This window comes from Geodermatophilus sp. TF02-6, from assembly GCF_003319115.1.
GTDB lineage: Bacteria > Actinomycetota > Actinomycetes > Mycobacteriales > Geodermatophilaceae > Geodermatophilus.
On record NZ_QOHF01000004.1, the window covers coordinates 173,015 to 230,417 of the forward strand.

General features: G+C 76.2%; 58 protein-coding genes (2 of these 58 cut by a window edge). 45 read left to right on the forward strand and 13 right to left on the reverse strand.

All coding sequences use genetic code 11. The features are described from left to right. The 5 genes from DQ238_RS05515 to DQ238_RS05535 form a co-directional block, all read left to right on the forward strand. Positions 1-747, forward strand: the 3' portion of a protein-coding gene (locus DQ238_RS05515) for a 1-acyl-sn-glycerol-3-phosphate acyltransferase (protein WP_113780286.1). Its footprint begins 69 nt before the window's first position; 747 of the gene's 816 nt are visible here — the last part of the coding sequence; its start codon lies off the left edge, out of view; the stop codon is at positions 745-747. 55 nt (positions 748-802) lie between these two features. Further along, positions 803-1,831: an NAD(P)H-dependent glycerol-3-phosphate dehydrogenase gene (locus tag DQ238_RS05520; RefSeq protein ID WP_233495732.1), complete on the forward strand. Its 1,029-nt coding sequence runs from the start codon at positions 803-805 to the stop codon at positions 1,829-1,831. 26 nt (positions 1,832-1,857) lie between these two features. After that, complete coding sequence (locus DQ238_RS05525; RefSeq protein WP_113780393.1) at positions 1,858-3,033, forward strand: cystathionine gamma-lyase; 1,176 nt, start codon at positions 1,858-1,860, stop codon at positions 3,031-3,033. Positions 3,034-3,096: 63 nt separating this feature from the next. Next, on the forward strand, positions 3,097-4,245 hold the full coding sequence (locus tag DQ238_RS05530; RefSeq protein ID WP_113780394.1) for a D-alanine--D-alanine ligase family protein: 1,149 nt from the start codon (positions 3,097-3,099) through the stop codon (positions 4,243-4,245). Positions 4,246-4,253: 8 nt separating this feature from the next. Beyond that, positions 4,254-4,889 carry a hypothetical protein gene (locus DQ238_RS05535; protein ID WP_233495733.1) on the forward strand — a complete coding sequence of 212 codons (636 nt, stop codon included), beginning with the start codon at positions 4,254-4,256 and terminating at the stop codon, positions 4,887-4,889. Positions 4,890-4,969: 80 nt separating this feature from the next. Here the strand turns inward: DQ238_RS05535 and DQ238_RS05540 are convergent, their stop codons facing one another. After that, positions 4,970-5,476, reverse strand: coding sequence for a DUF3515 domain-containing protein (locus tag DQ238_RS05540; protein ID WP_233495734.1), 507 nt, complete (start codon positions 5,474-5,476; stop codon positions 4,970-4,972). A gap of 143 nt (positions 5,477-5,619) precedes the next feature. Then, positions 5,620-5,853, reverse strand: coding sequence for an Lrp/AsnC ligand binding domain-containing protein (locus tag DQ238_RS05545; RefSeq protein ID WP_113780289.1), 234 nt, complete (start codon positions 5,851-5,853; stop codon positions 5,620-5,622). 92 nt (positions 5,854-5,945) lie between these two features. Here DQ238_RS05545 and DQ238_RS05550 point away from each other — a divergent pair, with 92 nt between their 5' ends. From DQ238_RS05550 to DQ238_RS05560, 3 genes are read left to right on the forward strand one after another with little or no spacing between them, the layout of a single operon-like run. Further along, complete coding sequence (locus tag DQ238_RS05550; RefSeq protein ID WP_233495735.1) at positions 5,946-6,986, forward strand: thiamine-phosphate kinase; 1,041 nt, start codon at positions 5,946-5,948, stop codon at positions 6,984-6,986. After that, positions 6,970-7,491: a GNAT family N-acetyltransferase gene (locus tag DQ238_RS05555; protein WP_113780290.1), complete on the forward strand. Its 522-nt coding sequence runs from the start codon at positions 6,970-6,972 to the stop codon at positions 7,489-7,491. Before DQ238_RS05550 ends, DQ238_RS05555 begins: the two co-directional genes overlap by 17 nt. After that, a complete protein-coding gene (locus DQ238_RS05560) occupies positions 7,479-8,108 on the forward strand; it encodes an AAA family ATPase (protein ID WP_113780291.1) in 630 nt (209 codons plus the stop codon). Before DQ238_RS05555 ends, DQ238_RS05560 begins: the two co-directional genes overlap by 13 nt. Positions 8,109-8,257: 149 nt before the next feature. Here the strand turns inward: DQ238_RS05560 and rpmB are convergent, their stop codons facing one another. Next, positions 8,258-8,449, reverse strand: coding sequence for a 50S ribosomal protein L28 (gene rpmB, locus DQ238_RS05565; RefSeq protein WP_073421792.1), 192 nt, complete (start codon positions 8,447-8,449; stop codon positions 8,258-8,260). A 174-nt stretch (positions 8,450-8,623) separates the two neighbouring features. Between rpmB and DQ238_RS05570 the strand changes: the two genes are divergently transcribed. The 12 genes from DQ238_RS05570 to smc all read left to right on the forward strand — a co-directional run bounded on the left by DQ238_RS05570 (position 8,624) and on the right by smc (position 21,219). Beyond that, positions 8,624-10,243, forward strand: a complete 1,620-nt coding sequence (locus tag DQ238_RS05570; RefSeq protein WP_113780396.1) for a DAK2 domain-containing protein — start codon at positions 8,624-8,626, stop codon at positions 10,241-10,243. Beyond that, positions 10,243-12,435: an ATP-dependent DNA helicase RecG gene (gene recG / locus DQ238_RS05575; RefSeq protein ID WP_113780292.1), complete on the forward strand. Its 2,193-nt coding sequence runs from the start codon at positions 10,243-10,245 to the stop codon at positions 12,433-12,435. The genes DQ238_RS05570 and recG overlap by 1 nt, the downstream gene beginning before the upstream one ends. 112 nt (positions 12,436-12,547) lie before the next feature. Continuing rightward, the gene (rsmD, locus tag DQ238_RS05580) at positions 12,548-13,102 is read left to right on the forward strand and encodes a 16S rRNA (guanine(966)-N(2))-methyltransferase RsmD (protein ID WP_113780293.1); all 555 of its coding nucleotides are present in this window, start codon (positions 12,548-12,550) and stop codon (positions 13,100-13,102) included. Further along, positions 13,099-13,581: a pantetheine-phosphate adenylyltransferase gene (gene coaD / locus DQ238_RS05585; protein WP_113780294.1), complete on the forward strand. Its 483-nt coding sequence runs from the start codon at positions 13,099-13,101 to the stop codon at positions 13,579-13,581. Before rsmD ends, coaD begins: the two co-directional genes overlap by 4 nt. Beyond that, positions 13,578-14,267, forward strand: a complete 690-nt coding sequence (locus tag DQ238_RS05590) for a hypothetical protein (protein ID WP_113780295.1) — start codon at positions 13,578-13,580, stop codon at positions 14,265-14,267. Before coaD ends, DQ238_RS05590 begins: the two co-directional genes overlap by 4 nt. Positions 14,268-14,569: 302 nt before the next feature. Beyond that, positions 14,570-15,118 (forward strand): DUF177 domain-containing protein, encoded by a 549-nt coding sequence (locus DQ238_RS05595; protein ID WP_233495736.1) that lies wholly within the window; start codon positions 14,570-14,572, stop codon positions 15,116-15,118. 2 nt (positions 15,119-15,120) lie between these two features. Next, a complete protein-coding gene (gene rpmF, locus DQ238_RS05600; protein ID WP_113780297.1) occupies positions 15,121-15,300 on the forward strand; it encodes a 50S ribosomal protein L32 in 180 nt (59 codons plus the stop codon). 20 nt (positions 15,301-15,320) lie between these two features. After that, positions 15,321-16,127 (forward strand): ribonuclease III, encoded by an 807-nt coding sequence (gene rnc / locus DQ238_RS05605; protein WP_233495737.1) that lies wholly within the window; start codon positions 15,321-15,323, stop codon positions 16,125-16,127. 6 nt (positions 16,128-16,133) lie between these two features. Then, positions 16,134-17,009 (forward strand): bifunctional DNA-formamidopyrimidine glycosylase/DNA-(apurinic or apyrimidinic site) lyase, encoded by an 876-nt coding sequence (gene mutM / locus DQ238_RS05610; RefSeq protein WP_113780298.1) that lies wholly within the window; start codon positions 16,134-16,136, stop codon positions 17,007-17,009. A 47-nt stretch (positions 17,010-17,056) separates the two neighbouring features. After that, complete coding sequence (locus DQ238_RS05615) at positions 17,057-17,302, forward strand: acylphosphatase (RefSeq protein WP_233495738.1); 246 nt, start codon at positions 17,057-17,059, stop codon at positions 17,300-17,302. A 150-nt stretch (positions 17,303-17,452) separates the two neighbouring features. Further along, positions 17,453-17,644, forward strand: coding sequence for a hypothetical protein (locus tag DQ238_RS05620; protein ID WP_113780300.1), 192 nt, complete (start codon positions 17,453-17,455; stop codon positions 17,642-17,644). Positions 17,645-17,652: 8 nt separating this feature from the next. Beyond that, on the forward strand, positions 17,653-21,219 hold the full coding sequence (gene smc / locus DQ238_RS05625) for a chromosome segregation protein SMC (RefSeq protein WP_113780301.1): 3,567 nt from the start codon (positions 17,653-17,655) through the stop codon (positions 21,217-21,219). A 77-nt stretch (positions 21,220-21,296) separates the two neighbouring features. Here the strand turns inward: smc and DQ238_RS05630 are convergent, their stop codons facing one another. Beyond that, a complete protein-coding gene (locus DQ238_RS05630; protein WP_113780302.1) occupies positions 21,297-22,091 on the reverse strand; it encodes an endonuclease/exonuclease/phosphatase family protein in 795 nt (264 codons plus the stop codon). Positions 22,092-22,119: 28 nt separating this feature from the next. After that, a complete protein-coding gene (locus tag DQ238_RS05635) occupies positions 22,120-23,805 on the reverse strand; it encodes an alkaline phosphatase D family protein (RefSeq protein ID WP_113780303.1) in 1,686 nt (561 codons plus the stop codon). A gap of 72 nt (positions 23,806-23,877) precedes the next feature. Here DQ238_RS05635 and ftsY point away from each other — a divergent pair, with 72 nt between their 5' ends. Beyond that, positions 23,878-25,107: a signal recognition particle-docking protein FtsY gene (gene ftsY / locus DQ238_RS05640; protein ID WP_113780304.1), complete on the forward strand. Its 1,230-nt coding sequence runs from the start codon at positions 23,878-23,880 to the stop codon at positions 25,105-25,107. A gap of 110 nt (positions 25,108-25,217) precedes the next feature. Here the strand turns inward: ftsY and DQ238_RS05650 are convergent, their stop codons facing one another. Genes DQ238_RS05650 through DQ238_RS05660 form a run of 4 tightly spaced genes read right to left on the reverse strand, consistent with a single transcriptional unit; the run spans position 25,218 to position 27,814 of the window. Then, positions 25,218-25,997: an energy-coupling factor ABC transporter ATP-binding protein gene (locus DQ238_RS05650; RefSeq protein ID WP_199506154.1), complete on the reverse strand. Its 780-nt coding sequence runs from the start codon at positions 25,995-25,997 to the stop codon at positions 25,218-25,220. Next, entirely contained in the window at positions 25,994-26,776 is a 783-nt protein-coding gene (gene cbiQ / locus DQ238_RS05655) for a cobalt ECF transporter T component CbiQ (protein WP_113780305.1), read from the reverse strand. The genes DQ238_RS05650 and cbiQ overlap by 4 nt, the downstream gene beginning before the upstream one ends. Position 26,777: 1 nt before the next feature. Beyond that, positions 26,778-27,116, reverse strand: a complete 339-nt coding sequence (locus DQ238_RS23055; RefSeq protein ID WP_199506155.1) for a PDGLE domain-containing protein — start codon at positions 27,114-27,116, stop codon at positions 26,778-26,780. Beyond that, a complete protein-coding gene (locus tag DQ238_RS05660) occupies positions 27,113-27,814 on the reverse strand; it encodes an energy-coupling factor ABC transporter permease (RefSeq protein WP_199506156.1) in 702 nt (233 codons plus the stop codon). Before DQ238_RS05660 ends, DQ238_RS23055 begins: the two co-directional genes overlap by 4 nt. Before the next feature lie 363 nt (positions 27,815-28,177). Here DQ238_RS05660 and DQ238_RS05665 point away from each other — a divergent pair, with 363 nt between their 5' ends. The 6 genes from DQ238_RS05665 (at position 28,178) to DQ238_RS05690 (ending at position 35,849) form a co-directional block, all read left to right on the forward strand. Then, positions 28,178-29,533 carry an ammonium transporter gene (locus tag DQ238_RS05665; protein WP_113780306.1) on the forward strand — a complete coding sequence of 452 codons (1,356 nt, stop codon included), beginning with the start codon at positions 28,178-28,180 and terminating at the stop codon, positions 29,531-29,533. Continuing rightward, positions 29,530-29,868, forward strand: a complete 339-nt coding sequence (locus DQ238_RS05670) for a P-II family nitrogen regulator (protein WP_091212422.1) — start codon at positions 29,530-29,532, stop codon at positions 29,866-29,868. Before DQ238_RS05665 ends, DQ238_RS05670 begins: the two co-directional genes overlap by 4 nt. A 122-nt stretch (positions 29,869-29,990) precedes the next feature. Beyond that, entirely contained in the window at positions 29,991-32,384 is a 2,394-nt protein-coding gene (locus DQ238_RS05675) for a [protein-PII] uridylyltransferase (protein WP_113780307.1), read from the forward strand. An 86-nt stretch (positions 32,385-32,470) separates the two neighbouring features. Continuing rightward, positions 32,471-32,707, forward strand: a complete 237-nt coding sequence (locus tag DQ238_RS05680; protein WP_233495739.1) for a hypothetical protein — start codon at positions 32,471-32,473, stop codon at positions 32,705-32,707. Between the two features lie 431 nt (positions 32,708-33,138). Beyond that, positions 33,139-34,755, forward strand: coding sequence for a signal recognition particle protein (gene ffh, locus DQ238_RS05685; RefSeq protein WP_113780308.1), 1,617 nt, complete (start codon positions 33,139-33,141; stop codon positions 34,753-34,755). Then, positions 34,752-35,849 carry an amidohydrolase family protein gene (locus tag DQ238_RS05690; protein ID WP_233495740.1) on the forward strand — a complete coding sequence of 366 codons (1,098 nt, stop codon included), beginning with the start codon at positions 34,752-34,754 and terminating at the stop codon, positions 35,847-35,849. Before ffh ends, DQ238_RS05690 begins: the two co-directional genes overlap by 4 nt. 91 nt (positions 35,850-35,940) lie before the next feature. On the opposite strand, the gene DQ238_RS05695 is transcribed toward DQ238_RS05690, so the two are convergent. Further along, positions 35,941-37,197, reverse strand: a complete 1,257-nt coding sequence (locus tag DQ238_RS05695; protein WP_113780309.1) for a HAMP domain-containing sensor histidine kinase — start codon at positions 37,195-37,197, stop codon at positions 35,941-35,943. Further along, a complete protein-coding gene (locus DQ238_RS05700; RefSeq protein WP_113780310.1) occupies positions 37,194-37,883 on the reverse strand; it encodes a response regulator transcription factor in 690 nt (229 codons plus the stop codon). The genes DQ238_RS05695 and DQ238_RS05700 overlap by 4 nt, the downstream gene beginning before the upstream one ends. Positions 37,884-37,978: 95 nt before the next feature. Between DQ238_RS05700 and DQ238_RS05705 the strand changes: the two genes are divergently transcribed. Both DQ238_RS05705 and DQ238_RS05710 read left to right on the forward strand, forming a co-directional pair. Further along, positions 37,979-38,554 (forward strand): hypothetical protein, encoded by a 576-nt coding sequence (locus tag DQ238_RS05705; protein ID WP_147263009.1) that lies wholly within the window; start codon positions 37,979-37,981, stop codon positions 38,552-38,554. Positions 38,555-38,884: 330 nt separating this feature from the next. After that, positions 38,885-40,633, forward strand: coding sequence for a proline--tRNA ligase (locus DQ238_RS05710; protein WP_113780312.1), 1,749 nt, complete (start codon positions 38,885-38,887; stop codon positions 40,631-40,633). A gap of 87 nt (positions 40,634-40,720) precedes the next feature. On the opposite strand, the gene DQ238_RS05715 is transcribed toward DQ238_RS05710, so the two are convergent. Next, complete coding sequence (locus DQ238_RS05715) at positions 40,721-41,656, reverse strand: AraC family transcriptional regulator (protein ID WP_158550718.1); 936 nt, start codon at positions 41,654-41,656, stop codon at positions 40,721-40,723. Positions 41,657-41,881: 225 nt separating this feature from the next. On the opposite strand from DQ238_RS05715, the gene DQ238_RS05720 reads away from it, so the two are divergent. The 16 genes from DQ238_RS05720 (at position 41,882) to DQ238_RS05795 (ending at position 56,835) form a co-directional block, all read left to right on the forward strand. Beyond that, positions 41,882-44,008: a molybdopterin-dependent oxidoreductase gene (locus DQ238_RS05720; protein ID WP_233495741.1), complete on the forward strand. Its 2,127-nt coding sequence runs from the start codon at positions 41,882-41,884 to the stop codon at positions 44,006-44,008. Between the two features lie 350 nt (positions 44,009-44,358). Beyond that, positions 44,359-44,814 (forward strand): 30S ribosomal protein S16, encoded by a 456-nt coding sequence (rpsP, locus tag DQ238_RS05725; protein WP_113780314.1) that lies wholly within the window; start codon positions 44,359-44,361, stop codon positions 44,812-44,814. Between the two features lie 3 nt (positions 44,815-44,817). Next, a complete protein-coding gene (locus DQ238_RS05730) occupies positions 44,818-45,054 on the forward strand; it encodes an RNA-binding protein (RefSeq protein WP_113780315.1) in 237 nt (78 codons plus the stop codon). A gap of 9 nt (positions 45,055-45,063) precedes the next feature. Continuing rightward, positions 45,064-45,582, forward strand: a complete 519-nt coding sequence (gene rimM / locus DQ238_RS05735) for a ribosome maturation factor RimM (RefSeq protein ID WP_113780316.1) — start codon at positions 45,064-45,066, stop codon at positions 45,580-45,582. Positions 45,583-45,656: 74 nt separating this feature from the next. After that, a complete protein-coding gene (gene trmD, locus DQ238_RS05740; protein WP_113780317.1) occupies positions 45,657-46,394 on the forward strand; it encodes a tRNA (guanosine(37)-N1)-methyltransferase TrmD in 738 nt (245 codons plus the stop codon). A 239-nt stretch (positions 46,395-46,633) separates the two neighbouring features. Further along, positions 46,634-46,990 (forward strand): 50S ribosomal protein L19, encoded by a 357-nt coding sequence (gene rplS / locus DQ238_RS05745; protein WP_113780318.1) that lies wholly within the window; start codon positions 46,634-46,636, stop codon positions 46,988-46,990. A gap of 67 nt (positions 46,991-47,057) precedes the next feature. Then, positions 47,058-48,017 (forward strand): signal peptidase I, encoded by a 960-nt coding sequence (lepB, locus tag DQ238_RS05750; RefSeq protein WP_113780319.1) that lies wholly within the window; start codon positions 47,058-47,060, stop codon positions 48,015-48,017. A 277-nt stretch (positions 48,018-48,294) separates the two neighbouring features. Beyond that, the gene (locus tag DQ238_RS05755) at positions 48,295-48,999 is read left to right on the forward strand and encodes a response regulator transcription factor (RefSeq protein ID WP_233495742.1); all 705 of its coding nucleotides are present in this window, start codon (positions 48,295-48,297) and stop codon (positions 48,997-48,999) included. 270 nt (positions 49,000-49,269) lie between these two features. After that, positions 49,270-50,046: a ribonuclease HII gene (locus DQ238_RS05760; RefSeq protein ID WP_113780321.1), complete on the forward strand. Its 777-nt coding sequence runs from the start codon at positions 49,270-49,272 to the stop codon at positions 50,044-50,046. Then, a complete protein-coding gene (locus DQ238_RS05765; RefSeq protein ID WP_113780322.1) occupies positions 50,043-50,363 on the forward strand; it encodes a DUF2469 domain-containing protein in 321 nt (106 codons plus the stop codon). The genes DQ238_RS05760 and DQ238_RS05765 overlap by 4 nt, the downstream gene beginning before the upstream one ends. A gap of 143 nt (positions 50,364-50,506) precedes the next feature. Continuing rightward, a complete protein-coding gene (locus DQ238_RS05770) occupies positions 50,507-50,866 on the forward strand; it encodes a YraN family protein (protein ID WP_113780401.1) in 360 nt (119 codons plus the stop codon). After that, positions 50,863-52,383 (forward strand): YifB family Mg chelatase-like AAA ATPase, encoded by a 1,521-nt coding sequence (locus tag DQ238_RS05775; protein ID WP_113780323.1) that lies wholly within the window; start codon positions 50,863-50,865, stop codon positions 52,381-52,383. Before DQ238_RS05770 ends, DQ238_RS05775 begins: the two co-directional genes overlap by 4 nt. After that, positions 52,380-53,633 carry a DNA-processing protein DprA gene (gene dprA / locus DQ238_RS05780; RefSeq protein WP_113780324.1) on the forward strand — a complete coding sequence of 418 codons (1,254 nt, stop codon included), beginning with the start codon at positions 52,380-52,382 and terminating at the stop codon, positions 53,631-53,633. Before DQ238_RS05775 ends, dprA begins: the two co-directional genes overlap by 4 nt. A gap of 95 nt (positions 53,634-53,728) precedes the next feature. Further along, complete coding sequence (locus DQ238_RS05785; protein ID WP_113780325.1) at positions 53,729-54,664, forward strand: tyrosine recombinase XerC; 936 nt, start codon at positions 53,729-53,731, stop codon at positions 54,662-54,664. A 113-nt stretch (positions 54,665-54,777) separates the two neighbouring features. Further along, positions 54,778-55,578: an RNA polymerase sigma factor WhiG gene (gene whiG, locus DQ238_RS05790; RefSeq protein WP_113780326.1), complete on the forward strand. Its 801-nt coding sequence runs from the start codon at positions 54,778-54,780 to the stop codon at positions 55,576-55,578. Between the two features lie 420 nt (positions 55,579-55,998). Then, positions 55,999-56,835: a HepT-like ribonuclease domain-containing protein gene (locus DQ238_RS05795; protein WP_147263010.1), complete on the forward strand. Its 837-nt coding sequence runs from the start codon at positions 55,999-56,001 to the stop codon at positions 56,833-56,835. A 103-nt stretch (positions 56,836-56,938) separates the two neighbouring features. Here the strand turns inward: DQ238_RS05795 and DQ238_RS05800 are convergent, their stop codons facing one another. Next, positions 56,939-57,403 carry the 3' portion of a murein hydrolase activator EnvC gene (locus DQ238_RS05800; RefSeq protein ID WP_199506157.1) on the reverse strand. Its footprint extends 51 nt past the window's final position, so only the last 465 of its 516 coding nucleotides appear in the window; its start codon lies beyond the right edge, outside the window; the stop codon is at positions 56,939-56,941.

Here is a 57,403-nt window from a genome sequence, read left to right on the forward strand (position 1 = left end):
ACCCGCAGGCCGCTGCCTGCGGCCCTGCTGCTGTGCGTCCTGCTGGTCTACCCGGTCACCGTGCTGCTGTTCCGGCTGCGCTACCGGCACGCCGAGCGGCTCCCCCGCACCGGCCCGGTGCTGGTGGTGGCCAACCACGTCTCGGTCCTCGACCCGCTGGCCTGCGCCCGGCTGGTCTGGGACTGCGGCCGCGTGCCCCACTTCCTGGCCAAGGCGTCGGTCTTCAAGGGCCCGGTCGGCGGCATCCTGCGGGCCGCCGGGCAGATCCCCGTCGTCCGGGGCACCGTCGACGCCCGCACCTCCCTGGCGGCCGCCGAGGCCGACCTCGCCGCCGGCAACGTCGTCATCATCTACCCGGAGGGGTCGGTCACCCGCGACCCCGACTGGTGGCCGATGGAGGCGCGCACCGGGGTGGCCCGGCTGGCGCTGGCCACCGACGCCGTCGTCGTCCCGGTGGCTCAGTGGGGGCCGCAGCGGGTGCACGACTACCACACCAAGCAGTTGCACCCGCGGCTGCGCGCGCCGGCGGACTACCTGGTCGGCGAGCCGGTCGACCTCGCCGACCTGCGCGCGCAGGTGCGCGCCGGCCGCCCGCTGACCGCCGAGCTGCTGCGCGAGGTCACCGACCGCATGATGACCGCCGTGCGCGACCAGCTGGCCGAGCTGCGCGGGGAGCCGGCGCCGGCGGGCTTCCACCCGCGTCCCGCGCGTCCGCTGCCCGGCGACCTGCCGGGGAGCGCGGCGTGATCCCACGCGGTGGGCAGGACGCGGGCGAGCCCGCGAGCCGTGCCGTGGGCAGCCCGTGAGCGAGTTCGCGCTGCCCGGCGCGGGGCACGGCACGCACGCCGCCGTCCTCGGCGCCGGCTCCTGGGGCACCACCTTCGCCAAGGTGCTCGCCGACGCCGGGTGCTCCGTGGCCCTGCACGCCCGCCGCCCCGAACTGGCCCGCGCGATCACCGCCACCCGGGAGAACCGCGACTACCTGCCCGGCATCCGCCTGCCCGACCGGCTGCGCGCCACCGAGGACGCGGCCGAGGCGCTGGCCGGTGCCGAGATCGTGGTCCTCGCCGTCCCGTCGCAGTCGCTGCGCGCCAACCTCACCGAGTGGGCTGCGCTGCTGCCGGCGGAGGCGGTCCTGCTGTCGCTGATGAAGGGCATCGAGCTGGGCAGCACCAAGCGGATGAGCCAGGTCATCTGCGAGGTCACCGGCGCCCCGGGCGAGCGGGTCGCGGCGCTGTCCGGGCCCAACCTGGCCCGGGAGATCGCCGAGGAGCAGCCGGCGGCGACCGTGGTCGCCTGCACCGACCACGGCCGGGCCGCGCAGGTCCAGGCCGCCTGCCACACCCCCTACTTCCGGCCCTACACCAACCGCGACCTGGTCGGCTGCGAGCTCGGCGGCGCGGTCAAGAACGTCATCGCGCTCGCGTGCGGCATCACCGAGGGCATGGGCTTCGGCGACAACACCCGGGCCTCGCTCATCACCCGCGGCCTGGCCGAGACCGCCCGGCTGGGAGCGGCGCTGGGGGCCGAGCCCACCACCTTCGCCGGGCTGGCCGGCCTCGGCGACCTGGTGGCCACCTGCAGCTCGCCGCTGTCGCGCAACCGCACCTTCGGCGAGCGGCTCGGCCGGGGCATGACCCTCGAGGAGGTGCAGCAGACCACCCGGCAGGTCGCCGAGGGGGTCAAGAGCTGCCGGCCCGTGCTGGACCTGGCGCGGGCGCACGGGGTGGACATGCCGATCACCGAGGCCGTCGTCCGCGTCTGCCACGAGGAGGTGCCGGCGGCGCAGATGGTCAAGGAGATCATGTCCCGGGAAGCGAAGCCCGAGTGAGCGGGGCGACCGAGGACGGAACCGGGGTGAGCGCGGCGAGCGGGGGCAGAGGCGACGGACCGGCCCGGGGCGACGGACCGGCCTGGGGCGACGGCACCCGGTCGGTCCGCGCGGGGGAGCCGGCGCCCGTACCGGGTGCGCCGCTGCGGCCCTCACCGGTGTTCGCCGCCCCCTACCACCTCGGCGACGCCCCGCCCCGCGCCGGCGGCGCCGACGCCTACGCCCGCACCGAGCACCCCACGCTGCGGGTCTTCGAGACGGCGGTCGGCGAGCTGGACGGCGGCCGCTGCCTGTCCTTCGCGACCGGCATGGCCGCGGTCAGCGCCGCGGTGCTGGCCGTCGTCCGGGCCGGCGACCGGGTGGTGCTGCCCGCCGACGGCTACTTCACCACCCGGCTGCTCGCCCGCGAGGAGCTCGAGCGCTTCGGGCTGGCCGTCGAGTACGTGCCCACCCCGGAGATCGCGGCGGTCGCCGCCCGCGGCGACCTGGCGGGCGCCCGGATGGTGGTGCTGGAGACGCCCAGCAACCCGCAGCTGGACGTCTGCGACGTCGTCGCCGTGGCCCGCGCGACCCGGGCGGCCGGCGCGGTGCTCGCCGTCGACAACACCACCGCCACCCCGCTGGGCCAGCGGCCCCTGGAGCTCGGTGCCGACCTGACGATCGGCAGCGACACCAAGGCGCTGACCGGGCACAGCGACCTGCTCCTGGGGCACGTGAGCACCACCGACGACGCGCTGTACGACCGGATCAAGGCCTTTCGCGACCACACCGGCGGCACGCCCGGCGCCTTCGAGGCCTGGCTCGGCCACCGCTCGATGAGCACCCTGGACCTGCGGCTGGCCCGCCAGGCGGCCACCGCCGCGGCCGTCGCCGACCTGCTGGCCGCCCATCCCGCGGTCACCGGCGTCCGCTGGCCGTGGCGACCCGGCGACCCGTCCCACGCCCTGGCCACGCGGCAGATGCGCCGCCCGAACGGGGTCGTCTCCGCCGAGCTGGCCGACGAGGCGGCGGTGCGCCGGCTGCTGGCGGCCAGCCGCCTGTGGACGGCGGCGACCAGCTTCGGCGGGGTGCACAGCACCGTCGACCGGCGGGCGCAGTGGGGTGGGGACGCCGTACCGCCGGGCTTCGTCCGGCTCTCCTGCGGGGTCGAGGACACCGCCGACCTCGTCGCCGACCTCGCCGCGGCGCTCGACGCGCGGTGACCCGCCGGTCGGCTCCCGCCCGTCGCCCGGGGCCCCGACCCGGCTCCACTAGTGTCGGCCGCGATGAGCGGACAGGCGGGCAGGGTGCGGATCGCGGTGGTCTTCGGCGGGCGCAGCGCCGAACACCCCATCTCCTGCGTCTCCGCCGGCGCCGTCCTCGCGGCGCTGGACCCCGACCGGTACGACGTCGTCCCCGTCGGCATCACCCGCGACGGCCGGTGGGTGCTGCCCGATCCCGCGCAGCGCCTGGCGATCGTCGACGGCGCGCTGCCCGAGGTCACCGGCGGGACGGCGGTGACGCTGGTCGGTGACCCCGGTGGCCGCGGGCTGGTCGGCCTGGACGGCGGCGGGCCGCGGATCGGGCTCGACGTGGTCTTCCCCGTGCTGCACGGCGCCTACGGCGAGGACGGCACCATCCAGGGCCTGCTGGAGATGAGCGGCATCCCCTACGTGGGCTCGGGCGTCTTCGCCAGCGCGGCGTCGATGGACAAGGAGCACACCAAGCAGCTGCTGGCCGCCGCCGGGCTGCCGCAGGGCGACCACGTGGTGCTGCGCGACGCCTCCGGGGCGGTGGCGGCCGACCCCGACGCGCTCGACGCCGCCGCCCGGGAGCGGCTGGGCCTGCCGGTGTTCGTCAAGCCCGCGCGGGCCGGGTCGAGCATCGGGATCACCAAGGTCACCGACTGGGCGCAGTTCCCCGACGCCGTGGCCGTGGCGGCCGCGGTGGACCCCAAGGTGGTCGTGGAGGCCGCCGTCCCGGGCCGGGAGATCGAGTGCGGCGTGCTGGCCCGGCCCGGCGGCGGACTGCCGGAGGCCAGCCGGCCGGCCGAGATCCGGCTGCGCCCGGGCACCGAGTGGTACGACTTCGCGGCCAAGTACCTGGAGGACGCCGCCGAGTTCGACGTCCCCGCCCACCTCACCCCCGAGCAGACCCGGGTGGTGCAGCAGGCCGCCTGCCGCGCGTACCTGGCCCTGGACTGCCGCGGCCTGGCGCGGGTGGACTTCTTCCTCGGCGCGGGTCCGGACGGCGCCGAGCGGCTGGTGGTCAACGAGGTCAACACCATGCCCGGCTTCACCCCGATCTCGATGTACCCGCGGATGTGGGCGGCGACCGGCGTGGACTTCGCCCAGCTGGTGGACCGGCTGGTCGCGGTCGCGCTGGAGGAGACCCGCCCCGCGGCGCAGCCCGCGCTGGACGGCACGCGGACGTGACCCCGCCGGTGCCCGTCCGCCTGGGCGGGCTGGCGCTGCTGCTGGGACTGCTGGCCGGCTGCGCGACGGCGGTCGAGGGGGCGGCGACCGCGACACCCGCCGTCCCGACGCCGGCCACGCCCGGCGCGCTCGAGGAGCTGGTCGTGCCCGGGGTGCCCTCCGGGCTGCCGCGGGTGCCGGACCGGGACCTCTCCCCGCCGGCGGGGGAGAAGACGGTCCAGGACGTGGCCGGGTACGCCGACGACCCCGACCGGGAGCGCGCGGTGCTCGAGGACTACGGCTACCGGTACGGCTGGGAGCGCTACTGGGGCTCCGGCTCCGGCCCGCTGACCAGCGTGTTCATCCACCAGTTCGCGACCCGGGACGGAGCGGCGGCGTTCACCGAGGACCTCGCCCGCAACGACGCCGAGGCCTACGGCGGCGTGCTGCGCGACGACCCGCCGCACCTGCCCGGCGGTTGCCGGCTGCTCACCCTGGACGCCGGGCACCCCTCGTCCGGCCTGGCCGGGCCCGCGGCGTTCTCCTGGTGCGCGCACGGGGTGTTCAGCGTGGCGGTGACCGCCGTCGCCGGCTCGGTGCAGGCGGCCACCGACGAGGTGCACGCCGTCGTCGCGGCCCAGCTCGAGCGCCTGCCGCCGTCCTGACGGCCGGCCGCGGGAGCACCGCAGCACGGGCAGCCGGCGGCGCGGGGTCAGGACGGTGGGCGCCGTCCTGACGGCCTGGCTCAGCCGTCGGCCTGCACCGGCCGGGCGGGGAGGGCGCCGGCGACCACCGGGCCCAGGGCGGTCACCGGTGCGCTGTCGGTGTCGGCGGAGACGGTGACCTGCACGTAGACCGGCCGGTCGACGGCGGTCCACACGACGACGTCGGGGTCGCCGGTGTCGACGAACCACTGCACCCCGTTGATCTGGATCAGCGGCGACGTCGGCTCCAGGCCGGCCGGGCGGTCGACGCCGCAGACGAGCACGACCGGCGGCTCGCCCCAGGCGTAGGCGAACGGGGAGTCCGACTGCACCGGGCGGGACTGCTCGCCGGTCAGCTCCAGGGGCAGCGCGCTCATCAGCGCCGGGCAGGAGGCGTCGGCCTCCGGGGTCACCGGCGGCACCTGCACGGGCAGCGGGGGGAGGTCGGCCCGACCGGGCGTGGAGGTGCCCTCGACCTCGGCGGCAGCGGAGTCGCCGGAGCCGCCGGATTCGTCCCCACCGAGGACGCGGACGAGGACGACCAGCACGACGACCAGCGGCAGGACGACGGCGGCGACGACCAGCGCGACGCGGCGCAGGGGGTCGTCGGGCCGGGACGGCGGCGCGGGCGGCGGACCCTCGGGTGCCGGCCCGGCGGGGTCGGCCCCGGGAGGGGTCTCGGTCAGGGCACTCAGATGTTGACGACGGGGCAGGTCAGGGTGCGGGTGATGCCGTCGACCGACTGCACGCGGGCGACGACCAGGCGGCCCAGCTCGTCGACGGTCTCCGCCTCCGCGCGCACGATCACGTCGTAGGGACCCGTGACGTCCTCGGCCTTGGACACGCCGGAGATCTGGCTGATCGTCGAGGCCACCTGGGCGGCCTTGCCGACTTCGGTCTGGATGAGGATGTAGGCGTGGACCACGGGAGACCTCTCCTCGGGCAGCGCGGCCGGTGCGGCGTCCGCACGAGCGAGCGGACAGTTGGGCAACCTACAGCAGCAGTGCGGAGGAACCGGTGACCCGTCCCCGTCCGCTGCTGCCCCGGGAGGACCCCGCCGACAGCGTGCGGGTCGTCGGCGAGTTCGGGGTGATCGCCCGGGTGCTGGCCCGGTCGGGTACGGCGCGGGTCGCCGAGGTGGGCGCGGGGGACGACGCGGCGGTGCTGCGCGCGCCCGACGGCCGGGTGGTGGCGACCACCGACGTCCTGGTGGAGGGCCGCCACTTCCGGCGCGACTGGTCGTCGGCCGAGGACGTCGGGCACAAGGCGGCGGCGGCCAACCTCGCCGACGTCACCGCGATGGGCGGGGTGGCGACGGCGCTGCTGGTCGGGCTGGCCTGCCCGCCGGACACCCCGACCGCGTGGCTGGAGGGGGTGGCCGCCGGGCTGGCGGAGGAGTGCGCGCCGCTCGGGGCGGCCGTCGTCGGCGGGGACACCGTGGCCTGCGCACCCGACAGCGGCGCCGTCGTCCTGTCGGTGACCGCGCTCGGCGACCTCGGCGGGCGGGCCCCGGTGCTGCGGTCGGGGGCGCGGCCCGGCGACGTGCTGGCCCTGGCCGGCCGGCTCGGCTGGTCGGCCTGCGGCCTGGCCGTGCTCCGGCGCGGGTTCCCCGGCCCGCTGGCGGCGGTGGCCGCGCACCGCCGTCCCACCCCGCCCTACGCGGCCGGGCCGGCGGCGGCCGACGCGGGGGCCACGGCGATGTGCGACGTCAGCGACGGGCTGCTCGCCGATGCCGGGCACATCGCGGCGGAGAGCGGCGTCGTCCTCGACGTCGACCGGGCCGCGCTGGTGCGGGCCACGCTGGAGCAGCCCGGGCCGCTGCAGCAGGTGGCCGCCGCCCTGGGCGGCGACCCGATGGCCTGGGTGCTCACCGGCGGGGAGGACCACGCCCTGCTCGCCACCTTCCCCGCCGGCACCGACCTGCCGGCGGGCTGGACGGCGGTCGGCACGGTCCGCGCGGCGACCGCCGGCCCGGGCGTGCTGGTGGACGGCGAGCCGGCGGAGGCCGCCGCCGCCGCCGTCGGAGCGGAGGGGACCGGCCATGTGCACTTCCGGTGAGGCGGTGCTGACCGACGGCCGCCCGGTCACCCTGCGCGCGGTGTCCTACGACGACCCGGTGGCCCGCCGGCTGGTGGCCCGTGTGCAGCAGGAGTACGTGACCCGGTACGGCGGGCCCGACGAGGCGGTCGTCGACCCCGGCGAGTTCGAGCCGCCCGCCGGGCTGTTCCTCGTCGCCTGCGTGGACGGCGTCCCGGCCGGCTGCGGGGCGTGGCGGGCGCACGCGCCCGGTGTGGCCGAGGTCAAGCGGGTCTATGTCGAACCGGCGTTCCGGCGGCGCGGCCTGGCCCAGCTGCTCATGGCGGCCCTGGAGGACAGCGCGGCCGCGGCCGGCCACCGGGCCGTCGTGCTCAACTCCGGTCCCCGGCAGCCCGAGGCGCTGGGGCTCTACGCGGCCCTCGGCTACGCACCGGTGCCCGGGTACGGCGTCTACGCCGACTCGCCCGGCGCGGTCTTCCTGGGCCGGGAGCTGGCGGCCCGGGAGGACCCGCCGTGGGCGTCGTGACCGTCTCGGCCGCGTACGGGGCCGGCGGAGCGGAGGTGGGCCGGGCCGTCGCCGAGCGGCTCGGCCTGGCCTTCCACGACCGCGCCATCCCGGCCGAGGTGGCCGGCCGGCTCGGCGTCCCGCTGGCCGAGGCCGAGGCGAACGACGAGACGGTCGCCCGCGGACTGTGGCGCCTGATCACCTCGCTGGGCGCCGTGCCCGACCCGGGGGGCGGCGTGGTGCCCGTGGCCCTCCCGCCGGACGAGCGGGCCTTCCGCCAGCAGACCGAGCGGGTCGTCCGCGAGATCGCCGACGGCCCGGGCGGGGTGCTGCTCGGTCGGGCCGCCGCGCTGGTCCTCGGCGACCGCCCCGGGACGCTGCACGTCCGGCTGGACGGCCCGCCGGAGCGGCGGCTGGAGGCGGCCGTGGCGCGCACCGGGCGGCCGCGCGAGGAGGTGCGGCAGGAGATGGCGGCCAACGACACCGCCCGCGGGGCCTACGTGCGGCACTTCTACCGCCGCGACCCGTCCGCGGCCGGCGCCTACCACCTGGTCGTCGACAGCACCGCCCTGCCGCTGGGGACGGTGGTCGACCTCGTGGTGAGCGCCGCCCGTGCCCGCGGCATCGGGTCGGTCTGACCACGCCACCACCGGGTCGGGTGCCCGTCGTCGTCCGGGAACGCGGCGGAGCCCGCAGGTCGGGGGACCTGCGGGCTCCGCGAAGCGGTCGGCTCCGTCCCGGGGCACCGCCCCGAGCGTGCGAGGGGTGGGGAGGAGGGGGTCCTTTCTCAGGCGCGGACGACCTTGCCGGCGCGGATGCACGAGGTGCAGGCGTTGATCCGCTTGCGGTTGCCGGGGGCGACCAACGCCCGCACGGACTGGATGTTCGGGTTCCACCGGCGCGGCGTGCGACGGTGCGAGTGCGACACCGACATACCGAAACCGGGCCCCTTGCCACAGACATCGCACACGGCAGCCACGGCGGATCACTCCCAGGAGAATCGTCGACTCGAGGCGGGGCGCCGACGCACCCGCACACAGATCGTCTGTGAGTCTAACCGCTGCCCGACGTCGCCGTCGCCGAGGCCGGGGACGCCAGACAGCGGCCGGTCGCGCACCCGGCGGTGTCGGTCGGCCTGGATACCCTCGCACCCGTGCTGTCGGCGCTCGACGACGCCGCGGTCGGCCAGTGGTGCCGGGCCGCGGTCGCCGGCCTGTCCGAGGGCCGCGGCCGCCTCGACGACCTCAACGTCTTCCCCGTCCCCGACGGCGACACCGGCACCAACCTGCTGGCCACCGCGCAGGCGGCCCTGGCCGCGCTCGAGGAGTCGGGGGAGGGCGCCGCCGAGCCGGCCTGGGCGGTGCTGGCCCGCGGCGCGGTGCTCGGCGCCCGCGGCAACTCCGGCACGATCCTCGCCCAGCTCCTGCGCGGGTTGGCCGACCAGCTCGCCGACGTCCCCCCCGCCGACGGCCCGGCCTTCGCGGCCGCGCTGCAGAAGGCCGCCGACACCGCCTACGCCGCCGTCGCCGACCCCGAGGAGGGGACCTTCCTCACCGTCGCCCGGGGCGGCGCCGAGGCCGCCGTCGCCGCGGTCGCCGCGGAGCGCACCCCGCTGGCCGACGTCGTCCGGGCCGCTGCCGACGGCGCCCGGACCGCGCTCGAGGCGACCCCGGGGCAGCTGGCCGTCCTCCGCGACGCCGGGGTGGTCGACGCCGGGGGCGCCGGGCTCTGCCTGGTCCTCGACGCGCTGGTGACGACGGTGACCGGCGTCGAGCCGGCCCGCCCGTCGCTGGCCCGCGGGCGGGTGGGCGGGCCGAGACGCGGCCACGACCCCGACCGCGACCTGCCCTCCCAGCCGCCCGCCGGCCCGGGCAGCGAGGTCCAGTTCCTGCTGACCGACAGCGACGAGGCGGCCGTCGCCCGGCTGCACGAGCGGCTGGCCGCGCTGGGCGACAGCCTGGTGGTGGTCGGTGCCGACACCCCCACCGGCCGGGAGTGGAACGTGCACGTGCACGTCTCCGACGTGGGTGCCGCGATCGAGGCCGGCATCGAGGCCGGCCGCCCGTACCGCATCTCGGTGACCCCGCTGGCCCCCGTCCGGCCGCCGGCGCCGACGCCCGGCGCGCGGGCGGTGGTGGCGATCGTCCCCGGTGACGGGCTCGCCGCGCTGTTCACCGGGGAGAGCGCCCGCGTGGTCCCCGGCGGTCCGGACGACGTCGGCGAGGACGACGTGCTGGCCGCCGTCCTCGGGTCGGGCGCCGCCGAGGTCGTCGTCCTGCCCAACGACCCGGCCCTCACCGCCCCGGCCTCCCGCGCCGCCGAGCGGGCCCGGGAGGAGGGGCGCGACGTGGTCGTGGTGCCCACCCGCTGCCCGGTCCAGGGCCTGGCCGCCCTCGCCGTCGCCGACCCCACCCGGCGCTTCGGCGACGACGTGGTCAGCATGGCCGAGGCCGCCGCGGCGACCCGCTGGGCGGAGCTCACCGTCGCCGAGCAGGAGGCGCTGACCACCGCCGGCCGCTGCCGGCCCGGCGACGTCCTCGGCTCGGCGGAGGGGGACGTCGTGCTCATCGGCCGCGAGCCGGCCGCCGTCGCCGGCGAGCTGCTCGACCGGATGCTGTCGGCCGGCGGCGAGCTGGTCACCCTGGTCGTCGGTCCGGACGCCGCCCTCGGCGACGCCGTCTGCGCCCACCTGGCCACCGCGCACCCGACGGTCGAGGTCGCGCGCTACGACGACGGACCGGGCGGCATCCCGCTGCAGGTGGGGGTGGAGTGATGCCGGTCGAGACCACGACCCGCCTCGACCGGGTGCTCGGCGCCAAGACGGCGAAGGCGATGGCCGAGCAGCTGTCCCTGCACACCGTCCGCGACCTGCTGCGCCACTACCCGCGCCGCTACGCCCGCCGAGGCGAGGTGACCAAGCTGGAGGACCTCCAGGTCGGCGACCGGGTCACCGTCCTCGCCCAGGTCCGCTCGGTGGACAGCCGCAAGATGCGCAACCGCCCCGGCACGCTCACCGAGGTCACCGTGGGCGACGGCGCCAGCACGATGAAACTGGTCTTCTTCAACCACCGGCACGCCCGGCTGGTCCCCGGCGCGTGGGGGCTGTTCGCCGGCACGGTCAGCGAGTACCGCCGCAGGCTCCAGTTCACCCACCCCGACTGCCACCTGCTCACCGGGGACGACGACGAGGACTGGGCGCGAGCGCTCATCCCGCTCTACCCGGCCAGCAAGGACGTCTCCAGCTGGGTGATCCAGCGCTCGGTGCGGCTGCTGCTCGACGCCTCCGGCGGCTTCGGCTTCGTCGACGACCCGCTGCCCGAGGAGATCCGCGCCCGGCACGGGCTGCTCAGCCTCCCGGCCGCGCTGCTCGACATCCACCGGCCCACCTCGCCCGCCGACGTCGAGCGCGCCGAGCACCGGCTCAAGTGGGACGAGGCGCTCACCCTGCAGCTGACCCTCGCCGCCCGCCGGCGCGCGGCCGCGCTCGAGCCCGGGGTGGCCCGGCCGCGGCGCCCCGGCGGGCTGCTCGACGCCGTCGACGCCGCGCTGCCCTTCGCGCTCACCGAGGGCCAGCGCGCGGTGGGCGAGGAGCTGGCCGCCGAGCTGGCCCGCGAGCAGCCGATGCACCGGCTGCTGCAGGGCGAGGTCGGCTCGGGCAAGACGGTCGTGGCGCTGCGCGCCATGGCCCAGGTCGTCGACGCCGGCGGCCAGGCCGCGCTGCTCGCCCCCACCGAGGTGCTCGCCGCGCAGCACGCGCGCAGCATCGCGGCGATGCTCGGCCCGCTCGGCCGGGCCGGCGAGCTGGACGGCGACCCGGTCGGGACGAAGGTCGTGCTGCTCACCGGCTCGCAGAAGGCCGTCGCCCGCCGCGAGGGCCGCGCCGCGGTGGCCGACGGCAGCGCCGGCCTCGTCGTGGGCACCCACGCGCTGTTGCAGGAGGGCGTGGACTTCGCCGACCTCGGCCTGGTCGTCGTCGACGAGCAGCACCGCTTCGGCGTGGAGCAGCGCGACGCGCTGCGGGCCAAGGGCGACCGGCCGCCGCACGTGCTGGTCATGACCGCGACCCCCATCCCCCGGACGGTCGCGATGACCGTCTACGGCGACCTGGAGACCTCCACGCTGCGCCAGCTGCCCGGTGGGCGCGGCGGCGTGGCCAGCTCGGTGGTCCCGGCGCGGGAGAAGCCGTCCTGGCTGGAGCGGGCCTGGGCGCGGGTGCGCGAGGAGGTCGCCGCCGGCCGGCAGGCCTACGTCGTCTGCCCGCGCATCGGTGAGGACGCCGGCACCGAGGAGGAGCCCGACGACGCCGACGGCGCCCCCGACGACGCGCTGTTCGACCTCGCCACCGAGCGTCGTCCGCCGCTGGCCGTGCTCGGCGTCGCCGAGGGGCTGCGCGAGGGGCCGCTGGCCGGCCTGCGCCTGGAGGTGCTGCACGGCCGGCTGACCCCGGAGACCAAGGAGGCGACCATGCGGGCCTTCGCCGCCGGCGAGGTCGACGTCCTGGTGGCCACCACCGTCGTCGAGGTCGGCGTGGACGTCCCCAACGCCACGGTGATGGTGGTCATGGACGCCGACCGCTTCGGCGTCAGCCAGCTGCACCAGCTGCGCGGCCGGGTCGCCCGGGGGGTCCACCAGGGCCTGTGCCTGCTGGTCTCCGAGGCCCCCACCGCCTCGGCCACCGGGCAGCGGCTGGCCGCCGTCGCCGCCACCTCCGACGGCTTCGCGCTGGCCCGTCTCGACCTCGAGACCCGGCGCGAGGGCGACGTGCTCGGCGCCGCCCAGTCCGGCCGCCGCTCCGGCATCCGGCTGCTGTCGCTGCTGGAGGACGAGGAGCTCATCGCCGAGGCCCGCGCCGAGGCCGGCGCGCTGCTGGCCACCGACCGCGGCCTGGCCGACCACCCCGGCCTGGCCATGGAGGTCGCCGCGCTGGCCACCGACGAGCGCGCGGAGTACCTGGAGAAGGCATGAGAAGGGGCCCCTCGAAGGACCCCTCGCCCCCCTCGAAGGACCCCCTGCCCCCCGCCACTCGTAGAAGGACCCCGGCCCCCTGCAGGGGGCCGTCGACGTTCGCGGCGGGGCCGTGACCAGGCTGATCGCGGGCACGGCCGGGGGACGGCGGCTCAGGGTGCCGCCGTCGGGGGTGCGGCCCACCGGCGACCGCGCCCGCGAGGGGCTGTTCAACAGCCTGGCCACGATGGTGGACCTCGAGGGCGCCAGCGTCCTCGACCTCTACGCCGGCTCCGGCGCGCTGGGCCTGGAGGCGCTGTCCCGCGGCGCGGCGCAGGTCGTGTTCGTCGAGTCCGGCCCGCGGGTGCTGCCGGTGCTGCGGGCCAACCTCGCCGCGGTCGGCCTGCCCGGCGGCCGGGTGGTCGCCGGGTCGGTGCCCACCGTCGTCGCCGGTCGGCCGCCGACCCGGTTCGACCTCGTCCTCGCCGACCCGCCCTACGCCACGCCCGTCGCCGAGGTCCTCGGCGTGCTCGAGGCGCTGGTGACGGGGGAGTGGCTGGCCGAGGACGCCGTCGTCGTGGTCGAGCGCTCCGCCCGCGAGGAGCCCTGGGAGTGGCCGACACCCCTGCGCGGACTGCGCGACCGCCGCTACGGCGAGGCGGTGCTCCGGTACGGTCGCTGTCCGTGAGGCGAGCGGTCTGCCCCGGGTCGTTCGACCCGGTGACGAACGGTCACGTCGACGTCATCACCCGGGCGGCGGCCCTGTACGACGAGTTGGTCGTCGCCGTCCTGGTCAACCCCGGCAAGGCCGGGCTGTTCACGGTCGAGGAGCGCATCGGGCTGCTCCGGGACGCCGTCGCCGACCTGCCGACCGTCACCGTCGACAGCTTCTCCGGCCTGCTGGTCGACTACTGCCGCGCCCACGACATCCCGGTGGTCGTCAAGGGCCTGCGCGCGGTCAGCGACTTCGAGTACGAGCTGCAGATGGCCCAGATGAACCGCGAGCTGGCCGGGGTGGAGACGCTGTTCGTGCCCACCGCCCCGCAGGTGGGCCACCTCTCCTCCAGCCTGGTCAAGCAGATCGCCACGTTCGGCGGGGACGTGTCCAGCCTGGTTCCCAAGGCCGTGCTGGAGCGGCTGCTGGCGCACCGGGAGAAGGGCGCATGACGGAGGTCGTCTACCGGCTCTACGAGACCGTCGACGAGCTGAGCACCGTCATCGAGAACGCCCGCAGCGTGCCCATGTCCGGCGGCTCGTGCATGGTGCCCCGCGACGTCCTGCTCGACCTGCTCGACGACCTGCGGGAGAACCTCCCGGAGGAGGTGCACAAGGCCGGCGCGATCGTCGAGCAGCGCACCGAGATCCTGCAGCAGGCCCAGGCCGAGGCCGAGCGGCTGACCGGCCGCACCCGCAGCGAGACCGAGCAGGTCGTCGGCGCGGCCCGGCGGCAGCGCGAGGAGATCCTCGGCACCGCCCGCCGCCAGCGCGACGACCTGCTGGCCCGCGCGCAGGCCGAGGCCGAGGACCTGCTCGCCCGGGCCGAGGAGGAGGCCGAGCAGATCGTCGAGGAGGCCCGCCGCCACCACGAGGCGCTGCTCGCCGACGCCCGGGCCCAGCAGGCCGAGCTGCTGGCGGCCGCCGAGGCCGAGCACGAGCAGCTGGTCGGCGAGGCCGAGGTCTACCGCAGCGCCGTCACCCGGGCCGACGAGCTCGGCGCGCAGACCGCCGCGGACGTCGCCCGCATGCGGGCCGAGGTCGACGACTACGTCGACACGCGGCTGGCCGACTTCGGCACCACGCTGGAGCGGATGCTGCGCTCGGTGGACAAGGCCCGCACCGCCCTCCGCGAGTAACAGAAGGACCACCCTTCCCCCCACGCCTCGGAGAAGGACCCCCTGCCCCCCACGGCTCGCAGGCTCGCCGCGGGACCCTGCAGGGGGCCGAGGGGACCGTGGAGGGGGCTCCTCCGGGCCGGACGGGTCCTGCCCCGGCATCGGGTAGTCTGAGGACATGGTCCGGCCGCCGGACGTCCCCGCACCCCGGCCGGCCACCTTCCCGACTGCCTACCGCGAGTACTGACATGTCTGCCGCACCGCCGCCCCGCCCAGGCGCCGCGTCCTCCGAGGCCCGGCGCCCTGCTGCCAACCCCTGGCTCGTGGACCTGCGGGAGCTCGGCCGGCGGGCCGGCTCGCTGCGGGAGCTGGAGCGGACGCTACCGGCGCCCCCCGGCTGGAATGTCGAGCTGATCGGCGTCCCCGAGGGCGCCGAGGTCCACATACGTCTACGGCTGGAGTCGGTCATGGAGGGCGTGCTCGTCTCGGGTGACGTCGACGTCCCCGTCGTCGGCTCGTGCGCCCGCTGCCTCGACCCGGTCGAGGACACCCTGGAGCTCGACGTCCAGGAGCTGTTCGCCTACGAGGGCAGCACCACGGAGGCCACCAGCGAGGAGGACGAGGTCCGCTCCGTCGAGGGCGACCACATCGACCTCGAGCCGATGGTCCGCGACCTCGTCGTCCTGAGCCTGCCACTGGCGCCGACCTGCACCGAGGACTGCGCCGGGCTGTGCGTCGACTGCGGGCAGCGTCTCGACGACCTGCCCGCCGACCACACCCACGAGGTGCTCGACCCGCGCTGGGCCGGGCTCGCCGGCCGTTTCACCTCCGCACCGGGCACCCCCGGTGCGGACGACCCAGAGGAGAACTGACCGTGGCCGTCCCGAAGCGGAAGATGTCCCGCGCCAACACCCGCGCCCGGCGCGCGCAGTGGAAGGCCACCGCGCCGACCCTGGCGCCGTGCCCGAACCGGGCCTGCGGCCAGCCGAAGCCGCCGCACCAGGCGTGCCCGAACTGCGGCCAGTACGCGGGCCGTCAGGTCCTGTCGGTCTGACCCCGACGAGTCGACCAGCCGTGGGGACGACGGCCGCAGGTACCCCGCCCGCCCCGGGTGGGATCTCCGGCCGTTCCCCCGCCGGCGAGGCGCACGCCGACCGCGCGGCCGCCTGGCTCTCCGACGCCCTGGGCGTCGAGCTGCCCGGCGGCCTGCTCGCGTTGGCGCTGACCCACCGCTCCTACGCCTACGAGCACGGTGGGCTGCCCACCAACGAACGCCTGGAGTTCCTCGGCGACTCGGTGCTCGGCCTGGTCGTCACCGACGAGCTCTACCGCCGCCACCCCGAGCTGCCCGAGGGCCGGCTGGCCAAGCTGCGCGCCTCCGTGGTCAACATGACCTCGCTGGCCGGCGTGGCCCGCCGGCTCGGCGCCGGAGGGCTGGGCCCGCACCTGCTGCTCGGCCGTGGGGAGGAGACCACCGGCGGCCGGGACAAGGACTCGATCCTGGCCGACGCGCTCGAGGCGCTGATCGGCGCGGTGCACCTGGGGCTGGGCCTGGAGTCCGCCGCGGCGGTCGTGCACCGGCTGTTCGACCCGCTGCTGGACACCGCCGCCACCCGCGGCGCCGGCCTGGACTGGAAGACCAGCCTGCAGGAGCTGGGTGCCGCGCTGGGGCTCGGCGCCCCGACCTACGTCGTCGAGGACGACGGCCCCGACCACGCCAAGACCTTCACCGCCGCCGTCGTCCTCGCCGACACCGTCCGCGGCCGCGGCGCCGGCCGCACCAAGAAGGCCGCCGAGCAGGAGGCCGCCGAGGCCGCCTGGCGCGCGCTCTCGGTGGTGGACGGCGCGGCCGCCGGCGCCGACCCGACCCCCCGGACCTGAGCGGCGGTGCCCGAGCTGCCCGAGGTCGAGGTGGTGCGGCGCGGCCTGGAGCGCTGGGTCGCCGGGCGGACCGTCGCCACCGTGGAGGTGCACCACCCGCGGGCGGTGCGCCGCCACCTCGAGGGCGTCGAGCACTTCGTGCAGTCGCTGACCGGGCGCACGCTCGCCGCGGCCCGCCGCCGCGGCAAGTACCTGTGGCTGCCGCTGGCCGAGCCCGACGGCGCGCCCACCGGCCGGGCGCTCGTGGCCCACCTCGGGATGAGCGGCCAGCTGCTGGTCGAGAAGCCCGCCCAGCCCGACGGGACCCACCTGCGCGCCCGCCTCACCTTCACCGACGGCGGCCGCGAGCTGCGCTTCGTCGACCAGCGCACCTTCGGCGGGCTGGCCGTCGAGGAGGCGGACGGGGACTCCCTCCCCCCGCGGCTGGCGCACATCGCCATCGACCCGCTCGACAGCTCCTTCGACGAGGCCGCCTTCAGCGCCGCGCTGCGCCGCCGGCACACCGAGGTCAAGCGGGCGCTGCTGGACCAGACGCTCGTCGGCGGGGTGGGCAACATCTACGCCGACGAGGCGCTGTGGCGGGCCCGGCTGCACGGCGCCCGCCCCACCGACCGGCTGACCGGCGAGCAGGTCGCCGACCTGCTCGCCGGCGTCCGCGACGTGCTGGGGGAGGCTCTGGCCCAGGGCGGCACCTCCTTCGACTCCCTCTACGTCGACGTCAACGGGCGCAGCGGCTACTTCTCCCGGTTCCTCGCCGTCTACGGTCAGGCCGACCGGCCCTGTCCCAGGTGCGGGACACCGATCGTGCGGGAGTCGTTCATGAACCGGTCCAGCTACAGCTGCCCGACCTGCCAACCCCGCCCGAGAGCCCGCCGCTCGTGAGCCGAGGGGTGGGTCGGGAGGGGGGGCGGCGCCGCGTCGTCGCAGTCGTGTCCGGCGCCGTGCAGGGTGTCGGGTACCGCTGGTTCGTCCGTGGGCGTGCGGAGGCGGCGGGTCTGGCCGGGTCGGCGACCAACCTGCCCGACGGGCGGGTCGAGGTCGTCCTCGAGGGGCCCGACGCCGACGTCGCCGCCGTCCTGGCCGCGCTGGACGGGCCGCGCGCGCCCGGGGCGGTGACGCGGGTCGACGTCCGGGACGAACCGACACGAGGGAACACCGGGTTCACCACCGCGTGACGAACGCGACACCTCCCCGACACCGAGGCTGTGCAGTCTGGCCGTTGACCTGCGTGTCCGGGCCTGTCACCCTGGGGTGCACACCGACCGCGCCGACCGTCACACGGGGCGCAGGTCATCCCCTCACGCCGTCGAAAGGCCGTTGTCGCCATGGCCAAGGCCCTGTTCGGTCACGTCGTCACCCCCGCGGAGCTCCGAGTAGTCGAGGAGAACGCCGTCCTGCGGGCCAAGGTGCGCCGGCTGGAGCAGGAACTGCAGGAGCTGCGCGCGCAGCGGGACGCCGCCATCGCCCACGAGCTGCTGAGCCTGGCCGGCGAGAAGGCCGAGCCCGCGCTCGCCTGACGGGGTCGGTGTTTCTGTCCAGCCTGACGCTGAAGGGCTTCAAGTCCTTCGCGTCCACGACGACCCTGCGCCTCGAGCCGGGCATCACCGCCGTCGTCGGCCCCAACGGCTCGGGCAAGTCCAACGTCGTCGACGCCATCGCCTGGGTCCTCGGCGAGCAGGGCGCCAAGAGCCTGCGCGGCGGTAAGATGGAGGACGTCATCTTCGCCGGCACTGCCGGCCGCCCGGCGCTGGGCCGGGCCGAGGTCACCCTCACCATCGACAACGCCGACGGCGCGCTGCCCATCGAGTACACCGAGGTCTCGATCACCCGCCGCATGTACCGCTCCGGCGAGAGCGAGTACGAGATCAACGGCGACAAGGTCCGCCTGCTCGACGTCCAGGAGTTGCTCAGCGACTCCGGCATCGGCCGGGAGATGCACGTCATCGTCGGTCAGGGCCAGCTCGACGCGGTCCTCTCCGGGCGCCCGGAGGACCGCCGCGCGTTCGTCGAGGAGGCCGCCGGCGTCCTCAAGCACCGCAGGCGCAAGGAGAAGGCGCTGCGCAAGCTCGACGCGATGCAGGCCAACCTCGACCGGCTCGGGGACCTCACCGCGGAGCTGCGCCGCCAGCTCAAGCCGCTGGGTCGGCAGGCGGAGGTGGCCCGCCGGGCCGCCGGCGTGCAGGCCGACCTGCGCGACGCCCGGCTGCGGCTGCTCGCCGACCACCTGGTGCAGCTGCGCGACGCCCTGGACGCCGACGTCGCCGACGAGGCCGCCGCCCGGGCCCGCCGCGCCGTCGTCGAGGCGCAGCTCGGCGAGGCCGCCCGCCGCGAGTCGGCGCTGGAGGCCGAGCTGGCCGCCGACGCGCCCGCGCTGCAGACCGCGCAGGACACCTGGTACCGGCTCTCCGCGCTCGTCGAGCGCTTCCACGGCACCGCCCAGCTGGCCGCCGAGCGGCACCGCCACCTCTCCGCCGCCCCGCCGGCGGCGACCGCGGGCCGCGACCCCGACCAGCTGGAGGCCGAGGCCGATCGGGTCGCCGCCACCGAGGCCGAGCTCGCCGCCGGGCTGGCAGCCGAGCGCGGCCGGCTGGCCGCCGCGGTCGCCGCCCGCGCCGAGGTCGAGAACGAGCTCGCCGAGGCCGACCGCGCCTGGGTCGCCGCCACCCGCGCCCTGGCCGACCGCCGGGAGGGCCTGGCCCGCCTCGCCGGGCAGGTCGCCGCCGCCCGCTCCCGCGTCGCGGCGGGGGAGGCCGAGATCGAGCGGCTGGCCCTGGCCGCCGGCGAGGCCGCCGACCGCGCCGAGCTCGCCGCCGCGCGGCTGGCCCAGCGCCGCGACGAGGTCACCGGGCAGGAGGACGCCGACGTCGCGCTGGTCACCGCACACTCCGACGCCGTCGCCGCGCACGCCGAGGCCGCACGGGCGGTCACCGAGCTGGCCGCCGCCGAGCGCGCCGCCGAGCGCGACCGGGCCTCCTGGCAGGCCCGGCGGGACACCCTGGCGCAGGGCCTGGCACCGGCCGACGGCGCCGCGGCCGTGCTCGCCGCCGGCCTGCCCGGCGTGCTGGGTCCGGTGACCGAGCGGATCACCGTCGCGCCCGGCGCCGAGGTGCCGCTCGCCGCCGCGCTCGCCGGCATGGCCGACGCCGTCGTCGTCGACACGGTGGCCACCGCCGCCGCCGCGCTCACGCGATTGAAGGAGGTCCGCGGCGGCCGGGCCGGCCTGCTGGTGACCGGCGGCCTGCCCGCACTGCCCCGGGAGGGCTGGCCGGAGCTGACCGGCGGTGCACGGTGGGCGCTGGACCTGGTGACCGCCCCCGACGAGCTGCACCCCGCGCTGTCCCGTGCGCTCGACCGGGTCGCCGTCGTGCCCGACCTCGACGCCGCCGTCGCGCTGGTGCACACCCACCCGCGGGTGCGGGCGGTGACCGCGGACGGCGACCTGGTCGGCGCCGACTGGTCCGTCGGCGGCCAGGGCGACGCACCGTCCGGCCTGGAGGTCCGCGCGCGGGTGGACGACGCCGAGCGGGAGCTGGCCGCCGCAGTCGCCCGCGCCGCCGACCTCGCCGACTTCCTCGCCGCCGCCCGGGAGACCGCGCGGGAGCGCTCCGCGGACGTCGACGCCACCCTGGCCGCCCGCCAGGCCGCCGACCGCACCCGCTCCGCTGCCGCCGCCCAGCTCGCCGAGCTCGGCGCGGCCGCCCGCTCGGCCGCCGCCGAGGCCGAGCGCTCCGCCGCCGCACGGGCGCGCGCCGAGCAGGCGCTGGAACAGGCGTCCACCGCGCTGGCCGGGCTGGAGGCCCGGCTGGTCGAGGCCGAGGCCGCGCCCGTGGCGGAGGAGCCCGACCCCGTCGAGCGGGACCGACTGCGGCTGGAGGCGGCCGCCGCCCGGCAGGCCGAGACCGAGGCGCGGCTCGCCGTCCGCACCGCCGAGGAGCGGGCCCGGGCGCTGTCCGGGCGGGCCGAGTCGCTGCGCCGCCAGGCCCGCCAGGAGCGCGCCGCCCGGGAGCGGGCCGCCGCGGCCCGGGTCGCCCGCGAACGCGGCGCCCAGGTGGCGGCCCGGGTGCGGGCGGGCGCGGAGGCGGCGCTCACCGCACTGGCGTTGTCCGTCGCCCGTGCCGCCGCCGAGCGCGACGAGCTGGCCCGCGTGCGCACCGCCCGGGAGGCCGAGCTGCTCGAGGTCCGTGCCGCCGTCCGCGCGGCCACCGCCGAGCTCGAGCGCCTCACCGACGAGGTGCACCGCGACGAGGTCGCCCGCGCCGAGCAGCGCTACCGCATCGAGACGCTGGAGGCCCGCGCCGCCGAGGAGTACGGCGTCGACCTGCCCACCCTGCTGGCTGAGTACGGACCGACCGCACCCGTGCCGCCGACCCCCATCCAGCTGGCCGCGGCGCAGGCGGCGGGTGAGGCCGAGCCCGAGGCGGTGCCCTACGACCGCGGCGCGCAGGAGCGCCGGGCGGCCAAGGCCGAGCGCGACCTGGCCACGCTGGGCAAGGTCAACCCGCTGGCGTTGGAGGAGTTCGCGGCGCTGGAGGAGCGGCACGCCTTCCTGGCCACCCAGCTCGCCGACCTCGAGGCCACCCGCCGCGACCTGCTGACCGTCGTCCGGGAGGTCGACGGGCGCATCCACGACGTCTTCGCCAGCGCCTTCGCCGACGTGCAGCGCGAGTTCGAGCAGGTCTTCGCCACGCTGTTCCCCGGGGGCTCGGGCCGGCTGTACCTGACCGACCCGGAGGACCTGCTCACCACCGGCATCGAGGTCGAGGCCCGTCCGCCGGGCAAGAAGGTCAAGCGGCTGTCGCTGCTGTCCGGTGGCGAGCGCTCGCTGACGGCGGTGGCGCTGCTCGTGGCGATCTTCCGCGCCCGGCCGTCGCCGTTCTACGTGCTCGACGAGGTCGAGGCCGCGCTGGACGACGTCAACCTCGGCCGGCTGCTCACCCTGGTCGGGCAGCTGCGCTCGACCTCGCAGCTGATCGTCATCACGCACCAGAAGCGGACCATGGAGATCGCCGACGCGCTCTACGGGGTCAGCATGCGCGGCGACGGCATCACCGGCGTCATCAGCCAGCGCCTGCGCGAGGCCGAACCCGCCTGAGCACTCCCCGGGCATGGGAAGCGATACCTGCGTTTCCCGCCCGAGAACGCAGGTATCGCTTCCCATGCCCGGGTCGATCAGAGGTCGGGGTGGACCTCCAGGTCGACGACGAGCGGCAGGTGGTCCGACGCCCCCGCGCCGTCCAGCACGCGCGCGCCGGCCACGTCCACACCCGGCGAGACCCACACGTGGTCGATCCGCCGGTGCGGGCGGCGCGCCGGGTGGGTGTGGCCTCCCTGGTGCCGCCAGAACCGCCAGCCGGCCCGGTCGTCGCGGTCGCGGGCCAGCTCCCACGCGTCGGCGAAGCGCTCGCGCAGCACGGCCAGCTCCGGCGCGCCGGGCTCGGCGTTGAAGTCGCCGACGACGACGGCTCCTCCCGGCCCGGAGGACAACCCGGCGATCGTCCCCGCCTGGGCGGCGCGCTCCTCGACCGAGCGGGTGGACAGGTGGGTGGTGGTGACCGACAGCGCGGCGGCGCCGAGGTCGACCCGGGTCCGCAGCGCGCTGCGCGGTTCGCCGGCCCCGGGGAGGCGGTGGACGTCGCTGGCCAGGACGGGCAGCCGGGACAGCAGCGCGTTGCCGTACTGGCGGCGCTCGTCGAGGGTCCGGCGCGGCTCGTCGATCGCCGGGCCCCACGCCAGCTGCATGCCCAGCGCCCGTCCCAGCAGCAGCGCCTGGTCGACGTCCTCGCTGCGGCCGCCGAAGCGCCGGTCGACCTCCTGCAGGCAGACGAGGTCGGCGTCCGCCGCGGCGAGCACCGTGGCCAGTCGCGGCAGGTCGTGGCGGCCGTCGTCCCCCACGCCGTGGTGGGTGTTGAGGGTGACCAGCCGGACGGCGACCGGCGGCTGCTCGGCACCCGGTGCGTCGGTCACCGGGCCAGCCTGTCACCGGGCCAGCCTGTCACCTCCGCCCGGTCACCTCCGCCGCGACGGGTGCGGACAGCTGCAGGTCGGCCACCTCGCGCAGCCGCTCCCGCCCCTCGCCGTCGCGCTCGCTGAGGAAGAGGCGGAAGCGGGCCTCGCGGCCGTCGAGCACCAGCTCCCCGAGCTGGTTGCCGAAGTACGGGCCGGCCGCCTTCGCCCAGTCCAGCTCGGAGGGGCGCACCCGGGCCAGGCGGGCGACGCCACTGGCCAACCGCCGGGCCCAGCGGCTCCAGCCGATCCGGAAGCCCACCTGGATCGGGTGCGGCGCCTGGTTGTGCAGCGGGGACACGGTCAGCTGGTGCACCCGGGTGGTGAGGTCCGCCGGCCGCACGAGCTCGGCGGCGTAGGCGTGGTGGACGTCGCCGGAGAGCACCAGCGCCGTCGCCGGCGCCCGGCCGTGCTCCCCGCGGGCCACGGCCACGAGCGCCCGGCCCAGCCGCTCGAAGGAGTCCTCGAAGGCCGCCCAGTGCTCGAGGTCGGCGGCCTGGCGCAGCTTCTCCGACAGCCGGCCCAGCGGCCGGCCGACGTGGCGGACGTTCAGGGTCTCGTTCCACCGCTCGATCTCGTGGATCGCGTGCGGCAGCAGCCAGGGCAGGGACGTGCCGAGGACCAGGTGCTCCACGCCCTCGTCGACGGCGCGGCGCATCGCCGCCTCCACCCAGGCGAACTCGTCGTCGTCGAGCATCCGCCGGCCGCGCTCGTCGAGGACCCGGCCGGCCCGGCTGTCCACCACGATCAGCCGCGCCTCGCCCCAGTGCCGCACGTAGCTCCACCGGGTCGAGTGCGGGTCGGCGTCCGCGGCCTCCGCCATCGCCCACAGCGCCGGCCCGGCGTCGTCCCGGTGCTCGCACACCGACCGCCAGGTCGCGTTGTCGGCGAGCTCCTGCGGGCTGAGGTTGCCCAGGTGCTGGTAGACCCAGTAGCTGGCCAGCCCGCCGCCGATCCGGTCGGCCCACCACGGCTCGCGGGTCACCTCCCGTCGCCACGCGGCCGAGGTGTTCCAGTCGTCGATCATCTCGTGGTCGTCGAACACCGTCGACGACGGGATCGTCGACAGCAGCCAGCGCACCGCAGGGTCGCTCCAGGACTCGGCGTAGAGGCGGGTGTACTCCTCGAAGTCGGCCACCTGGCTGTCCGCGGGCGCGGGCCGGCCCCGGCGCAGCGACAGCCACGAGCGGGTCGCCGGAGTCAGCTCGTCGGCGTAGACCTGGTCGCCGAGCAGCACGAGCGCGTCGGGCCACTCGTCCTCCGGCTGCCCGGTCAGCTGCTCGGCGTAGGTGTCCAGCGCGTCGGGCGGGATGCCCTCGTCGAGGTCGACGGTGGTGGGCGTGGCGTAGCGGCAGGAGCCGAACGCGATGCGGAACGGCCCGGGGCGGCCCGGCGTCCGGATGCGACCGGGCGGGAACGGCGAGGAGGCGTCGGGCCACACGCGCTGCCCGTCGAGGTGCACCTGGTAGGGCGTGGTGCTCCCGGGCTCCAGGCCCTCCACGACGACCAGGGCGTAGTGGTGGCCGCCGACGGCGAAGGTGCGGGCGCTGCGGCCGAGCACCTCGACCTCGCACGGCCGGTCGGTCTCCACCCACACCGTGGCCGAGACCGGGTCGACGTGCCGCAGCAGCGGACCGAGCAGGAGGACCGGGCTCTCCCGGCCGGGCAGCGGCATGCCGCCCAGCCTGACCCACGGACGGCGGTTCCGCCCAGCCCCTGCCGCGGGCCGGCTGGGAGACTGGCCGCCATGGAGTACGTGCTGATCGCGATCGCGATCCTCGTCGTGGCACTGGTCCTGGGGGTCAGCCTGCTGGTCGGCCGGGGCCGGCGCACCACCCGCCTGGACGAGGACGCCACCGCCGGTACGACGCTGACCCGGCCGCGCCCGCCGGCCCCGCCCGAGCCGCCCCGCCCGTCCGGGGCCACCGCCAGCGGCCTCGGCACGCCGCCGGCGCCGCCCCCCGAGGCCCCGGCCGAGCCGGACACCGCCCCACCCGTCGAGCTGCCCCCGGCCGAGCCGGAGCCGGGGCTGGTCTTCGAGACCCCGCCGCCCTCGGCCGGCCGGCTGGTCCGGCTGCGCTCGCGGCTGGCCCGCTCGCAGTCGTCGCTGGGCCGCGGCCTGCTCACCGTCCTCGCCCGGGAGCGGCTGACCGAGGACGACTGGGAGGAGGTCGAGGAGACCCTCCTCGCCGCCGACGTCGGCGTCGCCGCCACCCAGCAGATCGTCGACCGGCTGCGCACCCAGTCGATGGTGCTGGCCACCGCGTCCGGGGCCGAGCTGCGCCAGCTGCTGGTCCGCGAGCTCACCGCCGTCCTCGGCCCCGACCTCGACCGGACGCTGCACGTCGACCGCCACGACGGCCTCCCGGGCGTGGTGCTGGTGGTCGGCGTCAACGGTGCGGGCAAGACGACGACGGTCGGCAAGATCGCCCGGGTGCTCGTCGGGGACGGCGAGAGCGTCGTCCTCGGTGCCGCCGACACCTTCCGCGCCGCCGCCGCCGACCAGCTGGAGACCTGGGGCGAGCGGGTCGGGGTGCTCACCGTCCGCGGTCGGGAGGGGGCCGATCCGGCATCGGTGGCCTTCGAGGCGGTCCGCACCGGCATGGAGGGCGAGGTCGACACCGTGGTGGTCGACACCGCCGGCCGGCTGCACACCAAGGCCGGCCTGATGGACGAGCTCGGCAAGATCAAGCGGGTCGTGGAGAAGCAGGCCCCGGTCACCGAGACGCTGCTCGTCCTCGACGCGACCACCGGCCAGAACGGTGTCGTCCAGGCCCGCGTGTTCACCGAGGCCGTGACCGTGACCGGCGTCGTCCTCACCAAGCTCGACGGCACCGCCAAGGGCGGCATCGTCGTCTCGGTGCAGCGCGAGCTCGGCATCCCGGTCAAGCTGGTCGGGCTGGGTGAGGGCGCCGACGACCTGGCGCCGTTCGAGCCCGAGGCGTTCGCCGAGGCGCTGGTCGGCGGCGCGGACTAGAGAAGGACCCTCCTGCCCCCCACCACTCGCAGGCTCGCGGCGGGCCCCTGCAGGAGGGCCGTCCCAGTAGGTGACCACGCTCGCAGCGGGACCCTGCAGGAGGGCGGGCTTCAGCGCACGCCGCGCGGGTCGAAGCCGTAGGGCAGCTCGAGCCGGTGGGCGGCCAGCAGCCCGGTGTCCGCGAGCAGCTCACGGGTCGGCCCGTCGGCGACCACGACCCCGCCGTCGAGCACCACCGACCGCGGGCACAGCTGCAGGGCGTAGGGCAGGTCGTGGGTGACCATCAGCACGGTCACCGGCAGCGCCTCCAGCACCTCGGCCAGCTCCCGCCGCCCGGCCGGGTCGAGGTTGGACGACGGCTCGTCGAGCACCAGGACCTCGGGGTCCATGGACAGCACGGTGGCGACGGCGACCCGCCGCCGCTGGCCGAACGAGAGGTGGTGCGGGGGCCGGTCGGCGACCCCGGCCATGCCGACCTGCGCCAGCGCCGCGGCCACCCGCCGGGCGACCTCGTCCTCGGGCAGGCCGAGGTTGCGGGGGCCGAAGGCGACGTCCTCGCCGACGGTGGGCATGAACAGCTGGTCGTCGGGGTCCTGGAAGACGACGCCGACCCGCCGCCGCACCTCCTGCAGGTGGCGGCGGTCCACCGGCAGCCCGGCCACGGTCACCGTGCCCCGCCCGCCGGCCAGGATGCCGTTGAGGTGCAGCACCAGCGTGGTCTTGCCCGCGCCGTTGGGCCCGAGCAGCGCCACCCGCTCACCGCGCTCGACCCGCAGGTCGACGCCGTAGAGCGCCTGGTGCCCGTCGGGGTAGGCGAAGGCGAGGTCCTCGACGAGCAAGGAGGGCTCGGGACGGGAGGGACCCAGCGACGAGGGCGGGGGAGTGCTCACCCGAGCAGCAGACCAGACGCGAGGACCGCGCCGGCGCCCAGCGGGAGGGCGAGCGCGGCCAGCCAGTCCCCGACGGGCACGTCCGCGGCCGGCCCGGCCGGCACCCGCCCGGTGTAGCCGCGCGACAGCATCGCCAGGTGCACCCGCTCCCCGCGCTCGTAGGAGCGGATGAACAGCGAGCCGGCGGCGGGGCCCAGCACCCGCAGCGCGCCCAGGTGGCGGCCGCGGAAGCCGCGGGACTCGCGGGCGACACGCATCCGCTGCAGCTCGCCGGCGACGACGTCGGCGTAGCGGATCGTGAAGCCGAGGATCTGCACCAGCAACGCGGGCAGCCGCAGCCGCTCCAGACCCCGCAGCAGCGCCCGCGGCTCGGTGGTGGCGGCCAGCACGGTGGCCGCGAGCACCGACAGCGTCGCCTTGGCCAGCAGCCCGCCGGCGGCGGTCAGCCCGCTCACCGACAGCGACACGCCGCCGACGTCCACCCGCGGCCCCCGGGCGACGACCGGCAACAGCAGGGCGAACAGCACGAACGGCACCTCGACGGCCAGGCCCCGGACGAGCCGGCGGGGGCCGACCCCGGCCACGGCCGCGGCGCCCAGCACGAGCGCGAGGTACCCGGCGTAGGCCGCCCAGGCCCACCCCGCGTGCACCGGGGTGGCCACCACCACCACGGCGAAGCCCAGCACCGCCACGAGCTTCACGTGCGGCTCCAGCCGGTGCACCGGACCGGACCCGGCGACGTAGCCGGCCCCGAGCGGGCCGCCGTGCCCGGCGCCCACCTCAGTCGCCGGAGCCGGCGGGGTCGCGATCGCGGTCGCGGTCGCGCCGGCGCACCAGCATGGTCAGCCCGCCGGCCAGCACCAGCGTCACCGTGACGCCGATGACGCCGGCCAGCCCACCGGAGATCCGGTCGGAGCCGAGGCCGGCCACGGAGTAGTCGGCCAGCGGGGAGTCGGCGGTCGCGCTGTCCCGGGCAGTGGCGGCGAAGCCGGTCCGCTGCGCCGTCCGCTCCAGCCCGTCCGGCGAGCTGCTGGCGTACCAGCTGCCCACCCCGGCGACCAGCAGCGCGACGAGCAGACCGGTGAGCAGCAGGCCGCGGGCGCGGCGGGGGGCGCTCACCGGCTGTCCGTCTCGACCGGAGCCGGCCGGCGGGCCAGGTCGGCCGGCCGCCGCAGGTACGCCGCGCCGTGCACCAGGTCGGGCCGGACGGTGAGGACCGCGCCGAGCACCGCCACGGTGATCACCGCCTCGCCCAGCCCGATGAGCAGGTGCACACCGACCATGGCCGCAGCCACCGTGCCCACCGGGACGTCCGCGACGCCGCCCACGGCGAACAGGCCCACGAAGGCCAGCGCGGCGACCGGCACCGACAGGAACGCGCCGACGCCGGCGGCGACGAGCACGCCGCCGCGGGTGCGCGGCAGGACGGCGGCCAGCAGGCGGAAGGTGCCGTAGCCGACACCGACGGCGACCAGGCCCATGAGCGTGGTGTTGGTGCCCAGGGCGGTCAGCCCCCCGTCGGCGAAGAGCACCGCCTGCACCAGGAGGACGACGGTCATGCACAGCACCGCCGTCCAGGGCCCCACCAGGACCGCGGTCAGGGCGCCGCCGATGAGGTGGCCGCTGGTACCCGCGGCCACCGGGAAGTTGATCATCTGGGCCGCGAAGACGAAGGCCGCGGTGAGGCCGGCCAGCGGGGCGGTGCGCTCGTCGAGCTCGCGGCGGGCGCCGCGCAGCGCCACCGCCACGCCGCCCGCGGCCACGACTCCGGTCGCCACCGACGTCGGGGCGTCGAGGAACCCGTCGGGTACGTGCACGTCTGCCTCCTCGGGGGTCGGCCGTCGCGGATCCGGACGGGGGCTGCCGGAGACCTTATTGCACACCGGTCGCACCTGCACCCCTGTCGCAAGAAGCCCGCGCGGGTGGAACCCCCGCCACGGCGGCGACCGGTGCACCGCAACCGGGACCCGGGACCGGGACACGCGCGGCGGAGTTCACCGTCCGGAAACACCGGCGTGCCGTCGACCGAAACGTGGTGACGGCACGGTGGACGCCACGTCCCCCCTCGCCGGAGGAGCGCCGATCCCGCCCCAGCGGCCCGGGTGTCCCCACGTCCCCGGGTCCGTCCCCGCGGCCCTGTCCTGAGCCCAGGGCCGCACCGATCCCGTCAGGAGGTTGCCGTGGACACCGGTGACACCGCATGGGTCTTGGCCGCCAGTGCCCTGGTGCTGTTCATGACCCCCGGTCTGGCGCTCTTCTACGGCGGCATGGTCCGCGCGAAGAGCGTCCTCAACATGATGATGATGAGCTTCGGCGCGCTCGCCCTGATCGCCGTGCTCTGGGTGCTCTACGGCTACTCGATGGCCTTCGGCAACGACGTCGGCGGCGGCCTGCTCGGCAACCCCTTCGAGTTCCTGGGGCTGTCGACCCTGATCGGCACCGGGGGTCTGGAGAGCGCCTTCGCCCCCGACGACCTGGTCTCCACCATCCCGTCCCTGGCGTTCGTGGCGTTCCAGGCGGTCTTCGCCTGCATCACCGTCGCGCTGATCTCCGGTGCCATCGCCGACCGCGCCCGCTTCGGCCCGTGGATGGTGTTCTCCGGCATCTGGGCCACCGTCGTCTACTTCCCGGTCGCGCACTGGGTCTTCGCCTTCGACGGCGCGCAGTCCGAGACGGGTGGCTGGATCGCCAACGACCTGCTGGCCATCGACTTCGCCGGCGGCACCGCGGTGCACATCAACTCCGGTGCGGCCGGCCTGGCGCTGGCGCTGGTCCTCGGCAAGCGGCGGGGCTTCGGCCGCGACCCGATGCGCCCGCACAACCTGCCGCTGGTGATGATCGGCGCCGGCATCCTGTGGTTCGGCTGGTTCGGCTTCAACGCCGGGTCCGCGCTGTCGGCCAACGGCCAGGCCGCCGAGGTCTGGGTGACCACGTTCGCCGCCGCCGCCGCGGCGAGCCTGGGCTGGCTGGCCACGGAGAAGGTCCGCGACGGCCACGCCACCTCGCTGGGCGCCGCCTCCGGTGTCGTCGCCGGCCTGGTCGCCATCACCCCGGCCTGCTCGTCGGTCACCCCGGTCGGCGCCATCGTCCTCGGCGCGATCGCCGGTGTCGTCTGCGCGCTGGCGGTCGGCCTCAAGTACAGGCTCGGCTACGACGACTCCCTCGACGTCGTGGGCGTGCACCTCGTCGGCGGCCTGTGGGGCACCCTCGCGGTCGGCCTGTTCGCCTCGGCCGCGACCACGGCCGGCGTCGACGGCCTCTTCTACGGCGGCGGGCTGGACCAGCTGTGGCGGCAGGCCGTGGGTGCCGGCGCGGTGCTGGTCTACTCCTTCGTCCTGACGCTGGTCATCGGCTTCGTCGTCAGCAAGGTCATGCGCTTCCGGGTCTCCGAGGAGGACGAGGTCAGCGGCATCGACGGCGTCGTCCACGCCGAGACGGCCTACGACTTCGCCTCGCTGGGCGGCGGTGGCGGCGCCGCGACACTGAGTGCCCAGGCGCACGCCGAGGCTCGCAACACGGAAGGAATCCGGGCATGAAGCTCGTCACCGCGATCGTCAAGCCGTTCAAGCTCGACGACGTCAAGAACGCCCTCGAACTGATCGGCATCGCCGGGCTGACCGTCAGCGAGGTCCAGGGCTTCGGCCGCCAGCGCGGCCACACCGAGGTCTACCGCGGCGCGGAGTACCAGGTCGACTTCGTCCCGAAGGTCCGCATCGAGGTCGTGGTCGACGAGATCGACGCGGCGCGGGTCGTCGACGCCATCGTCGAGGCCGCCTCCACCGGCCAGATCGGCGACGGGAAGGTGTGGGTGACGACGATCGACGAGATCGTCCGCGTCCGCACCGGCGAACGCGGCGCCGACGCCCTGTGAGAGGCCCGCCCCGAGCATGCGAGGGGCGGGGAGGAGCGGGTCCTTCTCCGGCCGGGGTGGTGGGAGGGCTCAGCCACCGGCCGACGCCGTTCCGGGGCAGGTCGCGAAACCGAGGGGGAGACGTGCTGGACACCGGGTCGCTGCCCGCGATGGCGCGGGCGCAGCGCAGCGAGGTGCTCGACACCTGGCTGGCCGGCCTGCTCGACGCGGCGGTGGCGCGCACCCCACCGCCCCGCCCGCGCCGCGGCGGGGTCGGTGGGGGGCACCAGGTGCGCCGCGGCACCGACGGCGTGGCGCTGGTCGCCGTGGGCAGCCTCGGCCGCCGGGAGCTCCCGCCCCACGGGGACCTCGACCTGGTGCTCGTCCACGAGGGGCGGCCGGAGGTCGCCGCCCTCGCCGACGCGATCTGGTACCCCGTCTGGGACGCCGGGTTGCGGCTGGACCACTCGGTGCGGACCGTCGCCGAGGCCGTCGGGGTGGCCTCCACCGACGTCAAGGCCGGGCTCGGGCTGCTCGACGCCCGGTTCGTCGCCGGCGACGCCGACCTCGCCGCCACCCTGCGCACCGCCACCCTCGCCAGCTGGCGGCAGTCGGCGTCCCGGCTGCTGCCCCAGCTGCGCGACCTGCGTCGCGGCCGCGCCCGGCAGGTCGGCGAGCTGGCCTTCCTGCTCGAACCCCACCTCAAGGAGGCCTACGGGGGCCTCCGGGAGGGGCAGGTGCTGCGCGCGGTCGCCGCCGCGCAGCTGGCCGACGAGCCCACCACCGAGCTCGAGGAGGCCTACGCGTTCCTGCTGGACGTCCGCGACGAGCTGCGCCGCCGTTCGGACCGGCCGAACGACGTGCTGGTCCGCCAGGAGCAGCGGCCGGTCGCCGTCGCGCTCGGCCTGGCCGACGAGGACGCCCTGCTGCGCCGGGTGAGCCTCGCCGGACGCCGGTTGGCCTTCGTCGCCGACGAGACGTGGCGGCGGGCGGAGGCCGCCCTGGTCCGCCGTCCCCGAGGCCGCTACCGCCGGGTCCGCCGGGAGCCGCTGGCCGAGGGCGTGGTCCGGCAGGGCGACGAGGTGGTGCTCGCCCGTGACGCCCACCCCGCCACCGACCCCGGCCTGGTGCTGCGCGGCGCGGCCGCCGCCGCCCGGGCCGACCTGGTGCTGTCGCCCTACACGCTCAAGGTGCTCGCGGTGCACTCGCCGCCGGTGCCCGAGCCGTGGCCCGCGGAGGTGCGCTGGTCGTTCCTGCGGCTGCTGGCCAGCGGCCGGCCGGCCGTGGCGCTGCTCGAGCAGCTCGACCAGGAGGGGCTGCTGGTGCGGCTGCTGCCCGAGTGGGAGCGGGTGCGCTCGCTGCCGCAGCGCGACCCCTGGCACCGGTTCACCGTCGACCGGCACCTGGTGGAGTCCGCGGCGGCGGCCGCGGAGCTGACCCACGACGTCGACCGCCCCGACCTGCTCCTGGTGGGGGCGCTGCTGCACGACATCGGCAAGGGCTGGCCCGGTGACCACAGCGTCGTCGGCGAACCGGTCGCGGCCGCGATCGCGACGCGGATGGGCTTCTCCGCCCCGGACGTCGCCACGGTGGCCGCGATGGTGCGCCACCACCTGCTGCTGCCCGACACCGCCACCCGCCGTGACATCGACGACCCGGCCACCGTCGACCGGATCGCGGCGACGATCGGCTCCGACCCCGCGCTGCTGCAGCTGTTGCACGCCCTGGCCCAGGCCGACGGCGCGGCCACGAGCAGCTCGGCGTGGTCGCCGTGGAAGGCGCACCTGGTGGCGGCGCTGGTCGGACGGGTGCTGGCCCGGCTCGGCGGGGCCCCGGTCCCCGCTCCGCAGCCGGTGCTCAACCCCGGCGCGCCCCAGGCCAGCACCGGGTGCGCCGGCCTCCCGGACGGCGCCAGCGACGTCACGGTCGGGGTCGAGGACGTCGCCGACGGCCAGCAGGTGACCATCGTCGCCCCCGACCGATCCGGCCTGTTCAGCGAGCTGGCCGGGGTGCTGGCGCTCAACCAGCTCGACGTGCGCGCCGCCAAGGTCAACGTCGTGGCGGGCCGGGCCACCGCCGTCTTCGCCGTCCGGCCGCGTTTCGGCCGGGCCCCGGTGGCGTCGATCCTGGCCGACACCGTCCGGGCGGCCCACGAGGGGACGCTGCCGCTGGCCGACCGGCTGCGGCAGCGGGAGGTCGACTACCGCCAGGACGCCGTCCGGACCGTCCCGCCGCGGATCTCCTGGTACGACGGCGAGGTCACCGGCGACGCCGCCGGCATCCTGGAGGTCCGGGCCGGCGACCGCGCCGGGCTGCTGTACGGGCTCACCGCCGCGCTGGCGGCCGAGGGGCTGGACGTGACCTCGGCCCGGATCGAGACCCTCGGCGCCGATGCCGCCGACCACTTCTACGTGGCCAACCCCTCCGGCGAGCCGATCGACGCCGCCCAGCGCCAGCGGGTGGAGGCCGCGCTGGTCGCCGCCGTCTGCGGCGCCGTGGCCGACCCGGCGTCCGGGCGGGGGGACGCGCCGGGCTGAGGCTGCCCGGTCCTGTCGGTACCCCGTGGCACCGTCGGAGGGCAGGAGGACGGAGACGGTCCCTCCGAACCGGGGAGGAGCCCGCAGTGAGCGTCCGGTCCTCCGCGCCGGCGGCGTCCTCCGCGCTGGCCGTGGCCGACGGCAGGGTCTGGGCCTGCCCGACCTGCGGCGACGACCGGGAGTTCGTGCAGCCGCCGTGCGTCGACGGGCACACCGAGGACGGCGGGGAGTGCCCCGAGTGGGCCTGCACCGACTGCGGGACGGCGCTGGTGACCGGCGCCGGCGTCGACGTGGAGGCGGTGTCCGCCGGCCGCGGCGCCTGAGGAAGGACCCCGTCCTCCCCACCCTTCGCCAGCTCAGGGTGGGACCCGGGACGGGGCCGGCGGCGGGTCCCTGCGGGAGGGCCGCCCCCCACCGGAGAAGGACCCGGCCTCCTTGCAGGGTCCCACCGCGAGCTTGTGAGCGGTGGGGGGCAAGGGGGTCCTTGGTCCGCCCTTCGGAGAAGGACCCCGTCCTCCTCACCGCTCGCACGCTCGCGGCGAGCCTCTGGACGGGGCCTACCCGGGACCCGGCCGGCGGGACCCTGCAGGAGGCCGGGCCTGGCGGGCCCCGTAGGGCGCCAGCATCCTGCCCGCCCCTCGATACCCTGGGAGTCAGGTGGCGCGACGGCGCCGGGGCTCCCCGGGTGCCGAAGCCGAGCAGCCGGTCGGTCCGACCGGCCGGCCGCGCCCGCGAGACCCTGCGAGGACGTGCTGTGTTCGAGACCCTCTCCGACCGCCTGGACACGGTCTTCAGCGGCCTGCGCGGCAAGGGCCGGCTCTCCGACGCCGACATCGACGCGACCGCGCGCGAGATCCGCATCGCGCTGCTCGAGGCCGACGTCGCGCTGCCGGTGGTCCGGGCGTTCATCAACGCCGTCAAGGAACGGGCGCGGGGAGCCGAGGTCTCCTCGGCGCTCAACCCGGCGCAGCAGGTCATCAAGATCGTCAACGAGGAGCTCGTCGAGATCCTCGGCGGCCAGACCCGGCGGCTGCGCTACGCCAAGACCGCGCCGACGGTCATCATGCTGGCCGGTCTGCAGGGGTCGGGTAAGACGACGCTGGCCGGCAAGCTCGGTCGCTGGCTCAGGTCGCAGGGCCACACCCCGCTGCTGGTGGCCGCCGACCTGCAGCGGCCCAACGCGGTCAACCAGCTGGCGATCGTCGCCGGCCAGGCCGGGGTGGACGTCTTCGCGCCCGAGCCGGGCAACGGCATCGGCGACCCGATCCGCGTCGCCGCCGACTCGATCGAGCACGCCCGCCGCACGATGCACGACGTCGTCGTCGTCGACACCGCCGGTCGGCTGGGCATCGACGCCGAGCTCATGGCCCAGGCCGCCGGCATCCGCGACGCCGTCCGGCCCGACGAGACGCTGTTCGTCGTCGACGCGATGATCGGTCAGGACGCCGTCACCACCGCGGAGGCCTTCCGCGACGGCGTCGGGTTCTCCGGCGTCGTCCTCACCAAGCTCGACGGCGACGCCCGCGGTGGTGCCGCGCTGTCGGTGCGGTACGTCACCGGTCAGCCGATCATGTTCGCCTCCACCGGCGAGAAGCTGACCGACTTCGACGTCTTCCACCCCGAGCGGATGGCCTCCCGCATCCTCGGCATGGGCGACGTGCTCACCCTCATCGAGCAGGCCGAGCAGGCCTTCGACGCCGAGCAGGCCGAGAAGATGGCCGGCAAGCTCGTCAGCCGCGAGGGCTTCACCCTCGAGGACTTCCTCGAGCAGATGATGGCCATCCGCAAGATGGGCCCGATCGCCAACCTGCTCGGCATGCTGCCCGGCGCGGGGCAGATGAAGGAGCAGCTCAAGCAGGTCGATGACCGCGACCTGGACCGCACCGCGGCCATCATCCGCTCGATGACCCCGGAGGAGCGGGTCAACTCCAAGATCATCAACGCCTCGCGGCGGGTGCGCATCGCCAACGGCTCGGGCGTGACCGTCACCGAGGTCAACCAGCTGCTGGAGCGCTTCGCGCAGGCCCAGAAGATGATGGGGCAGATGGCCGGCAGCATGGGCCTGCCGGGCATGGGCCCGATGTCGAAGAAGGCTCGCGGCCGGCAGATGCAGGCGGTGTCGTCGGGCAAGGGAGCGCGGGGCAAGGGCAAGAAGGGCAAGGGGAAGGGCAAGAGCGGGCCGACCCGTCGGCCCACGGGCGCTCCCGGCCTGCCGCCGGGGGCCGGCCTGCCCGGCGGGGGGCTCCCCGGCGGCGGCTTCCCGGGGAGCGGCCTGCCCGGTGGCATGCCCGGCCTCCCCCCGGGTCAGGGCCTGCCCGACCTCACCAAGCTGCGGTTCGACCAGCCCGGGGACGAGCGGCCCTCGCGGTGACCGGGCGGGCGGGGGAGCAGGCCCTGCACCTCTCCGGCGTCGTGCTGCCCGCGGGGGAGCACCGCGACCTGTGGGTGCACGACGGGCGGATCACGTTCGAGCCGGTCCCGGGCGCCGAGACGGTGGCCCGCGGCGGCTGGCTGGTGCCCGGGCTGGTCGACGCGCACTGCCACGTCGGGATCGGCCGCGGTGGCGTCCCCGTCGCGGACCTCGCCGGGCTGCGCCAGCAGGCCCTCGCCGAGCGTGCCGCCGGCGTGCTGGCGCTGCGCGACTGCGGCTCCCCGGTCGACACCCGGGCGCTGGACGACGAGCCGGACCTGCCTCGCATCGTCCGCGCCGGCCGGCACCTGGCCGCGCCCCGCCGCTACCTCCCCGGGCTGGCCGTCGAGCTCGACCCGGCCGACCTGGCCGCCGAGGTGCGGGTGCAGGCCCGCCGCGGCGACGGCTGGGTCAAGCTGGTCGGCGACTGGATCGACCGCGGCGTCGGCGACCTGGCGCCCGAGTGGCCGGCCGACGCCGTGGCCGCCGCGATCGCCGCGGCGCACGAGGAGGGGGCGCGGGTCACCGCGCACACCTTCGGCACCGACGCGCTGCCCGACCTGATCCGGGCCGGCATCGACTGCGTCGAGCACGGCACCGGCCTGACCGAGGAGCTCGTCGGCGAGATGGCCGCCCGGGGCACCGCCGTCGTCCCGACCCTGGTCAACGTGGCGAGCTTCCCCGACTTCGCCGCCGCCGGGGAGAAGCGGTTCCCGGCCTACGCCAGCACGATGCGGCGGCTGCACGCGAGCTCGGGCGCCGTCGTCCGGGCGGCGTACGAGGCCGGGGTCCCGGTGTTCGCCGGCACCGACGCCGGTGGCGGCATCGACCACGGCCGGATCGCCGACGAGGTACGGGCGCTGGCCGCGGCCGGGCTGCCGGCCGAGGCGGCGCTGGCCGCCGCGTCGTGGGCGGCCCGCAGCTGGCTGGGGCTGGCGTGCATCGAGGAGGGTGCCCCGGCCGACCTCGTCGTCCACGACACCGACCCGCGGGCCGACCTCGACACCCTGACCCGCCCGCAGCTGATCGTCCTCCGCGGCCGGGTCGTCGGTTGATGATCAGCTGGGCTGGTCGTGCGGCGTCCCAGCTCACCGTCGACCGTGAGCCAGGACGCGCCACGCCGAGCCAGGATGCGTCCGTGAGCCTCTAGCGCGGGGCGCCGAGCTCGAGGGTGACCTCGGTGCCGGCGCCCGACGACGCCACGTGCAGCGCGCCGCCGGAGGCCTCCGCGGTGCGCCGGGCGATGTCCAGGCCCAGCCCGGTCGAGCCGACGGCGCTGTGTCCCCGCTCGACCGCCACGCGGGCGTGCACCAGCCCCGGACCCTCGTCGGCCACGACCACCTCGGCCCCGCCGCCGGTCCGCGGCGCGACGGCGACGCGCATCGCCGTCCCCTCCGGGGTGTGCGCGAAGACGTTGCCCAGCAGGGCGTCGACCGCCGCGGCCAGGTCGCCCGAGGCCACCCGCACCGGCAGGGCCCCCTCGGCGAGGTCGACGTCGAGACGGCGGTGCTCGTCCTCGGCCAGCACGGTCCAGAAGGACACCCGCTCGGCCACCACGGCGTTCGCGTCGGACACCGCGGCCAGCCCCTCCCGCACCGGACGGCGGGCCTCGGCGATGACCTCGTCGACCCGCCGGCTCAGCTCGTCGACGTCGGTGAGCAGCCGGTCCCGGTCGGCGGCGGGCAGCGACTCGACGTCCAGCCGCAGCGCGGTCAGCGGCGTGCGCAGGCGGTGGGCGAGGTCGGCGGCGGCCTCTCGCTCGGCGGCCAGCAGCTCCCCGATCCGCCCGGCCAGCTGGTTGAGCGCCTCCCCGACCGCGCGCACCTCCGACGGCCCCGACGGCTGCACACGGGCGGTGAGGTCCGCGCTGCCGAGCCGGTGCGCCGTCGTCGCCAGCTCGGTCACCGGCCGGGTCAGCGACCGGGCCACCCGGTCGGCGACGACCAGCGCCAGGACGAGCAGCCCGCCGCCGAACGCCGCCAGCACCACCCACGTGCCGGTCACCCCGGGGTGGAGCTGGTCGTCGGGCACGAACGCCTCGATGAGCACCATCCCGTCGCCGCGGCGGACCGGCTGCAGCAGCACCGCGCCACCGTCGACGCCCACGACCTCCGAGCTGGAGGGGTCCGCGCCGACGTCGCCCCTGGGTGGGCTGAGCCACTGGCCGTCGGTCCAGCGCACCGCCACCTGCCGGCCGTCCTCCTGCAGCATCGCCAGGCGCGCCGCCACCTCGTCGCGCTCCATGAGGGCCACGGTGGGGAGCACCTTCTGCAGGTCGGCGCGCACGGAGTCCAGCGCCCGGGCCTCGGCGACGCGGGCGACCAGGACGGCGGCGGGGAGGAGGAAGGCCAGCAGGACGATCGAGGTCGTCGCCGCGACGAGGAGGGTGACCTGCCGTCTCACGGCTCGGGTTCGGCCAGGCGGACGCCGACACCGCGCACGGTCTGCAGCAGACGCGGCTGGGCCGCGGACTCGCCGAGCTTTCGGCGCAGCCAGGACAGGTGGACGTCGACGGTCTTGTCCGACCCGCCGTAGGGCTGTTGCCACACCTCGACCAGCAGGGTCCGCTTGGACACCACGGTCCCGGGCCGGGCCGCGAGGTAGGCCAGCAGGTCGAACTCCTTGGGGGAGAGCTCGACCTGTGCGCCCTCGTGCACCACCCGGCGGGTGCGCGGGTCGATGGTCAGCGGGCCCACCGTGACCGGTGCCGACCCGCTGTCGAGGGTCCCCGAGGCCCGGCGCAGCACCGCGCGGATGCGGGCCTCGAGCTGGTCGGCCGCGAACGGCTTGAGCACGTAGTCGTCGGCGCCGGCGTCCAGGGCCTGCACGACGCTGCCGTCGTCGTCGCGTGCGGTGGCCACGATGACCGGCACGGACGAGACCGCCCGGAGCATCCGCAGCAGCTGGCTGCCGTCGAGGTCGGGCAGGCCCAGGTCGAGGACGACGAGGTCGGGCCGCTCGTCCACCGCCTGGCGCAGCCCGCTGAGGGCGGTCGCGGCCGAGCTGACCGCGTGACCGCGCTCACGCAGCGTCCGCAGCAGGGCGGTGCGGATGCGCTCGTCGTCCTCCACGACCAGCAGGTGGGCCACGCGTCCCGACGCTACTGCCGACGGCGCGCTCCTCGGGCCCTCCTTGACCTCGCCTTGTCGTGCTCTTAACCCAGCCGGCGGCATGGTCTGCTGGCATGAGACGCGCCGTGGCCTTCGGAGCCCTCTGGGTGACGTCCGCGGGCGTCGCCGTGGGCCTCGGCTTCTTCGCCGTCTCGACCGTCGACGTCGTGGCCTCCTCGCAGACCGCTCCGGCGGCCGCGACCGGTGGCACCGAGGCGTCGTCGTCCCAGGTGCCGTCCACCCCGACGGCCTCCTCGGTCCCGACCCCGTCGCCCACCCCGGCCCCGGTGTCGTCTCCCGCGCCGTCGTCCGCGCCGGCCTCCACCGAGGCCCCACCCCCGCCGGAACCGGCTGCCGTCTCCGGGGAGCAGGAGACCGTGGGGGGCACGGTCTACGCCTCGTGCACCGGCGGGGCCCTCGAACTGGCGACGGCGCCGGCCGAGGACTGGTGGGTCCAGTACCAGGACGACGACGAGGTGGGTTTCCTGGACGGCGGGCAGTGGGTCGCGGTGCGGGCCTCCTGCACCGACGGGATCCCCACGTTCACGGTGGACGGCCCGGCCGACGGGAAGTGGGCCCGGCCGGACGACGGCCACCGGCCCGTCGGTGACTGGTGGGCCGGCCACCACGAGGGCTGGGCCCACGCCTGACCCACCGCCGGGCTCGGCCACCCCCAGACCGAGCCCGGCGGTGCCCTGCGACGGTGACACGGTCGGCCTACCGGCCGACACCGCGGCCAGGAGCCGTTCCCGACCGGTGCTGAGCCCCAGGCTCCCGTCCCTGCTCGGGGAGCCTCCGGCCCCCACTCCCAGGGACCACCCGCGGCCAGGAGCCGTTCCCGACCGGTGCTGAGCCCCAGGCTCCCGTCCCTGCTCGGGGAGCCTCCGGCCCCCACTCCCAGGGACCACCCGCGGCCAGGAGCCGTTCCCGACCGGTCCACCCGAGGGCGGTGGGGTGGGGCCGCCTGGGAGAATCTGCCCGTGCTGCTGCGGATGTCCACCCTCTTCCTGCGGACCCTGCGTGACGACCCGGCCGACGCCGAGGTCCCCAGCCACCGGCTGCTCGTGCGGGCCGGTTACATCCGGCGGGCGGCCCCGGGCGGGTTCACCTGGCTGCCGCTGGGCTACCGGGTGTTCCGCAACGTCGAACGCGTCATCCGCGAGGAGATGGACGCGATGGGTGCCCAGGAGGTGCACTTCCCGGCGCTGCTGCCACGCGAGCCCTACGAGGCCAGCGGCCGCTGGACCGAGTACGGCGACAACCTCTTCCGCCTCAAGGACCGCCGCGGCGCCGACCACCTGCTCGGGCCGACGCACGAGGAGGTGTTCACCCTCCTGGTGAAGGACCTCTACTCCTCGTACAAGGACCTCCCCGTCTGGCTGTACCAGATCCAGACCAAGTTCCGGGACGAGGCGCGGCCCCGGGCCGGGCTGCTGCGCGGCCGCGAGTTCACGATGAAGGACAGCTACTCCTTCGACGTCGACGACGCCGGGCTGGACAAGAGCTACGCCGCCCACCGCGACGCCTACATCCGGATCTTCGACCGGCTGGGCCTGGACTACGTGATCGTCTCGGCGATGTCGGGGGCGATGGGCGGGTCGAAGAGCGAGGAGTTCCTGCACCCGACCAACATCGGGGAGGACACCTTCGTCCGGTCGGCCGGCGGCTACGCGGCCAACGTCGAAGCGGTCGCCACCGTCGTCCCGGACCCGCTGCCCGTCGAGGGCCTGCCCGAGGCGCACGTCGAGGACACCCCGGACACCCCGACCATCGAGACCCTCGTCGAGGTGGCCCGGCAGCTGTTCCCGGACGCCGGGTACACCGCGGCCGACACGCTGAAGAACGTCGTCGTCACCCTCGTGCACCCCGACGGCGGGCGTGAGCCGCTGGTCGTCGGCGTCCCCGGCGACCGCGAGGTCGACCTCAAGCGGCTGGAGGCGCAGGTCGCCCCGGCCGAGGTCGAGCCGTTCGCCGAGTTCGAGGCGCACCCGCTGCTGGTCAAGGGCTACCTCGGCCCGCAGGTGCTCGGCGCCGACGGCCCGGCCGGCATCCGCTACCTCGTCGACCCCCGCGTCGTGCCCGGCACCCGGTGGATCACCGGCGCCAACGAGCCCGGCCGGCACGTGTTCGACCTGGTGGCCGGCCGGGACTTCACCTGGGGCGGCGTGATCGAGGCCGCCGAGGTGCTGCCCGGTGACCCGGCGCCCGACGGCTCCGGCCCGCTGGAGCTGGCCCGCGGTGTGGAGCTGGGCCACATCTTCCAGCTCGGCCGCAAGTACGCCGACGCGCTCGACCTCCGGGTCCTCGACGAGACCGGGAAGCTGGTCACCGTGACGATGGGCTCCTACGGCATCGGCGTCTCCCGCGCCGTCGCGGCGATCGCCGAGTCCACCCACGACGAGCTCGGCCTGGCCTGGCCGCGCGAGGTCGCCCCGGCCGACGTGCACGTCGTCGCCACGGGCAAGGACGCATCGGTCTTCGGGGCCGCCGAGGCGCTGGCCCAGGAGCTGGTCGCCGCGGGGCTCACCGTGCTCTACGACGACCGGCAGAAGGTCTCCCCGGGCGTGAAGTTCAAGGACGCCGAGCTGCTGGGGATGCCGACGATCGTCACCGTCGGGCGCGGGCTGGTCGACGGCGTCGTGGAGGTGCGCGACCGGGCGACGGGGGAGCGCCAGGAGGTGCCGGTCGCCGACGCCGCGGCCCGCGTGCTGGCCGCCGTCCGGAGCTGAAGACCCCGTCCTCCCCACCACTCGCAGGCTCGTGGCGGGGCCCGGGACGGGGCCGGAGCCTCGGGACGGGCGTCCGCCGGTCGGGCGTCAGCTCCCGGCCAGGTCGCGGTAGCGCGACGGCGTCGTGCCGTAGGCCGCGCGGAAGGCGCGGCCGAAGACCGTGGCGTCGGGGAAACCGCAGCGCCGGGCGACGACGGCCAGCGGCGCGTCGCGCGCGCCGCGCCGGGCCAGCTCCTCGCGGGCCCGCTCCAGCCGGCGGCGGCGGACGTACCGGGCGACGGTCTCCTCCTCGCCGGCGAAGAGCCGGTGCAGCTGGCGCACCGAGACGAAGTGCGCCGCGGCGATCGCACGCGGGTCCAGCGCGGGGTCGGCCAGGTGCTCCTCGACGTACGCCCGGACGGCGGCCAGCAGGGCCCGGTCGGCCCGCGCCGGCTCCGGTGGCATCACGTCGTCCGCCGCGGCGGTGACCAGCCCCAGCAACTCCCCGGCCACCCGGTCCCCGGGGTCGTCACCCGCGACGTCGCTGCGCACCAGGTCGCCCAGCATGCGGGCGAGCACCCCGGTCAGCCCGCGCCGGCCGTCCATGCGCCGCGCCGTGAGCCGGTCGGCCGGCAGCGCCGACCCGGGCCGCGACCAGGTGAGCACCAGCAGCGACCAGGCCGGCGCGCCCCCGCCGGCCCGCAGCTCCCAGGCGAAGGGCCGGTCGGTCTCGTAGAGCGCGTAGTCACCCGGTCGCAGCCAGCACTCCCGCCCGTCCTGCCCGACGCGGGCCGATCCGGCCTCCAGCAGCCCGACCTGCAGGTACCGCCGCTCGTCGGAGCGCGCCAGGCCCGCCGTCCGCAGCGCCCGCTGATCGACCGACCGGACCCTGGACAGCTGCAGCGACCCCACGGCGCGGCTGGCGACCTCCCCGGTCACCGGCCCGTCGGCGGCGGGGTCGACGTCGAGGTCGACGAAGTGCTCGCCGAGCAGCTCCCGCCACGGGCGCACCCCGGTGGCACCCGTCGTGGTGGGGATCGGCATGCGGGCCTCGCTGGCGGTGGGTCGCGCCGCCCGGCGGGGCCGGGCTGCCGCCGAGCCTGCCATGCACCCGGAGGGACGGGAAGGGCGTCCCGGGGCGACGCAAGCCGCCGCACCCCTGGCACGGGGAGTCGAGCAGCCGGCACGCGGGGTCGCGGACGTCGCCGCCGACCGGCGCCAGGATCGGCGCACCGCGGCGGGACGACAGCAGACCCCAGGAGGCGAACCGTGTCGGTGACCGACCTGCCCGTGCCCGGGACGACGACCGTGCACGGAGCCTGCCCGTTGGACTGCCCCGACACCTGCGCCATGGAGGTGACCGTCGAGGACGGCCGCGTCACCGGCGTGCGCGGCGACCGGTCGCACCCGTACACCCGCGGCGGACTGTGCGTGAAGATGAACGACTACGACCGCACGGTGCACAGCCCCGACCGGGTGCTGCACCCGCTGCGCCGCACCGGCCCCAAGGGCAGCGGGCGGTTCGAGCGCATCTCCTGGGACGCCGCCCTCGACGAGATCGCCGCCCGGTTCACCGAGATCGCCGCCACCTCCGGCCCCGAAGCGATCATGCCGGTGAGCTACCTGGGCACCCAGGGCATCCTCAACGGCCTCAACGTCGGCGACGCGTTCTTCAACCGGCTGGGCGCCACCATCAGCGAGCGGACCTACTGCGACTCCGGCTCCTGCACCGCCTACGCGATGACCGTGGGGCCGACCGCCGGCGTCGACCCCGAGTCCTTCGTGCACGCCCGCTACATCGTCATCTGGGCCAACAACACGCTGTCCACGAACCTGCACCTGTGGCCGTTCGTGGCCGAGGCGCAGCGGCGCGGCGCGAAGGTCGTCGTCATCGACCCCGTCCGGCACCGGACGGCCAAACACGCGGACTGGTACATCCCCATCCGGCCGGGCACCGACGGCGCGCTGGCGCTGGCGCTGATGCACGTGGTCATCGGCGAGGGGCTGACCGACGAGGACTACGTCGCCCGGTACACCGTCGGGTTCGACGAACTCGCCGAGCGGGTGCGGCAGTACACCCCCGAGTGGGCCAGCGGCGAGACCGGCATCCCGGCCGAGGACATCCGGACCCTCGCCCGGGAGTACGCCGCGGCCGACCCGTCGGTCATCCGCATCGGGGTGGCCATCGAGCGGCACGCCGGCGGCGGGCAGACCGTGCGGGCGATCTCCTGCCTGCCGGCGCTCACCGGCGCCTGGCGCAAGCCCGGCGGCGGGCTGCTCCAGCTGCCGCTGTGGGCCTTCCCGGTCAACTGGCCGGCCTTCCTCGGCGCCGAGTTCATCCGCCCCGGCACGCGCGTGGTCAACCAGTGGCTGCTCGGCCGCGCTCTCACCGGGGAGCTCCGGCTCGACCCGCCCATCCGGGCGCTCGTGGTCTACAACAGCAACCCGCTGGTGGTCTGCCCGGAGCAGGACGAGATGGTGGCCGGGCTGTCGCGCGAGGACCTGTTCACCGTCGTCAGCGAGCACTTCCTCACCGACACCGCCGACTTCGCCGACATCGTCCTGCCGGCGACCACCCAGCTCGAGCAGCGCGACCTGATGTTCTCGTGGGGCCACCTCTACCTGACGATGAACACCCCGGCGATCGCTCCGCTGGGGCAGGCGGTCCCCAACACCGAGCTGTTCCGGCGGCTGGCCGCGCGCATGGGTTTCGACGAACCGGTCTTCCGGCGCACGGACGAGGAGATGATCGAGCAGGCGCTCGACTGGTCCGCACCGGTCCTGGAGGGGATCACGCCGCAGACCCTGGCGCGCGACGGCTGGGCGCGGCTGCGGCTGCCCGGGCCCGACGAGTACGCGCCGCACGCCGAGGGCGGCTTCCCGACGCCGTCCGGCAAGGTCGAGTTCGTCTCCTCGGCGGCCGCCGGCGGGAACTTCGTGCTGCCGCTGTTCCGGCAGGGCTCGAACGAGCACCAGCCCGGCGACCCCGTCGACCCGCTGCCGCACTACGTCCCGCCCCGGGAGCGCCCGGACGGCCGCTACCCGCTCACCCTGCTGTCCCCCAAGTCGCACGCCTACCTCAACTCCAGCTTCGCCGACCGGCCCGGTCAGCGGCGGGTGCAGGGCGACCCGGTGCTCCTCATGACCCCCGGGGACGCCGCGGCCCGGGGGCTGGTCGACGGCGCCCCGGTGTGCGTGGTCAACGACCGCGGCCGGTTCACCGCGCGCTTGCAGGTCACCGACGACGTCGCGCCGGGCGTGGTCGTCTGCCCGATGGGCGCCTGGCGCAAGCACACCGGCGGCGCCACGGTGAACGCGGTCAGCCCGTCGGTCTTCGCCGACCTGGGACGGGCGCCGACCTTCTCGGACAACCTCGTGGAGGTGCGGCCCGCCTGAAAGAGGACGCCCCTGCCTCCACCGGAGAAGGACCGCGTCCTCCTCATCCCTCGCGAGCTCGGCAGGAGGACCCCCTGCTCCCCACCCCTCGGAAGAGGACCCCTCTGCCCCCCACCGCTCGCAGGCTCGCGGCGGGCCCCTGCAGCGGGGCCGACCGCGAGCCTGCGGACGGGCCCTCCGCAGGCCGGGACGGCGGGACCGGCCCGTCTGGCACAATGGTCGGTCGAACACGTCGGCAGGCGGCCCTCTCACCGTCGCCGGCCGTGTCCGCACCGCTCCGCCCCCGGCGTACCCCCACGCGTCGCTCCGGGCGGGCACACGACCTGCGTTCGAGGAGAACACCAGCCACCGTGGCCACCAAGATCAAGCTCATGCGCCTGGGCAAGATGCGCGCCCCGTACTACCGCATCGTCGTCGCCGACGCCCGCACCAAGCGCGACGGGCGCGTCATCGAGACGATCGGCAAGTACCACCCCAAGGAGGACCCGTCCTTCATCGAGGTCGACTCCGAGCGCGCGCAGTACTGGCTGGGCGTCGGCGCGCAGCCGACCGAGCCCGTCGCCGCCATCTTCCGGGTCACCGGCGACTGGCAGAAGTTCAAGGGCGAGCCGGCGCCGCCGCCCATGAAGGTCGCCGCGCCCCGGCCGGACAAGAAGGCCCTGTACGAGGAGGCCGTCCGCACCGCCGGCGAGGAGCCGGCCGCCGGCGCGACCACCCCGCGCAAGAGGGCCGCTCCCCAGGCCGACGGCTCCACCGACGGCACGGCCGCTCCCGCGGCGGACGCCGCCGAGACGCCCGCCGGGTGAGCCGTGCTCGAAGAGGCGCTCGAGCACCTGGTCAAGGGCATCGTCGACCACCCCGAGGAGGTCACGGTCGACCTGCTCACCAGCCGCCGCGGCAAGACCCTCGAGGTCCGGGTGCACCCTGACGACCTGGGCAAGGTCATCGGCCGCGGCGGCCGCACCGCCAAAGCGCTGCGCACCGTGATGACCGGCGTCGGTGGCCGTGGCCTGCGGGTCGACGTCGTCGACACCGACGGGCGCTGACGCTTCCTCGTGGACTCCTCCGACACCGTGGTGGTCGGCCGCATCGGCCGGCCCCACGGTGTCCGTGGTGAGGTCACCGTCGAGGTCCGCACCGACGAGCCCGACCTCCGGTTCGCCCCCGGCGCGGTCCTGCGCACCGAACCCGCCGAGCGCGGACCGCTCACCGTCGCCGGCCGCCGCTGGCACCGCGAGGTCCTGCTGCTGCAGATCGAGGGCGTCGACAGCCGCGAGGCAGCCGAGACCCTCCGCGACACCGAGCTGCACGTGCCGGTCGTCGAGCTGCCCGTGCTCGACGACCCCGACGTCTTCTACGACCACCAGCTGGTCGGCCTGACCGCCCGCTCGCTCGACGGCTCCGTCCTCGGCGAGGTGGTCGCCGTGCGCCACGAGGGCGCCGACCTGCTCGTCGTCCGCCGCGGCGAGGGCGGGGAGCTGCTCGTCCCCTTCGTCACGGCGATCGTGCCGACGGTCGACCTCGCCGGCGGCTGCCTCGTCGTCGACCCGCCCGAGGGCCTGCTGGACCTGTGACCGAGCTTGCGAGGTCACACACGGACGCAGCACCGCCAGGTCACGGGGCCGACGAGCGCCAGCGAGGAGGACCTGTGACCTGGCGCATCGACGTCATCACCATCTTCCCCGAGTACCTCGCCCCGCTGCGCCAGTCACTGTTGGGCAGGGCCGCCCAGCGCGGCCTGGTCGGCATCGGCGTGCACGACCTGCGGCGGTGGACCGACGACGTGCACCGCACCGTCGACGACGCCCCGTACGGCGGCGGGCCGGGGATGGTCATGCGCCCGGAGCCGTGGGGCCGCGCGCTGGACGCCGTCCGCGCACCGGGCACCCGGCTGGTCGTGCCCACCCCCGCCGGACGCCCGTTCACCCAGGCGGTGGCCGCCGAGTGGGCCCGCGAGCCCGGCCTGGTCTTCGCCTGCGGCCGCTACGAGGGGATCGACCAGCGGGTCGCCGACCGGGCGGCCGACGCCGGTCCGGTGTCGGAGGTCTCCATCGGCGACTACGTGCTCGCCGGGGGCGAGTCCGCGGTGCTGGTCATGGTCGAGGCGGTCACCCGGCTGATCCCCGGCGTGGTCGGCAACCGGGAGTCGGTCGAGTTCGACTCGCACGCCGACGGCCTGCTCGAGGGGCCGTCCTACACCCGACCGGCGTCCTGGCGCGGGCACGAGGTCCCGCCGGTGCTGCTGTCCGGCGACCACGCCGCGATCGCCCGGTGGCGGCGGGCGGAGTCGCTGCGGCGGACGGCGGCCCGTCGTCCGGACCTGCTGGCCGCGCTGCCACCCGAGGCGCTGTCGGACGCCGACCGCGCCGTCCTCGGCGACGGCTGAGCGGGCGATCGTCCGGCCGACCGCCCCCGTGGCCGTCCCGGACCCGGCCGGGCGGGTGCGCCCGCTCGGCGCCCGCCGCGCTCCGTCGCCCGAGGATGTGGCACAGTAGAGAGCTGCTGCGGACCGTCGGCCGGATCGACGGGAGCTCCTCCGCGGAGTGCAGCTCCCCGGATCGGACAGCCGGGGCCGCTCGTTGTCCGCACCGTGAACGACGCAACCGCTAGGACAGGACTGCCGCGATGAACACCCTGGACGCACTCGACGCCGACTCGCTGCGCGACGACATCCCCGAGTTCCGCCCGGGTGACACCGTCAAGGTGCACGTGCGCGTCGTCGAGGGCAACCGCTCGCGCATCCAGGTCTTCCAGGGCGTGGTCATCCGCCGGCAGGGCGGGGGCGTCCGGGAGACCTTCACCGTCCGCAAGATCAGCTTCGGCGTCGGTGTCGAGCGCACCTTCCCGGTGCACACCCCGGTGGTGGAGAGGATCGAGATCGTCACCCGCGGTGACGTCCGCCGCGCCAAGCTGTACTACCTCCGCGAGCTGCGCGGCAAGGCCGCCAAGATCAAGGAGAAGCGCGAGCCCGTCTCCCGCTGACACGCTCCCCGGCCGGGTCGCCCGGCCTGACCACGGCGGGTCTCCCACGGCCGTACGCTGGCTCCCGATGAGCAGCGACCGGCCCGGGAGGCCCGCCGACGTCGTCCCGGAGGGGGAGGACCCCCGCCCAGCCGGAGCCTCCGCGCAGGGCGAGGCCGGTACGGGCCCGGCCCGCGCCCCGTCCCGCCGCGAGCGGCGGAGGCGGCGCGACCACAAGGGCTCGCTGCTGCGCGAGCTGCCCGTGCTGCTCCTCGTCGCGTTCGTGCTGGCGCTGGTGGTGAAGACCTTCCTCGTGCAGGCCTTCTTCATCCCCTCCGGGTCGATGGAGCGCACGCTGCACGGCTGCCCCGGTTGCACCGGCGACCGCGTCCTGGTCAACAAGGTGCCCTACTGGTTCGGCGAGCCCGAGCCCGGCGACATCGTGGTCTTCAAGGGGCCGGACACCTGGTCCCCGGAGGTCGACGTCGCCGAGCCGTCCAACCGGGTCACCGGCGCGCTGTTGTGGCTGGGGCGCGCCATCGGGGTGGCCCCCCCGAGCGAGGACGACTTCGTCAAGCGGGTCATCGCCACCGGCGGCCAGACGGTGCAGTGCTGTGACGCCGAGGGGCGGGTCACCGTCGACGACCGGCCGCTCGACGAGCCCTACATCTACGAGAACACGCCGCTGGAGAGCCGGGCCTTCGGCCCCGTCACCGTCCCCGAGGGTCGGCTGTGGGTGATGGGCGACCACCGCTCGGCGTCGGCGGACTCGAAGGCCCACATGGGCGACAAGTACTCCGGGACGATCGCCGTGGACGACGTCATCGGCAAGGCCGCGCTGATCGTGTGGCCGCTGGACCGGATTGGCGTCCTGCACGCACCCGACATCCAGGGCGTCGAGGCCTCCGGCCTGCCGGGTGGGCCGGCGCCGGGCTCCGGCGCGTCGGCGGTGGCGGCCCCGTACGCGCTCGGCCTCGTCGGTGCCCTCCCGCCGACCGCGGTGCGACGACGACGGCAGCGCAGGACGGGTCCCGCCGACGCCCCCTGACCTGCCGGACCCGGACCCGCAGCACCGGACCCGACCCGCACGCCCCGGACCCCGGGACGTGCGGGTCGAGTCGTTCCGGGGCCCGTTATCGAAAATGGCATCGCCATGTCGACACGAATGCGTGCGGTCAATTCCCGCGTTGTTCCTGTGACGACAGGAGTGCAGACCCGACCGCCACGGAATCGGCTGAGAAATCGTCCGCAAAACGTTCAAGCACCGATCCGGGCCGTCCGATGGAAGCGGGGAGAGTTCCCGATCCTGTGAAACGGAGTCGATTGTGTCCGCACCCATGGCGAGCGCCGCCCGCGGCGTCACCCGCGTGCTCATCCTCGCCGACGCGCCCGTCCTGCGCCGGGGTCTGGTGAGCATGGTCAACGAGACCGCCGGCATGCAGTCGGTGGGGACGCCGGGCGAGTTGCGCCGGGCCCTGACCCTGGTCGAGACCGCCCGCCCCGACGCGGTGGTCGTGGAGCTGGGCCCGGGGCGGGCCGCGACCCTCAACGCCTGCCGCGACCTGCGCCGCCGGTACCCGCGGGTGACGATCGTGGCCCTGGGCACCTCCGAGGACCCGGCCGTGGTGAACGAGGCCCTGGCCGCCGGCGTCCGCGGGTACCTGATGATCAACACGTCGCCGACCCTGCTCGGCTGGGCCGTCCTGGCCGCCCGCGCCGGCCGCACGGTGGTCGACCCGCAGATCCGCCGGGTCGAGCCGTCGGCCGCGCCCGCCGCCAAGCCGTTCACCCCCGAGGTGCCGCTGACCCCGCGCGAGTCCGACGTCCTCGACGAGCTGCTCCAGGGGCAGTCGAACCGGCAGATCGGCCGGAACCTGTTCATCAGCGAGGACACGGTCAAGTCCCACGTCAAGGCCATCCTGCGCAAGCTCGGCGCCCGCGACCGGGCGCACGCGGTCTCGCTGGTGCTCTCCTCCCGCAGCCCCGCCTGCACCTGCGGCGCGCACAGCCTCGCCCCCGCCGAGGCCTGAGAGAGGACCCCCTGCTCCCCGCCGCTCGCACGCTCGCGGCGGGGCCCTGCAGAGGGCCGGTCGGGCCGTCCGCCTCCTCGGCAGCCCGTCCGGGTGGCTCCTCCCGGCCGCCTGCGGCGGCCGACCGTCCACGGGCCGGTCCTCCCTGACCCCGGGGACCGGCCCCTGGCGTCTTCCCGGGCAGCTGTCCGCGGACGCCCGCCGGGTCGGCCCGCGGCCGCCGGTGCGTGCGCCGTCCGGTCACTGCCGGCGTCGTACTGTCGAACCGCGATGGCCCTCCGTTCCGCTCCCGCTCCCGTCGGGCGAGGCGCCCGCGCCCGACGGGTACCGCCTGCCGACGAGCGCCCCGACGCGCTGTGGGACATGGAGCGCTCGCTGCGCCGCCGGGGTTTCGCCGCGGTCGCCGGCGCGGACGAGGCCGGCCGCGGCGCCTGCGCCGGGCCCCTGGTGGCGGCCGCGTGCGTGCTGCCCCTCGGGCGGCGTGGCCGGGTGCCCGGGCTGGCCGACTCCAAGCTGCTGACCGCGGCGACCCGGGACCGGGTCTACGAAGAGGTCGTGGCGCGGGCGGTGTCCTGGTCGGTCGTGGTGACGCCGGTCGCCGACCTCGACGTCCGCGGCATGCACGTCACCAACATCGAGGCGTTGCGCCGGGCCGTGTGGAGCCTCGACCCCGGCCCGGACTACGTGCTCACCGACGGCTTCCCGGTCCCGGGGCTGGCCCGCCCGACCCTGGCGGTCTGGAAGGGGGACCGGGTGGCGGCCTGCGTCGCGGCGGCGTCGGTGCTGGCCAAGGTCACCCGAGACCGGATCATGCTCGACCTGCACGAGTGCTGGCCCGAGTACGACTTCGCCGTCCACAAGGGCTACACCACCGACGCGCACGAGGCCGCCCTCCGCCGGCACGGACCCTGCCCCGAGCACCGGATGCGGTTCGTCAACGTCGCCCGGGCCCGCGACGCACACGCCGAACGGGGACTCCAGCTGACCGGCTCGGCCGCCATGGTCGATGATGGGCCCATGCGCCCTGTGTCCGGAGAGCCGCGATGAGCACCGAGGACCTGGAGAAGTACGAGACCGAGATGGAGCTGCAGCTCTATCGCGAGTACCGGGACATCGTGCGGCAGTTCACCTACGTGGTGGAGACCGAGCGGCGCTTCTACCTGGCCAACTCCGTCGACCTGCAGGTCCGCGAGGCCGGGGGCGAGGTCTACTTCGAACTCAAGCTCTCCGACGCGTGGGTGTGGGACATGTACCGGCCCGCGCGCTTCGTGCGCAACGTGCGCGTGCTGACCTTCAAGGACGTCAACGTCGAGGAGCTCGACAAGCCCGACCTCGAGCTGCCCGGCGGCCCCCGCCTGTCCTGATGCCCTCCTGATCTCCACGCCACGCCGGGGAGGGTGCACCCCTCCGGTGGCGGACGGACCCCGACCGTCCACAGGGCGCACCGCCGTCCACAGACCGGCCGCAGGCCTGGTGGCAGGTGCGGCTGCGGGACGACGGTCGCCGGGTGCGAACGAGATCGGACCTCGGTGCCCACGGCGAGCGCATCGCCGCCACCTACCTCACCGACCAGGGCCTGCGCGTCCTCGACCGGAACTGGCGCTGCCGCGACGGTGAGCTCGACATCGTCGCCCGCGAGGGCGACGCGCTCGTCTTCTGCGAGGTCAAGACCCGCCGGGCGGTGGGCTTCGGTCATCCCGTGGAGGCGGTCGGGCACGCCAAGCAGCGCCGGCTGAGGACGCTGGCCCAGCGCTGGCTGGCCGCCCACACCGAGCACGCGCCCGAGCTGCGCTTCGACGTCGTCGGCGTGCTGGTGCGGCCGGAGCGTCCCGCGCTGGTCACCCACCTGCGGGCGGCGTTCTCGTGACGCTGGCGCGGACCTGGTCGGTCGGGCTGGCCGGGGTGCACGGCGCGGTGGTCGACGTCGAGGTCGACCTGTCCGCCGGCGTGCCGGGCGTGGTCCTCGTCGGGCTGCCGGACGCCGTCGTCCGCCAGTCGGTCGACCGGGTGCGGGCGGCGGTGGTCAACGCCGGCGGGAGGTGGCCGCTGCGCCGGATCACGATCGGCCTCTCCCCGGCATCGATGCCCAAGCAGGGCAGCGGGTTCGACCTGGCGCTGGCGGCCGCGGTCCTGGCCGCCGACGGCGCGGTGCCGGCGGAGTCGGTCGGCCGGCTGGTGCTGCTCGGCGAGCTGGGCCTCGACGGCTCCGTGCGCTCCGTCCGGGGGGTCCTCCCCGCGGTGCTGGCCGCGGCACGGGCCGGGCACGGGACGGTCGTGGTGCCCGCGGGCAACGCGGAGGAGGCGGCCCTCGTCGACAGCGTCGAGGTGCTGGCCGCCGCGACCCTCGGCGACCTGGTCGCCCACCTGGCCGGTCGTGCGGCGCTGCCCCGTCACGTCCGGGGCGCCCTGCCCCCGCCCGCTCCCGGGCCGGACCTGGCCGACGTCGTCGGTCAGCCCATCGGCCGCCGCGCGGTCGAGGTGGCGGCCGCCGGAGGGCACCACCTGTACCTCACCGGGCCACCGGGGGCGGGCAAGACGATGCTCGCCGAGCGCCTGCCGAGCCTGCTGCCCGCGCTCGACGAGCAGGCGGCCCTGGAGGTCACCGCCATCCACTCGGTGGCCGGCACGCTGCCACCGGGAGCGCCGCTGGTGACCCGCCCGACCTTCGAGGCGCCCCACCACTCGGCGACGATGGCCGCGCTCGTCGGCGGCGGCTCCGGCCTCATCCGGCCGGGTGCGCTCTGCCGGGCCCACCGCGGGGTCCTCTTCCTCGACGAGGCGCCGGAGTTCCCGCGGGCGGTGCTCGACACGCTGCGCCAGCCGCTCGAACGCGGCTCGGTCACCATCTCCCGGGCCCGCGGCGCGGCGACCTTCCCGTGCCGGGCGCAGCTGGTGCTGGCGGCCAACCCGTGCCCCTGCGCCAGCGCCGCCGGCGACGCCGCCTGCACCTGCAGCCCGCTGCAGCGGCGGCGCTACCGGTCCCGGCTGTCGGGGCCGCTGCTCGACCGCATCGACCTGCGGGTCGACCTGCCGGCGGTCACCCGGGCGGCGTGGCTGGAGGCCGGGGTCACGCCCGAGCCGACGGCCGCGGTCGCCGCACGGGTCGCCGCGGCCCGCGCCGCCGCGGCCGCGCGGCTGCACGGCACCGGGCTGGTCCTCAACAGCCAGGTCCCGGGGCGGTTGCTGCGCGAGCGGTGGTCCCCACCGCGGCCGGCGCTGCGCCTGGTCGACCGGGCCCTGGAGCGTGGGGCGCTGTCCGTCCGCGGCTACGACCGGGTGCTGCGGGTCGCGTGGACGTTGGCCGACCTCGCCGGCCGCGCGGTCCCGGGGGCGGACGACGTCGCCGAGGCCCTCGGCATGCGCCTGCAGCGGGCCGCGGCATGACCGCGCTGCCGAGCCTGGACGAGGACATCGAGCAGGGGCTGGTCGAACCCGTGGGCCCCGACGGTGACGTCGCTCCCGCGGTGCGCCGGGCCCGGGCCTGGCTGAGCCGCGCGGCCGAGCCCGGCAGCGTCGCCTTCTGGCGCTTCGTCGAGGACGCCGGCCCGGTGGAGGCGGTGCGCCGGCTGCGGGCCGGTCGAGCGCCCGACGCCGTCCGGGCCCTGGTGGGGGCGCGCGCCGGCCAGGACGCCTCGCTGGTCGACCTGCAGCGGGCCCGGCGCTGCGGTGCCCGCCTGGTGGTCCCCGAGGACGACGAGTGGCCCGCCCCCCTGCTGCACTGCCTGACCGTGGCGACGAGCGCGGAGTCCGACGATCCGCGCCAGCAGTCGCCGCGCACCCTCGCACCGGTGCCGCCGATCGCGCTGTGGGTCCGCGGGGCTGCCCGCCTCGACGAGCTGGCCGACCGGTCCGTGGCCGTGGTCGGTGCCCGGGCGTCGACGGCCTACGGCGAGCACGTCGCCGGCGAGCTGGGTCACCAACTGGGGGATCGGGGGTGGACGGTGGTCTCCGGCGGGGCGTACGGCATCGACGCCGCGGCGCACCGGGGCGCGCTCGCCGCCGGGGCGCCGACCCTCGCGGTGCTCGCCTGCGGCGTCGACCGCGCCTACCCCGCCGCGCACGGCGCGCTGTTCCACCGCATCGCCGAGGAGGGTCTCCTGGTGAGCGAGTGGCCGCCGACCGCCGCTCCGCACAAGCACCGGTTCCTGGTGCGCAACCGGCTCATCGCCGGGCTGACCCGCGGCACCGTGGTCGTGGAGGCGGCGGCCCGGTCGGGTGCCCTGGCGACGGCCCGCCGGGCCCAGCGGCTGGGCCGGCAGGTGATGGTGGTCCCCGGCCCGGTCACCTCCGCCCTGTCCGTGGGCTGCCACGAGCTGCTGCGCGACGCCGAGCTGGGCGCCGTCCTCGTCGCCGATGCGGCGCACGTCGTCGAGGCGGTCGGCCGGCTGGGAGAGGACCTCGCCGACCCTCCCGAGCGGCCCACCGACCTCCGTGACGGGCTCTCCGACCTGGCGGTCCGGGTGCTCGACGCCTGCCCGGTGCGGGTCGGGGTGAGCCCCGAGCGGCTGGCCGCGGTGGCCGGCTGCGACGTCCTCGACGTGCTGCGGGTGCTGCCGGCCCTCGAGCTGGCCGACCTCGTGCAGCGCACCGACAGCGGCTGGCGGCTGGCCCCACCGCCGGAGGACGGCCGGTGACGCACCAGTGACGGCAGGGGAGGGCGGGGTGGGGCGCGGCTCAGGGGCCGGCGCGGCTGCTTGACCCCCACCGGACCGCGTCGGACCGTTCCCGGGTGACCGCCCGTACCGCCGACGCGCGCGCCGCGCTGCCGCCGCCGCTGGCCGAGGCGCTGGCCGGCTACGAGGAGCACCTGCGCTCACAGCGGGACCTGTCCGAGCACACCGTGCGCGCCTACGTCGGTGACGCCGTCTGGCTGCTGGACCACCTCGTCCGGCGCGGTGGCGGGCGCGTCGACGACCTCGACCTGGCGACCCTGCGCAGCTGGCTGGCGCAGGGCCGCACCCGCGGCGCCGGGCGGGCCACCACCGCCCGCCGGGCCGCCGCGGCCCGCTCGTTCACCGGCTGGGCGCGGCGGGCCGGGCTGAGCCCCGAGGACGTCGGCCTGCGGCTGGTCAGTCCGAAGGCGCACCGCACCCTGCCCGACGTGCTCGCCCCCGACCAGGCGCGGACGGTGGTGGAGTCGGCCGCCGGTGCCGAGGAGCCGGTCGGCCTGCGCGACGCCCTCGTCCTCGAGCTGCTCTACGCCAGCGGCATCCGGGTCAGCGAACTGGTCGGGCTCGACGTGGACGACGTCGACCGCGGCCGGCGGCTGCTGCGCGTGCTCGGCAAGGGACGCAAGGAGCGCAGCGCGCCCTACGGTGCCCCGGCCGAGCGGGCCCTGGACGCCTGGCTCACCCGCGGCCGGCCCGCCCTGGTCACCGACCGGTCCGGGCCGGCGCTGCTGCTCGGGGTGCGCGGACGCCGCCTCGACCCCCGGGAGGCCCGGCGCACCGTGCACGCGGCCGTGGCGGCCGCCCCCGGTGCCCCCGACATCGGTCCGCACGGGCTGCGGCACTCCGCGGCCACGCACGTGCTCGAGGGCGGCGCCGACCTGCGCTCGGTCCAGGAGCTGCTCGGCCACGCCAGCCTCGCGACCACCCAGATCTACACGCACGTGACCGTGGAGCGGCTCCGGGCCGTCCACGCCCAAGCGCACCCGCGCGCCTGAGAGGACCGCCGTCCGTGTCTGAGAGAGTTGCCGTGCGCGCCACCGGATCGCGCACCACCGTCCCCACCCCGAGGCCGCCGACCGCCGGTCTCCGACAGCCGGGAGCGCAGACAGTGCCCGAGGCCACCATCGACCGGCTCGACGAGACCCGCGACGACGCCGACGCCGCGCTGGCCGAGCTGTGGGCCGACTACGTCACCGACCGTGACCCGGCGCTGCGGGACCGGCTGATCCTGCACTACGCGCCGCTGGTCAAGTACGTCGCCGGGCGCGTGGGCAGCGGCCTGCCGGCGCACGTCGAGCAGGCCGACCTGGTCTCCTACGGCACCTTCGGGCTGATCGACGCGATCACCCGTTACCAACCCTCGCGGGAGGTGAAGTTCGAGAGCTACGCGATGGCGCGCATCCGCGGGGCGATCATCGACGAGCTGCGCAGCACCGACTGGATCCCGCGGTCGGTGCGGATGCGGGCCCGCCAGTACGAGCGGACCGTCGCCGCCCTGGAGAGCCGGCTGCAGCGCAGCCCCACCGAGGAGGAGGTGGCCGCGGAGATGGACATGGACGTCGAGGAGGTCCGCAGGTTCCTCGGCCAGCTCTCGCTGGTCAACGTCGTCGCCCTCGACGAGCTGCTCTCCGACGACGAGGGCGGCGCCCCTCGGCTGGTCGACACGCTGCAGGACACCCGGGCGTTGGACCCGCAGGCCGTGGCCGAGCACGGCGAGGCCCGTCAGCTGCTGGCCCGCGCGGTCGAGCAGCTGCCCGAGAGGGAGAAGGTCGTGGTCAGCCTCTACTACTTCGAGGGCCTGACCCTGGCCGACATCGGCCGCGTGCTCGGCGTCACCGAGAGCCGCATCTGCCAGCTGCACACCAAGGCCGTCCTGCACCTGCGCTCCAAGCTGGCCGACATCGCGTGATCCCGTGCTCCTCGATGCACCCGCTGCCACCGGTTCGGCCAGGGGAGGCGTTCGGAGCGGCCTCCGCCCGGCCCGGTCGATGACCGCGGCGATGCCCGAACCGCGGTGGTCGACGCTGTCGCGCTGGCTCCAGCGGCCCGGCGTCTCCTGCTGCTGGTCGAGTGGGATCGGCTCGGGGACCACACCGTCGGGCGTGGCTCCGCCGGCCACCAACGGTGGGAGGCGCTGCTCCGCTCCTCCCACACCCCTTCCCACGGTCGAGCACCTCCACGAGGTCCCCGGCGCCGTCCCCGTCCGTGGCAGCAGCAACGCCGGTGTCGCGGCCGGACACCGGCTGGACCTGCGACGGGTACGGACGGTGCCCGCGGGCTGGAACGGATCCCCGCGGCGCGGGTGGGCGCAGGAAGGACCCGATGCGGCATGGGACATGCGCGTGTGGGAGGCGTGCGGCGCGACGACGGTGTCCAGGCGGCCGGCGTCGACCGCGAGCGACTGGTCGCCGCGCTGCGCGCCGCGGGGGCGCGCTTCGCGTACGTGCACGGCAGTCGCGTCCACGGGTCCCCGCGGGCGGCGTCGGACCTCGACGTCGCGGCCTGGTTCGACGATCCGGACAGCCGTCCGTGGACGCTGGACCTCCCCGACGTCGTCGACCTGGTCGCGCTCGACCGCCTGCCGCTCGATGTCGCCGGCCGGGTGGCCGTGGACGGCGCCCTGCTGTTCGACGACGACCCGCCCGCGCGCGTGCGATGGGAGGCCGACACCCGGCTGCGCTACTTCGACGAGGTGTGGCGCCGCAGAGCGGCCAACCGGGACTTCCTCGCGGCCCGGCGGATGGTTGACGTCGAACGCGTCGTCGCGCTGCTGCGTCGCCTCGACGTGGAGGTCGCCTACCTGCAGGCACGGGCGGCGCAGGACCGGGTCGCGCTGCGCGCCGACGAGGAGCGCCTGAGTGGCCTCAAGTACCGCTTCGTGACGGCTCTGGAGACGCTGGTCGACATCGCGCAGCACCTGTGCGCCTCCGAGGGCTGGGGCCCCCCGCGGTCCAACGCGGACAGCGTCCGGCTCCTCGGCGCCCAGGCGGTCGTCCACGACGCGCTGGCGGTGCGGTTCGCCGCTGCCGTCGGCTTCCACAACGTGCTCGCGCACCAGTACGCCGAGGTGGACGACGACCGGGTGGTCGCCAACCTCGACGACGTCGGTGACCTCGTGCGCTTCATCGAGCTGACGTCGCGCTGGGTCGCGGCCCGTCAGGACTGACTGTGAGCACGGTCACGAGCGGGAGGAGGTCGCGGCCCAGGTCCGGTCGAGGCGCCACGGGCACGCATCCAGCGGCACGGCAGGAGCAGGGCAGCGACCCGACTCACCCGAGCGGCAGCAGTCGCACCTCGGGCGGTTCCAGCAGGCCGAGCGGGTCGAGGTAGGTCTGCCCGCGGCGCAGCCCCCAGTGCAGGCAGGCCGCCGCCGGGCACCCCGCGTGCCCGGCGGCCAGCGTGCCCAGCGGAGAGCCGCGGGTGACCACCTGGCCGGCGCCGACGGTCGGGTCGACCGGCTCGTAGGTGGTCCGCAGGCCACCGGCGTGGTCGACGCTCACGACCGGCCGTCCGGCCACCATCCCCGCGAAAGCGACGACGCCGTCCCCCGCAGCCAGCACGGCCGAACCCGGCGACCCGGCCAGGTCCACCCCCCGGTGCCCGGCGCCGTAGCGGTCCGGCGGCGGGTCGAACGGGCGGGTCACCGCGCCGTCCACGGGCCGCTGCCAGAGCACCGCGACCGTCGCGTCCGGACCAGCGCCGGTCGCGGGCGCGGCGTTCGCGGGGACGGCGGC

Bases quoted from the DNA above. Each gene is read 5' to 3' on its own strand.
- DQ238_RS05555 (WP_113780290.1), top strand. From the start codon at position 6,970: ATGTGCACTTCCGGTGAGGCGGTGCTGACCGACGGCCGCCCGGTCACC.
- DQ238_RS05670 (WP_091212422.1), top strand. From the start codon at position 29,530: ATGAAGCTCGTCACCGCGATCGTCAAGCCGTTCAAGCTCGACGACGTC.
- DQ238_RS05530 (WP_113780394.1), top strand. From the start codon at position 3,097: ATGAGCGGACAGGCGGGCAGGGTGCGGATCGCGGTGGTCTTCGGCGGG.
- DQ238_RS05620 (WP_113780300.1), top strand. From the start codon at position 17,453: ATGGCCAAGGCCCTGTTCGGTCACGTCGTCACCCCCGCGGAGCTCCGA.
- recG (WP_113780292.1), top strand. From the start codon at position 10,243: ATGCCGGTCGAGACCACGACCCGCCTCGACCGGGTGCTCGGCGCCAAG.
- DQ238_RS05705 (WP_147263009.1), top strand. From the start codon at position 37,979: ATGAGACGCGCCGTGGCCTTCGGAGCCCTCTGGGTGACGTCCGCGGGC.
- dprA (WP_113780324.1), top strand. From the start codon at position 52,380: ATGACCGCGCTGCCGAGCCTGGACGAGGACATCGAGCAGGGGCTGGTC.
- DQ238_RS05765 (WP_113780322.1), top strand. From the start codon at position 50,043: ATGAGCACCGAGGACCTGGAGAAGTACGAGACCGAGATGGAGCTGCAG.
- DQ238_RS05590 (WP_113780295.1), top strand. From the start codon at position 13,578: ATGACGGAGGTCGTCTACCGGCTCTACGAGACCGTCGACGAGCTGAGC.
- DQ238_RS05635 (WP_113780303.1), bottom strand. From the start codon at position 23,805: ATGCCGCTGCCCGGCCGGGAGAGCCCGGTCCTCCTGCTCGGTCCGCTG.
- DQ238_RS05760 (WP_113780321.1), top strand. From the start codon at position 49,270: ATGGCCCTCCGTTCCGCTCCCGCTCCCGTCGGGCGAGGCGCCCGCGCC.
- rplS (WP_113780318.1), top strand. From the start codon at position 46,634: ATGAACACCCTGGACGCACTCGACGCCGACTCGCTGCGCGACGACATC.
- DQ238_RS05795 (WP_147263010.1), top strand. From the start codon at position 55,999: ATGGGACATGCGCGTGTGGGAGGCGTGCGGCGCGACGACGGTGTCCAG.
- lepB (WP_113780319.1), top strand. From the start codon at position 47,058: ATGAGCAGCGACCGGCCCGGGAGGCCCGCCGACGTCGTCCCGGAGGGG.
- ftsY (WP_113780304.1), top strand. From the start codon at position 23,878: ATGGAGTACGTGCTGATCGCGATCGCGATCCTCGTCGTGGCACTGGTC.
- DQ238_RS05715 (WP_158550718.1), bottom strand. From the start codon at position 41,656: ATGCCGATCCCCACCACGACGGGTGCCACCGGGGTGCGCCCGTGGCGG.